Source organism: Pseudomonas sp. MF4836 (assembly GCF_002018875.1).
Lineage (GTDB): Bacteria > Pseudomonadota > Gammaproteobacteria > Pseudomonadales > Pseudomonadaceae > Aquipseudomonas.
Map to the genome: position 1 here is coordinate 113,953 of NZ_MVOL01000010.1, position 56,370 is coordinate 170,322.

The 56,370-nt window shown below is 64.0% G+C and carries 51 protein-coding genes and 1 pseudogene; 21 read left to right on the forward strand and 31 right to left on the reverse strand.

The features are described 5' to 3' along the window. Positions 1 to 39 precede the first annotated feature (39 nt). Complete coding sequence (locus MF4836_RS22635; RefSeq protein ID WP_020298150.1) at positions 40 to 309, forward strand: PepSY domain-containing protein; 270 nt, start codon at positions 40 to 42, stop codon at positions 307 to 309. Positions 310 to 528: 219 nt separating this feature from the next. Further along, positions 529 to 1,566 carry an Ldh family oxidoreductase gene (locus MF4836_RS22640; RefSeq protein WP_078472145.1) on the forward strand — a complete coding sequence of 346 codons (1,038 nt, stop codon included), beginning with the start codon at positions 529 to 531 and terminating at the stop codon, positions 1,564 to 1,566. 69 nt (positions 1,567 to 1,635) lie between these two features. On the opposite strand, the gene MF4836_RS22645 is transcribed toward MF4836_RS22640, so the two are convergent. Beyond that, positions 1,636 to 1,956, reverse strand: coding sequence for a DUF883 family protein (locus MF4836_RS22645; RefSeq protein WP_020298148.1), 321 nt, complete (start codon positions 1,954 to 1,956; stop codon positions 1,636 to 1,638). Between the two features lie 155 nt (positions 1,957 to 2,111). On the opposite strand from MF4836_RS22645, the gene MF4836_RS22650 reads away from it, so the two are divergent. Continuing rightward, positions 2,112 to 2,366 (forward strand): hypothetical protein, encoded by a 255-nt coding sequence (locus tag MF4836_RS22650; RefSeq protein ID WP_020298147.1) that lies wholly within the window; start codon positions 2,112 to 2,114, stop codon positions 2,364 to 2,366. Here MF4836_RS22650 and MF4836_RS22655 read toward each other — a convergent pair. Continuing rightward, positions 2,338 to 3,273, reverse strand: a complete 936-nt coding sequence (locus MF4836_RS22655; RefSeq protein ID WP_078472146.1) for a LysR family transcriptional regulator — start codon at positions 3,271 to 3,273, stop codon at positions 2,338 to 2,340. The genes MF4836_RS22650 and MF4836_RS22655 overlap by 29 nt on opposite strands. 84 nt (positions 3,274 to 3,357) lie before the next feature. Here MF4836_RS22655 and MF4836_RS22660 point away from each other — a divergent pair, with 84 nt between their 5' ends. Then, positions 3,358 to 4,278 carry a carbon-nitrogen hydrolase family protein gene (locus MF4836_RS22660; protein WP_078472147.1) on the forward strand — a complete coding sequence of 307 codons (921 nt, stop codon included), beginning with the start codon at positions 3,358 to 3,360 and terminating at the stop codon, positions 4,276 to 4,278. Positions 4,279 to 4,410: 132 nt separating this feature from the next. Continuing rightward, complete coding sequence (locus MF4836_RS22665) at positions 4,411 to 5,307, forward strand: LysR family transcriptional regulator (protein WP_078472148.1); 897 nt, start codon at positions 4,411 to 4,413, stop codon at positions 5,305 to 5,307. Positions 5,308 to 5,316: 9 nt separating this feature from the next. Here the strand turns inward: MF4836_RS22665 and MF4836_RS22670 are convergent, their stop codons facing one another. The 5 genes from MF4836_RS22670 to MF4836_RS22690 all read right to left on the reverse strand — a co-directional run bounded on the left by MF4836_RS22670 (position 5,317) and on the right by MF4836_RS22690 (position 11,456). Next, on the reverse strand, positions 5,317 to 6,750 hold the full coding sequence (locus MF4836_RS22670) for an aldehyde dehydrogenase family protein (RefSeq protein WP_078472149.1): 1,434 nt from the start codon (positions 6,748 to 6,750) through the stop codon (positions 5,317 to 5,319). Continuing rightward, a complete protein-coding gene (locus MF4836_RS22675) occupies positions 6,747 to 7,943 on the reverse strand; it encodes an iron-containing alcohol dehydrogenase (RefSeq protein WP_078472150.1) in 1,197 nt (398 codons plus the stop codon). The genes MF4836_RS22670 and MF4836_RS22675 overlap by 4 nt, the downstream gene beginning before the upstream one ends. 90 nt (positions 7,944 to 8,033) lie before the next feature. Then, a complete protein-coding gene (locus MF4836_RS22680) occupies positions 8,034 to 9,500 on the reverse strand; it encodes an APC family permease (protein WP_078472151.1) in 1,467 nt (488 codons plus the stop codon). Positions 9,501 to 9,919: 419 nt separating this feature from the next. Then, positions 9,920 to 10,480 (reverse strand): GNAT family N-acetyltransferase, encoded by a 561-nt coding sequence (locus MF4836_RS22685; protein ID WP_078472152.1) that lies wholly within the window; start codon positions 10,478 to 10,480, stop codon positions 9,920 to 9,922. A 79-nt stretch (positions 10,481 to 10,559) separates the two neighbouring features. Next, a complete protein-coding gene (locus tag MF4836_RS22690; protein ID WP_078472153.1) occupies positions 10,560 to 11,456 on the reverse strand; it encodes a LysR family transcriptional regulator in 897 nt (298 codons plus the stop codon). A 127-nt stretch (positions 11,457 to 11,583) separates the two neighbouring features. Between MF4836_RS22690 and MF4836_RS22695 the strand changes: the two genes are divergently transcribed. Continuing rightward, positions 11,584 to 13,104 carry an MFS transporter gene (locus tag MF4836_RS22695; RefSeq protein WP_078472154.1) on the forward strand — a complete coding sequence of 507 codons (1,521 nt, stop codon included), beginning with the start codon at positions 11,584 to 11,586 and terminating at the stop codon, positions 13,102 to 13,104. Positions 13,105 to 13,116: 12 nt separating this feature from the next. Here MF4836_RS22695 and MF4836_RS22700 read toward each other — a convergent pair whose 3' ends face one another. Then, the gene (locus MF4836_RS22700; protein WP_078472155.1) at positions 13,117 to 14,370 is read right to left on the reverse strand and encodes a ferredoxin reductase family protein; all 1,254 of its coding nucleotides are present in this window, start codon (positions 14,368 to 14,370) and stop codon (positions 13,117 to 13,119) included. A 273-nt stretch (positions 14,371 to 14,643) separates the two neighbouring features. Between MF4836_RS22700 and glsB the strand changes: the two genes are divergently transcribed. Further along, positions 14,644 to 15,552 carry a glutaminase B gene (glsB, locus tag MF4836_RS22705; protein WP_020298136.1) on the forward strand — a complete coding sequence of 303 codons (909 nt, stop codon included), beginning with the start codon at positions 14,644 to 14,646 and terminating at the stop codon, positions 15,550 to 15,552. A gap of 78 nt (positions 15,553 to 15,630) precedes the next feature. Here the strand turns inward: glsB and MF4836_RS22710 are convergent, their stop codons facing one another. Both MF4836_RS22710 and MF4836_RS22715 read right to left on the reverse strand, forming a co-directional pair. Then, positions 15,631 to 16,098 carry an LEA type 2 family protein gene (locus MF4836_RS22710; RefSeq protein ID WP_078472156.1) on the reverse strand — a complete coding sequence of 156 codons (468 nt, stop codon included), beginning with the start codon at positions 16,096 to 16,098 and terminating at the stop codon, positions 15,631 to 15,633. A 66-nt stretch (positions 16,099 to 16,164) separates the two neighbouring features. After that, positions 16,165 to 17,601, reverse strand: coding sequence for a nucleobase:cation symporter-2 family protein (locus MF4836_RS22715; protein WP_078472157.1), 1,437 nt, complete (start codon positions 17,599 to 17,601; stop codon positions 16,165 to 16,167). Positions 17,602 to 17,853: 252 nt separating this feature from the next. On the opposite strand from MF4836_RS22715, the pseudogene MF4836_RS22720 reads away from it, so the two are divergent. The 7 genes and pseudogenes from MF4836_RS22720 to MF4836_RS22750 all read left to right on the forward strand — a co-directional run. Further along, positions 17,854 to 18,351 (forward strand): annotated as a pseudogene (locus MF4836_RS22720) (RNA polymerase sigma factor); the annotation flags it as partial. Positions 18,352 to 18,391: 40 nt separating this feature from the next. Further along, a complete protein-coding gene (locus MF4836_RS22725) occupies positions 18,392 to 19,333 on the forward strand; it encodes a FecR family protein (RefSeq protein WP_078472159.1) in 942 nt (313 codons plus the stop codon). A 121-nt stretch (positions 19,334 to 19,454) separates the two neighbouring features. Beyond that, positions 19,455 to 21,893 (forward strand): TonB-dependent siderophore receptor, encoded by a 2,439-nt coding sequence (locus MF4836_RS22730; protein ID WP_078472160.1) that lies wholly within the window; start codon positions 19,455 to 19,457, stop codon positions 21,891 to 21,893. A gap of 216 nt (positions 21,894 to 22,109) precedes the next feature. Then, the gene (locus MF4836_RS22735; RefSeq protein WP_078472161.1) at positions 22,110 to 22,826 is read left to right on the forward strand and encodes a helix-turn-helix transcriptional regulator; all 717 of its coding nucleotides are present in this window, start codon (positions 22,110 to 22,112) and stop codon (positions 22,824 to 22,826) included. Positions 22,827 to 22,878: 52 nt separating this feature from the next. Beyond that, on the forward strand, positions 22,879 to 23,220 hold the full coding sequence (locus MF4836_RS22740) for a nuclear transport factor 2 family protein (protein WP_078472162.1): 342 nt from the start codon (positions 22,879 to 22,881) through the stop codon (positions 23,218 to 23,220). A 70-nt stretch (positions 23,221 to 23,290) separates the two neighbouring features. Then, positions 23,291 to 24,400 carry a cell division protein ZapE gene (gene zapE / locus MF4836_RS22745; RefSeq protein WP_078472163.1) on the forward strand — a complete coding sequence of 370 codons (1,110 nt, stop codon included), beginning with the start codon at positions 23,291 to 23,293 and terminating at the stop codon, positions 24,398 to 24,400. A gap of 43 nt (positions 24,401 to 24,443) precedes the next feature. After that, entirely contained in the window at positions 24,444 to 25,025 is a 582-nt protein-coding gene (locus MF4836_RS22750) for a DinB family protein (RefSeq protein ID WP_078472164.1), read from the forward strand. 9 nt (positions 25,026 to 25,034) lie between these two features. Here the strand turns inward: MF4836_RS22750 and MF4836_RS22755 are convergent, their stop codons facing one another. The 5 genes from MF4836_RS22755 to MF4836_RS22775 all read right to left on the reverse strand — a co-directional run bounded on the left by MF4836_RS22755 (position 25,035) and on the right by MF4836_RS22775 (position 30,140). Next, entirely contained in the window at positions 25,035 to 26,480 is a 1,446-nt protein-coding gene (locus MF4836_RS22755; RefSeq protein ID WP_178102977.1) for a heavy metal sensor histidine kinase, read from the reverse strand. Beyond that, positions 26,477 to 27,151, reverse strand: a complete 675-nt coding sequence (locus MF4836_RS22760; protein ID WP_078472166.1) for a heavy metal response regulator transcription factor — start codon at positions 27,149 to 27,151, stop codon at positions 26,477 to 26,479. Before MF4836_RS22760 ends, MF4836_RS22755 begins: the two co-directional genes overlap by 4 nt. Before the next feature lie 377 nt (positions 27,152 to 27,528). Next, on the reverse strand, positions 27,529 to 27,750 hold the full coding sequence (locus MF4836_RS22765) for a hypothetical protein (RefSeq protein ID WP_078472167.1): 222 nt from the start codon (positions 27,748 to 27,750) through the stop codon (positions 27,529 to 27,531). A 186-nt stretch (positions 27,751 to 27,936) separates the two neighbouring features. After that, on the reverse strand, positions 27,937 to 29,676 hold the full coding sequence (locus tag MF4836_RS22770) for a phosphoethanolamine transferase CptA (protein WP_078472168.1): 1,740 nt from the start codon (positions 29,674 to 29,676) through the stop codon (positions 27,937 to 27,939). 278 nt (positions 29,677 to 29,954) lie between these two features. Continuing rightward, a complete protein-coding gene (locus tag MF4836_RS22775; protein WP_043229767.1) occupies positions 29,955 to 30,140 on the reverse strand; it encodes a DUF6026 family protein in 186 nt (61 codons plus the stop codon). Between the two features lie 242 nt (positions 30,141 to 30,382). Here MF4836_RS22775 and gnd point away from each other — a divergent pair, with 242 nt between their 5' ends. The 3 genes from gnd to MF4836_RS22790 are packed head-to-tail and all read left to right on the forward strand — an operon-like array spanning position 30,383 to position 33,719. Next, positions 30,383 to 31,387 carry a phosphogluconate dehydrogenase (NAD(+)-dependent, decarboxylating) gene (gnd, locus tag MF4836_RS22780; protein WP_338013629.1) on the forward strand — a complete coding sequence of 335 codons (1,005 nt, stop codon included), beginning with the start codon at positions 30,383 to 30,385 and terminating at the stop codon, positions 31,385 to 31,387. Further along, positions 31,384 to 32,901 (forward strand): glucose-6-phosphate dehydrogenase, encoded by a 1,518-nt coding sequence (zwf, locus tag MF4836_RS22785; RefSeq protein WP_078472169.1) that lies wholly within the window; start codon positions 31,384 to 31,386, stop codon positions 32,899 to 32,901. The genes gnd and zwf overlap by 4 nt, the downstream gene beginning before the upstream one ends. Next, the gene (locus MF4836_RS22790) at positions 32,898 to 33,719 is read left to right on the forward strand and encodes a Cof-type HAD-IIB family hydrolase (protein WP_078472170.1); all 822 of its coding nucleotides are present in this window, start codon (positions 32,898 to 32,900) and stop codon (positions 33,717 to 33,719) included. Before zwf ends, MF4836_RS22790 begins: the two co-directional genes overlap by 4 nt. 57 nt (positions 33,720 to 33,776) lie before the next feature. On the opposite strand, the gene nhaB is transcribed toward MF4836_RS22790, so the two are convergent. From nhaB to paaF, 16 genes are all read right to left on the reverse strand, one after another. Further along, positions 33,777 to 35,279, reverse strand: coding sequence for a sodium/proton antiporter NhaB (gene nhaB, locus MF4836_RS22795; RefSeq protein ID WP_078472171.1), 1,503 nt, complete (start codon positions 35,277 to 35,279; stop codon positions 33,777 to 33,779). A 223-nt stretch (positions 35,280 to 35,502) separates the two neighbouring features. Then, on the reverse strand, positions 35,503 to 37,554 hold the full coding sequence (gene paaZ / locus MF4836_RS22800; RefSeq protein ID WP_078472172.1) for a phenylacetic acid degradation bifunctional protein PaaZ: 2,052 nt from the start codon (positions 37,552 to 37,554) through the stop codon (positions 35,503 to 35,505). A gap of 56 nt (positions 37,555 to 37,610) precedes the next feature. Continuing rightward, a complete protein-coding gene (locus tag MF4836_RS22805) occupies positions 37,611 to 38,864 on the reverse strand; it encodes an OprD family porin (protein WP_078472173.1) in 1,254 nt (417 codons plus the stop codon). Positions 38,865 to 38,902: 38 nt separating this feature from the next. After that, entirely contained in the window at positions 38,903 to 40,549 is a 1,647-nt protein-coding gene (locus MF4836_RS22810) for a cation acetate symporter (protein WP_020298116.1), read from the reverse strand. Beyond that, complete coding sequence (locus tag MF4836_RS22815) at positions 40,546 to 40,854, reverse strand: DUF485 domain-containing protein (protein ID WP_043229807.1); 309 nt, start codon at positions 40,852 to 40,854, stop codon at positions 40,546 to 40,548. Before MF4836_RS22815 ends, MF4836_RS22810 begins: the two co-directional genes overlap by 4 nt. Positions 40,855 to 40,963: 109 nt before the next feature. Continuing rightward, entirely contained in the window at positions 40,964 to 42,040 is a 1,077-nt protein-coding gene (gene paaE, locus MF4836_RS22820; protein WP_078472174.1) for a 1,2-phenylacetyl-CoA epoxidase subunit PaaE, read from the reverse strand. 33 nt (positions 42,041 to 42,073) lie between these two features. Beyond that, positions 42,074 to 42,610, reverse strand: coding sequence for a 1,2-phenylacetyl-CoA epoxidase subunit PaaD (gene paaD, locus MF4836_RS22825; protein ID WP_078472175.1), 537 nt, complete (start codon positions 42,608 to 42,610; stop codon positions 42,074 to 42,076). Then, complete coding sequence (paaC, locus tag MF4836_RS22830) at positions 42,597 to 43,358, reverse strand: 1,2-phenylacetyl-CoA epoxidase subunit PaaC (protein WP_078472176.1); 762 nt, start codon at positions 43,356 to 43,358, stop codon at positions 42,597 to 42,599. Before paaC ends, paaD begins: the two co-directional genes overlap by 14 nt. Before the next feature lie 8 nt (positions 43,359 to 43,366). Beyond that, a complete protein-coding gene (paaB, locus tag MF4836_RS22835; protein ID WP_020298111.1) occupies positions 43,367 to 43,648 on the reverse strand; it encodes a 1,2-phenylacetyl-CoA epoxidase subunit PaaB in 282 nt (93 codons plus the stop codon). A 38-nt stretch (positions 43,649 to 43,686) separates the two neighbouring features. Further along, entirely contained in the window at positions 43,687 to 44,676 is a 990-nt protein-coding gene (gene paaA, locus MF4836_RS22840; protein ID WP_078472177.1) for a 1,2-phenylacetyl-CoA epoxidase subunit PaaA, read from the reverse strand. Between the two features lie 389 nt (positions 44,677 to 45,065). Then, complete coding sequence (gene paaK, locus MF4836_RS22845; protein ID WP_078472178.1) at positions 45,066 to 46,385, reverse strand: phenylacetate--CoA ligase PaaK; 1,320 nt, start codon at positions 46,383 to 46,385, stop codon at positions 45,066 to 45,068. A gap of 103 nt (positions 46,386 to 46,488) precedes the next feature. Continuing rightward, on the reverse strand, positions 46,489 to 47,694 hold the full coding sequence (gene pcaF / locus MF4836_RS22850) for a 3-oxoadipyl-CoA thiolase (RefSeq protein ID WP_078472179.1): 1,206 nt from the start codon (positions 47,692 to 47,694) through the stop codon (positions 46,489 to 46,491). Beyond that, a complete protein-coding gene (gene paaI, locus MF4836_RS22855) occupies positions 47,687 to 48,136 on the reverse strand; it encodes a hydroxyphenylacetyl-CoA thioesterase PaaI (protein ID WP_078472180.1) in 450 nt (149 codons plus the stop codon). Before paaI ends, pcaF begins: the two co-directional genes overlap by 8 nt. After that, positions 48,129 to 49,646 (reverse strand): 3-hydroxyacyl-CoA dehydrogenase PaaH, encoded by a 1,518-nt coding sequence (gene paaH, locus MF4836_RS22860; protein ID WP_078472181.1) that lies wholly within the window; start codon positions 49,644 to 49,646, stop codon positions 48,129 to 48,131. The genes paaI and paaH overlap by 8 nt, the downstream gene beginning before the upstream one ends. Positions 49,647 to 49,648: 2 nt before the next feature. After that, positions 49,649 to 50,440 (reverse strand): 2-(1,2-epoxy-1,2-dihydrophenyl)acetyl-CoA isomerase PaaG, encoded by a 792-nt coding sequence (paaG, locus tag MF4836_RS22865; protein ID WP_078472284.1) that lies wholly within the window; start codon positions 50,438 to 50,440, stop codon positions 49,649 to 49,651. 49 nt (positions 50,441 to 50,489) lie between these two features. Beyond that, on the reverse strand, positions 50,490 to 51,263 hold the full coding sequence (paaF, locus tag MF4836_RS22870; protein ID WP_078472182.1) for a 2,3-dehydroadipyl-CoA hydratase PaaF: 774 nt from the start codon (positions 51,261 to 51,263) through the stop codon (positions 50,490 to 50,492). 369 nt (positions 51,264 to 51,632) lie between these two features. Here paaF and paaY point away from each other — a divergent pair, with 369 nt between their 5' ends. The 4 genes from paaY (at position 51,633) to MF4836_RS22890 (ending at position 56,039) form a co-directional block, all read left to right on the forward strand. Further along, positions 51,633 to 52,226 carry a phenylacetic acid degradation protein PaaY gene (paaY, locus tag MF4836_RS22875; protein WP_078472183.1) on the forward strand — a complete coding sequence of 198 codons (594 nt, stop codon included), beginning with the start codon at positions 51,633 to 51,635 and terminating at the stop codon, positions 52,224 to 52,226. A gap of 63 nt (positions 52,227 to 52,289) precedes the next feature. Next, positions 52,290 to 53,213 (forward strand): phenylacetic acid degradation operon negative regulatory protein PaaX, encoded by a 924-nt coding sequence (paaX, locus tag MF4836_RS22880; protein ID WP_078472184.1) that lies wholly within the window; start codon positions 52,290 to 52,292, stop codon positions 53,211 to 53,213. 97 nt (positions 53,214 to 53,310) lie between these two features. After that, positions 53,311 to 54,225: a transcriptional regulator FeaR gene (gene feaR / locus MF4836_RS22885; RefSeq protein WP_078472185.1), complete on the forward strand. Its 915-nt coding sequence runs from the start codon at positions 53,311 to 53,313 to the stop codon at positions 54,223 to 54,225. 323 nt (positions 54,226 to 54,548) lie between these two features. Further along, a complete protein-coding gene (locus MF4836_RS22890; protein WP_078472186.1) occupies positions 54,549 to 56,039 on the forward strand; it encodes an aldehyde dehydrogenase family protein in 1,491 nt (496 codons plus the stop codon). Positions 56,040 to 56,370: the final 331 nt, after the last annotated feature.

Genomic DNA, 56,370 nt, shown 5'->3' on the forward strand with positions numbered 1-56,370 from the left:
AGGACTTACGTAATCAGTATCCACAAATGGAGTGAAAAAATGATCAAGAAAACCCTCGCCGCTTTCGTCGCCACTGCCTCCCTGCTCAGCGCCGGTGCCGCGCTGGCCGATCGTCCGGGCGCAGGCTGGATCAGCATTGAAAAAGCCGTCGAAACCGCGAAGACCAAGGCCGGCTATGTAGAGATCTACGAGATCGAAGCCGATAACGACGGCTACTGGGAAGGCAAAGGCCGCAAGGCTGACGGAATTGTCTATGAGTTCCGTATCGACGGCGCTTCGGGCAACGTCTTGCGCGACCAGAAAGACTGATAGTCCCTCGCGCCAGGGCACGTTCTGTAGCCCTGGCGCTCCTGCCCCCTGTCTCGACTCCCCGCTGCAAACGTCCCCTTCGGCGTCCGATTTCCTCTGAACGACCTGTGTTGGCATTGGCTGTGCGCGCCTGCGCGGTGGTTGACAGCAGGCGCGTCGAAGGTTGTTTAATCCGCTTCTACGCTGTTGCCCCCTCCAATAATTAAACTGGAGCTTCAGATGTCCGCATTGCCCCTGGTTGATGAAACGCCTGGCGAAGCCCTGTCGCTGGACCAACTTACACAGCTCCTGGAAACCATCTTCCTGCGTCACGGCACTTCCCTCGAGGTGGCCCGCAGCCTTGCTGCCAACTGTGCTGGCGCCGAGCGCGACGGCGCCCACAGCCATGGCGTGTTCCGTATTCCCGGTTATGTCTCGACCCTGAAAAGCGGCTGGGTCGATGGCCAGGCGGTGCCGGTGGTCGAGGACGTGGCGTCGGGCTTTGTCCGGGTCGACGCTGCCAATGGCTTTGCCCAACCGGCGCTGGCCGCTGCTAGGGCGTTGTTGGTGGAAAAAGCCCGCAGCGCCGGGATCGCGGTGCTGGCGATCCGCAATTCCCATCACTTCGCCGCGCTGTGGCCGGATGTCGAACCCTTCGCCTATGAAGGCCTGGTGGCCTTGAGCGTGGTCAATAGCATGACCTGCGTGGTGCCCCATGGCGCCGACCGGCCGTTGTTCGGCACCAACCCGATTGCCTTTGCCGCGCCCCGCGCCGGGGGCGAGCCGATCGTCTTCGACCTGGCCACCAGCGCCATTGCCCACGGCGATGTGCAGATTGCCGCGCGCAAAGGCGAGCGCCTGCCGCCGGGCATGGGCGTGGACAGCCTGGGGCAGGCGACCCAGGACCCGAAGGCGATTCTGGAAGGCGGCGCCTTGCTGCCCTTTGGCGGGCACAAGGGGTCGGCGTTGTCGATGATGGTCGAGCTGCTTGCAGCGGCCTTGACCGGTGGCAATTTTTCATTCGAGTTCGACTGGTCCAACCACCCTGGGGCCAAGACGCCCTGGACCGGGCAGTTGCTGATTGTCATCGACCCGAGCAAAGCGGCCGGGCAGAACTTCGCCGAACGCAGTCAGGAACTGGTCAGGCAGATGCATGGGGTCGGGCTCAAGCGTTTGCCGGGCGATCGGCGGCATTGGCAGCGGGAGAAATCACAGGAGCAGGGGATAACCCTGGCACGCACCGAGCTGGCGCAGTTGCGGGAATTGGCGGGGTTGTAGTGGTTGACGCGATAAACAAGGCTCAGGCGAGCGCAAGGCTCGCCTGAAACCCTTGCTCAGGAACCGATATCAGGAACGGCGCCCGAGCAACAGGCCAACCACCAGGCCGAAACCTGCGGAAATGGCCACGGTCTGCCACGGGTGGCCACCGATGTAGTTCTCGGTGGCGTCCACCACCGGTTTGCTGCGTTCACGCACATTGGCCACCGAATCCAATGCCTGCTTGAGCTTGAGCGCAACCTGCTGACGCAAGGTTTCACCTTCTTCGCCGACCAGCGCGGCGCTGCCCTTGAGCAGTTTTTCCGATTCTTCGATCAGCGCCTGCAACTCGCTGAACGCCTGGTCCTTGATTTGTTCTTCGGCTGCTTGCGCGACAGTTTTGCGAGCCATTGAGTTACTCCTTGAGTTAAGTGATGCGGTGAACAATGGAGTCGGGCGGGAGCGGAAAAGTTGCAGCTATTTTCCGCTTCCGTGAAAACCCGAGGGTAAACCCGTAGCCGCCTAAGGTGTAAGATGTCGCCTATTTTACGCAGCAGGAATTTCCCATGAGCTTCAACCTGGCCGACAAAACCCTGGCCGAACGCGCCGCCCTCGAAGATGAAAAGTCCCGCCTGTTCGACCTCTGGCAGAGCAACCTGGGCAAGGCCAAGGGCGATGCCGCGCGGCTGTTCGGCGAGCGCAGCAAGCGCAAGGGGCGCTGGTCCGAGTGGGTTCGCGCCGAACTCGACGGCATGTCGCCGCCGGAATACGCGAACATGGTCCGCAGTGAAGTCAACCGGCTGATGGCGGCGAGCAAGTAACCGCGAAGCTTTCGATAATCGCCTCACGCACCTTGAGCAACACCGGGTCGACCTGGGCGCTGGTCCGCCACCCCAACTCGATCGGGTAACGCGGCAGGTCCAGCGGGCAGGGCAGCAGCGCCAGCCCGCTCAAGGCGGCAATCCCCCGGGCGGCGTGGGCCGGGATGGTCGCCACCGCCTGGCTGCCCTTGAGCAGATAGGGCAAGGCCGCAAAATGGCTGGTGGAGGCGCACACATGGCGGCTCAGGCCCAGGGCGGCGAGCCCCTCGTCGGTGATCCCGATAAACCCCTGTGACGACACCAGCACATGTTCGCGCGCGACAAACTGCGCCAGGCTCAGTGCCTGCTGCCCGGGTTCCAGGCTGGCCGGGTCTGCCAGGCACAGGTAGCTGCCTTCGCCCAGCACCTGGCGGCTGAGCAGGCGTTCGGCAAAACCGCCGGCGCTGATCGCCAGGTCGATGCTGCGCTGCAGCAGGGCTTCACCGACGATCTGGCTGTGGCTCTGGCGGAAAATCAGGCGCAACTTCGGCGCCCGCCGGGCCACGGCCTCGATCAAACGCCGGCCATAGGCGATCTCGAAATCATCCGACAGCCCCAGCGTCACCGAGCGGCCCTGATAGTCGTTGGCGTTGGGGTCGACCATGGCCAGGCTCTGCCGGCATTTGTTCAGGGCCTCGCTGATCACCGGCTTGAGCTGGTTGGCCCGCAGGGTCGGTGCCAGGCCGCGTCCGGTGCGCACGAACAACGGGTCGCCATACAATTCGCGCAAGCGACGCAAGGCCGCGCTCATGGCCGATTGGGTGACGCCCAGGCGCAACGCCGCGCGGCTGGCGCTGGACTCGTCGTGCAGGGCTTCGAAGGCCTTGAGCAGGTTGAGATCGATGCTGGCGATATTCATCTGGTTCATATCATTAAGCACTGAGATGGGGTTTATGCATGATCGGTGCGCGGCGGAGAATGGGCAACACTTCACCGCTGACGGAGCTTTCCGATGCCAGTATCCATCGTCGCCGCGCTACAAATCGGCTCCCTGCCCGAAGGCAAGGCCGCCACCCTGGAACAGATCCTGTCTTATGAAAACGCGATCATCGCAGCCGGTGCGCAACTGGTGGTGATGCCCGAAGCGCTGCTTGGCGGCTACCCCAAGGGCGAAGGGTTCGGCACTCAGCTGGGTTACCGTCTGCCGGAAGGCCGCGAAGCCTTCGCCCGCTATTTCGCCAATGCCATCGACGTGCCGGGGGTGGAAACCCAGGCCCTGGCCGAACTCTCGGCGCGCACCGGGGCCAATCTGGTGCTGGGAGTGATCGAGCGCAGCGGTAGCACCCTGTATTGCACGGCGCTGTATTTCGACCCCCAGCACGGTCTGCTGGGCAAGCACCGAAAGTTGATGCCCACCGGCACCGAACGCCTGATCTGGGGCAAGGGTGACGGTTCGACCCTGCCGGTGTTCGACACCCAGGTAGGGCGCGTGGGCGCGGTGATCTGCTGGGAAAACATGATGCCGCTGCTGCGCACCGCGATGTACGCCAAGGGCCTGGACCTGTGGTGCGCGCCGACCGTGGATGAGCGCGAAATGTGGCAGGTCAGCATGCGTCACATCGCCCATGAGGGGCGCTGTTTTGTGGTCAGCGCCTGCCAGGTCCAGGCCTCGCCCCAGGCGCTGGGCCTGGAGATCGCCCATTGGCCCGCCGAGCGCCCGCTGATTGCCGGCGGCAGCGTGATTGTCGGGCCGATGGGCGATGTGCTGGCCGGGCCCCTGGTCGGCTGCGCGGGGCTGATCAGCGCGCAGATCGACACCGCGGACCTGGTGCGCGCCCGCTACGACTACGACGTGGTCGGACACTATGCGCGCCCGGATATCTTCGAGTTGACGGTGGATGAGCGCGCCCGGCCCGGAGTGCGTTTTACCTGAGGCGCAGCCACGCTTCGCGGGTGTTCGCCCGGGCGGGCCGAGGGGCTTGCAAGCAAGGCCGCCAGCAGTTGACGCTGGCCCCGGGCTGCCGTTGAATAGCCAGCCTCACGCCCCTTTGCCCGCGGAACTACTGTGCTTAGAAACGTCACCGATATGGACTTGCGTCTGCTGCGGATTTTCTCCGTGGTGGTCAAATGCGGTGGCTTCACGGCGGCCCAGGCCGAGCTGAACATGAGCCAATCGAACATCAGCACCCATATCTCCAGCCTGGAAAGACGCCTCGGCTATCGCCTGTGCGAGCGCGGCAAGGGAGGCTTTCGCCTGACCGAGAAGGGCCAGCGCATCCTGGCGGCGGCCAGTGCGCTGTTTGGTGCGGTGGATGTGTTTCGCAACGAGGCCCAGGAATTGTCCGGGCGCCTGGTGGGTGACCTGTACCTGGGCCTGGCCGACAACATCGCGACCTTGCCGGCGGCGCATATCGACGCAGCGATCGCGCGCTTTTACCGGCGCGACCAGGATGTGCACCTGCACGTGTTCGTCAACTCGCCCACCGAGCTGGAGCTGGCGGTGATCGACGGCCAGTTGGACCTGGCCATTTCCTATTTCAGCCGTAGCCTGCCGACCCTGGACTATCAGCCGTTGTACAGCGAAGAGATCGGCGTGTTCTGTGGGGCTCGGCATCCGCTGTTCGCCGAAGCCGCGCCGACTTTGGAGCAGATCAAGGCCTGTGACTGGATTCGCCACGGGTTCCTGCCAGCCAACCAGGTGCTGCCGGTGGCGCCGTCGCGTGCCACGGCCACCGCCTACCACATGGAGGCGGTGGTGCATGGGGTGCTGGCGGGGACGCACCTGGGTTATTTGCCCAATCACTACGCCCGGCCCTGGGTGCATGACGGGCAGATGCGCGCGTTGCATGCGCAGACCCTGCGCTACGAGGTGCAGCACAGCATGATCACCCATGCCGGCCACCCCCATAGCGAAGCCCTCAAGGCCTTTATCGATGACCTGCTGAGCGAACACCGCAACTGAGCACCGCGTTTACCCCAGGCAACGGGTCACGTGCTTCAGCGACTGATAGGCGGCCAATCCCCAGGGCCCCAGTTCACGACCGATACCGCTGCCCTTGGTCCCACCCCATGAGGTTTCGACGAACACTGCCTGGATCGAGTTGATCCACACATGACCGACCTCCAGGGCTGCCGCCAGCCGTTCAGCCCGGGCCAGATCGGCACTGATCACTGTCGCCACCAGACCGAAGGCGCTGTCATTGGCCAGGGCCAAGGCTTCGGCTTCCGTGCTGAAACGCCTTGCGCAGAGTACCGGTCCGAAAATCTCCTCGCGCCACAGGCGGCTGTCGCCCGGCACCTGGTCGTACACCGTCGGGCTGACGAACCAGCCGGGTTCGGCCAGGGCTTCACCGCCGGTCAGGCACACCAGGCCTTCGTCGCGGGCAATGGCGAAATAGTCGAGCACCTTGCGGTACTGTGCCTCGCAGGTCAGGGGGCCCATATCCACTTCCTGATGCTGCGGGTTGCCCACCCGCAACCGTTCCAGGGCCTGGCTCAGGCGTTGCAGCAGGGAATCGGCAATGGCTTCATGGACCAGCAGGCGTGAAGTCGCCGAACACATTTGCCCGGCGTTCCAGCAGAAGCCGGCAATGATCCACTCCACCGCCTGATCCAGATCGCAGTCCTCGAACACCAGGATCGGCGATTTGCCCCCCAGCTCCAGGGTCACCGGCCGGCAATGTTCGGCGCAGCTGTGCATGACTTTTTGCCCGACCGGGTTGCTGCCGGTGAACGACAGCTTGTCCAGCCCCGGGTGCGCACTGAGGGCCGCGCCGACAGTGCTGGCACCGACCACGATATTCAACACCCCGGGCGGCAGGCCCAGCGTTTCTGCGATCTCGGCGTAGACCTGTTCGATCAGAGGCGTGACCTCCGACGGCTTGAGCACCACGGTGCAGCCGGCGGCCAGGGCCGGGGCAATCTTCCAGGCGCTGGTCACCAGGGGGAAGTTCCAGGGCACGATCAAGCCCACCACGCCCAGGGCCTCGGCCCGGCAATGGGCCTGGAAGCCGGGAGCCGACAGCGGCACTTCGCGGTTCGGGGTGGCGTCCAGTTGTTGGGCCAGCCCGGCGTAGTAGGTGAAGGTGGCGATGGCATCGTCCAGGTCGACACTGGCTTCGTGCCGCGGCTTGCCGTTATTGCGCATTTGCAGCTCGACCAGCGTGCTGCGGCGTCGTTCGAGTTCGTGGGCGAAGCTTTGCAGATAGTGCCCGCGCTGGCTGCCGCTGAGGCTGCGCCAAGGACCGAGGGCCTGGCGCGCGGCAGTGACGGCGAGGTCGATCTGCTGCGCGCTGGCGCCCTGGAGACGGGCAATGACCTGGCCCAGTGACGGGTCGCAGGGGCTCAGTTGCTCGTCGCCTTGGCCATCCTGCCACTGGCCGTTGATATAGAGCGCCGGATTCATGGACGCACCCCCGGCAGCACGCCGTGTACCGCGTTGCAGAAAATCGTTCGGTACTGCTCGGCGTTCAGGGGCTGGGCATTGGTCTCGGAAGAGGAAATATCGGCCACCGCCTGAGCCCCGACCCAGTCGGCGTCGGCCGTGTCCAGGCCGATCTCGCCAAGGCTGTGGGGGATGCCCAGCTCCGCGCGCAGCGCCAGGACCCAGTCCAGGAAGCCTCGGAAGTCAGGCTGCGGCAATTCCAGGTAACGGGCCAGGCGCGCGATATCGGCGTTGATCACCGGCTGGTTGGCCACCAGCACATAAGGCAGCAGGATCGCGTTCAACAACCCATGGTGCTTGTGGTAGCGCGCTCCCAGCGGGTGCGCCAGGGCATGCACGCCGCCCAGGCCTTTCTGGAACGCCACGGCGGCCATGGCCGAGGCCACCAGCATGCCTTCGCGGGCCACCAGGTCCTGGCCGTTGGCGTAGGCCTGGCGCAGGTGCTGGCTGACCAGGCGAATGCCTTCGACGGCGATGCCGCTGGACATCGGGTGATACAGCGGCGAGCAGAAGGCTTCGAGGTGATGGGTCAACGCATCCATGCCGGTCGCGGCGGTCAGTGCTGGCGGCAGGCTGCGGGTCAGTTGCGGGTCAAGGATCACACAGGCCGGGAGCAATTGTGGATGGCTGATCACCCGTTTCACGTGCAGCCGGGTATCGGTCAGCACCGCCTCACGGCCCAGTTCCGAGCCGGTGCCGGCGGTGGTGGGCAGCGCGATCAGGGGTGGCAGGCCGAGTGCGGGGAAGTCGCTCAGGCTCGGATAGCGCTCGATGATCTGCGACCACTCAAAGCGCTCCAGACCCTCAGGGTCGCAGGCTGCCAGGGCGATGCCCTTGGCCGCGTCCATGGCGCTGCCGCCACCCAGAGCGATCAGCGAGTCGTGCTCGCCGGACTGGAATGCGACAACGCCGCGCTGCACATCTTCCAGGCTGGGGTTGGCGCCCAGTTCGGAAAACACCGCAACGGGCAGCCCGGCGCGGTGCAACTGCGCAACCAGCAGGTTGAAGGGTTCGAGGGTGAGCATGCCGGGGTCGGTGACCAGCAGCGGACGGCCCATGTTCAACAACCGGCAACGTTGCCCGAGCAGGTCCAGGGCGTCGGCGCCGCAGAAGATTTCAGTGGGGTAGTTCCAGTAATGCACAGCAGGGGACATGGTTTTCTCCAGCACGAGTGAGTTCACAGGTGGCCAGTCATGGCCACCCGGGCAGGGAGCAGGGCGCTGTCGGCGACAGCGCGGGGGAAGTCAGTTGGTGGGTAGCGGGGCGCTGGGTGTGCGCAGGTAGGGCTTGGCCAGCAGCATGTACAGCAGGCCAAGCAGCGCCAGGCTGGAGAACACCAGGATCACCGCCCAGACCTGGAACCACGGAGCACCCGGTGGCGCCAGGGACTCCCGGGGCCAGGCGACGTTGATGGTTTCGAACACCAGCCAGACAAACGCCAGCAGGTTCACCGGCAGGCCCCAGCGTCCGAGACTGAATACGCCGGCTTCGGGCTTCCAGCGCCCGCGCAGGCGGGCAATCAGGGCGCAACTGATAACGATCAGGAACACCATGAAAAAGCCGCCGCTGCCAAAGGCGATCAGGGTGCCGACGGCCGTGGCATTCAAGCCCAGAGCCAGGCCGAAGCTGGCGAACAGGGTGCTGAAGACCATCGCGGCGAACGGCACCTTGCGCTTGTCCACCCGGCGCAGAGTGGCCGACGCCGGCAGGATCGAGTCCCGGGCCATGCCGAACACGGCGCGGCCAATGTAGGTCTGAACCGACACCACGCAGGCAATAAAGGCCACCAGCACCACGCCGACGAAGGGCCGCTCGGACCAGGCCCCAAAGGCGTCGACCACCGCCGGGGTTACCGGGTCGACCACGCTACCGGCGACCATGCCGGCGGTATCGGTAAACGACAGGGTGACGGCGAACGCGGTGAGCATCACTGTCAGCCCCACCAGGATCATTGAGCGCAGGATGGCCCGTGGGGTCGAGGTGCGGGCGTCGGCGGTCTCTTCGGAAACCTGGGAGCAGGCATCGAAGCCGAGAAAGGCCCAGCCGCCGACGGCCATCGCCGTGATAAAGCCACTGAAGTACGAACCCTCGGCCGGGGCCGTGGCGCTCAGGCCTTCTAACAGCAGCGACCAGGAGTGGTTGCGGAAAAAGATCAACAACAACAGGCCGATACCGATGGAGGCAATGGCTTCGGCGATGATCCCCGCGTTGACGAAATATTTCAGCGGGTTGATGCCCAGCAGATTGACCCCCAGCCCGAGCAGCAGCAGGACTGCGCCGCTGGCCACCTGGGCATTGGCTTCCGGTGCATGACCAGTGACGAACAGCCACAGCCAGAACCCGCCGAGGTAGGCCACGGTGGTCAGGGACGCCAGGGCCGACGCGAGGTACATGAAACCGGTGAACCAGGCCCAGCGATCGCCCGCCAGGCGCTTGACCCACTGGTAACAACCACCAGCCAGCGGGTACTGCGAAGCCAGTTCGGCGTACACCAGGGCCACCAGAAGCTGCAGGGCCAGGCACAGCGGCACGATCCAGACCCAGGACGGGCCTGCACTCATGGCCCCCAGGGCCATCACCGAATAGATGCCGACCACCGGCGAGACCGTGGCAAAGCCTACGGAAAAGGACGACCAGAGCGACAGGCCACGGTGCAGCTCCTGGCGGTAGCCCTGGCGCTGAAGCAGGGTTTCATCATGGGAAGTGTTCATTGCGCACCTCGTGCGCACGGCGCAGCACGGGTACGGCGGCCACGGGTAGGGCGTCGAAATTGGGACATAGGGAGTTCCTGGAATCGGCAGATCAAATTGTTATTGGGGTGGCCTGTAGCTTTTGTTGTAGGCGGACCGACCTTGCCTGCCCTCGGATGAGGACAGGGCGAGCTTAAGCGCGGTAAACATCAAGATGAATACACATATTAGTAAGCTGACATTTGAGTTTGTTGATGTTTGCCGAGCTGGTGAGGCGAGCAGGGGCAATCGCATCCAATGCGCCAGTGTCCGCAGAGAAAGACGACAAGCCGCCGCAGCTTGGGCCGCCGATGGCGGCTGTGGGGCCAGGGCGTTACGCCCGACGAACGCCGGGACAAAGGGCGCCAAGCGCCCGCTTTGAAGCCAAGCCCGGGTGCGGTTTACCTGAGGCGCTGCCACTCTTCGCGGGTGATTTCCCAGAGCTCCCTGGGGAGTCGCCCGGCGACGAAGTCCCCCTCGTCGCAGCTGATCAGGCGCATCCCGCTGCGTTCGGAAATCCGCCGTGAGCCCAGGTTGGGAGCCGCCTTGGGCGCCCGCAGCAGGGGGCGTTGCAGCACCTCGAACCAGTAGGCGGTGACCGCGGCGCTGGCTTCGTCCATATACCCCTGGCCCTGCCAGGCGGGAGCGAGCCAGAAGCCACGGTTGTTATCGGTTTCATCCATCAGGCTGACGTTGCCGATCAACTGTCCGGGCGCTGATTTCAGGCAGATTGCCCAATGCCACTCTTCACCCCGGGCCATGGCCGGCAGGGCCAGGTCTCGCAGGTAGCTCAGGGCACCATCGGCCGGGTAGGGCCAGGGCACCAGGGCGTTGAGATACCGCACCACCTGCCAGTGAGCAAACTGCGCTTGCACTGCCTCGGCGTCCGCCAGTTGCAGCGGCCGCAGGATCAGGCGATCGGTGTACAGGGTGGGGATCTCGACAGTGAGTGGGGTGTCCATCGGGGGCGCTGCTCCTGAGTCGGTCATGGCGCCGCCATATTCCAGCCTGAGCCGGTGCTGGGCAAGGATTTCCCGAGGATCAATCGCGCCCCAGGCGCAGGTGCTCGCCGAGAAAGTCGACGAACACCCGCAGCTTGGGCAGCAAGTGGCGGCTGCTGGGCCAGAGCACCGAAAATTTGCCGCTGTCGATCTGATAGTCATCCAGCACTGCCACCAGGCTGCCTTCGGCCAGGGCGCCGCGGACCACGAAATCCGGGACAAAGGCGATGCCCAGGCCCTGGCTGGCGGCAAAGATCAGCGACTCCAGGTTGTTGCTGGTCAAGGCGCTGCGCAGGCTCAGGGGCGGCTCGCCGGCGGGCAGGCGCAGGGTCCACTGCTGCAACTGGGTGGTTCCGGGGAATTTGTAGCGCAGGCAGGCGTGCTGCTCCAGATCCCGGGGGGACTGCGGCGTGCCGTGTTCGGCAAAGTACTGCGGAGCGCTGACCAGGACAAAGCCAAAGGGCCCGAGGGTGCGGGACTTGAGTTGCGAGTCGGCCAGCTCGCCGCTGCGGATCACCGCGTCGACGCCCTCGGCGATCACATCGATCAAGCGGTCGTTGAAGTCCAGGTCGAGTTCGATCTGCGGGTAGCGCCGGGTGAACTCCGGAAGAATCGGCAACAGCATGCGATAGCCGATGGCGGGCAGGCTGACCCGCAACTTGCCGCGCGGAGTGTCGCTGATCCGCGCCAGTTCGGCTTCGGCTTCTTCCACCTCGCCGACGATGCGCTGGCAACGCTCGAAAAACAGCGTGCCTTCGTCGGTCAGGCTGATGCGCCGGGTGCTGCGATTGAGCAGCCGCACACCGAGCTTGTGCTCCAGCCGCGCCAGGCTTTTGCCGACCGCCGAGGCGGAAATTCCCAGGCGTTCGGCGGCGCCCACCAGGCTGCCGCTTTCCACCGTGCGGACGAATGCCAGCAGGCCGTTCAGATTGTCCATGGGGACCTCGATTAGAGCGTTTATGTCCGCAAGCCAAGGACTTTAGCCCTGTTTTTTGCTGATTGCGGCGAATCTATCATCCAAACCCACCCCTGTCCGCTGTGGCTTTTGCCTGTTCGAGGTCCTGATGAACCCTGAAATCGATCTGCCCGCCGCCTTCCAGGCCGCCACCCCTGCCAGCCGTGCCTATGGCGTGCTGGCGGCGGTGTGCCTGGCGGCGCTGATACTGCCCCTGACCTTTGTCGGCGTGGCCGTGGCCACCCCGGCCATTGCCCGCGAGCTGGGTGGCAGCCCCATGGCCCTGAGCTGGGTGACCAACGCCTTTATGCTGACCTTCGGCAGTGCGCTGATGGCCGCCGGGACCCTGGCCGACGAGTACGGCCGCAAGCGGGTGTTCAGCCTGGGTGTCGGCCTGTTTGCCCTGACGTCCCTGGTGCTGGCCTTTGCCCCGTCGGTGCTGTGGCTCGATGGCCTGCGGGCGTTGCAAGGGCTGGCGGGCGCTGCAGCCCTGGCCGGCGGTTCGGCGGCCCTGGCCCAGGAGTTCGAAGGCCGCGCCCGCACCCGTGCCTTCAGCCTGCTGGGCACCACCTTTGGCGTCGGTCTGGCATTCGGGCCGCTCCTGGCCGGGGTGCTGATCGAGCACTACGGCTGGCGCGCGATCTTTATCAGCGGCACCTTGATTGGCGGGCTGTCGCTGCTGTTTGGCGTGCCGCGCATGCACGAGTCCCGTGACCCGGACGCTGCCGGTGTCGATTGGCCCGGCACCCTGAGTTTTACCGCAGCGCTGGTGCTGTTTACCTGGGGCGTGCTGCAGGCGCCGCAAAGTGGCTGGGGCAGCGTGCTGGTGCAAAGCCTGCTGTGGGGCTCGTTGCTGGCGCTGCTGGGGTTTGTCGCGATCGAGTCGCGGGTCCAGCGGCCGATGCTGGATCTGTCGCTGTTTCGCTACCCGCGTTTTGTCGGGGTGCAGGTGTTGCCGATCGCCACCTGCTACTGCTTTGTGGTGCTGCTGATTCTGCTGCCGATCCGCTTTATCGGGGTTGAAGGCTACAGCGAGATCGAGGCCGGGCTGATGATGATGGCCCTGTCGGCGCCGATGCTGGTGGTGCCGTTGCTGGCGGCGTGGCTGACGCGCTGGGTCAGTAGTCGCGTGCTGTGCAGCGCCGGCCTGCTGATTGCCGCCTTCGGCCTGTATCTGCTGAGCCGGGTAGGCGTGGGGCAGCCCACGGCCAACGTGCTGCCGATGCTGTTGATTGGCCTTGGGGCGGGTTTGCCCTGGGGCCTGATGGATGGCTTGTCGGTCAGTGTGGTGCCCAAGGAGCGTGCCGGGATGGCCACCGGCATCTTCAGCACCACCCGGGTGGCGGGTGAGGGCATTGCCCTGGCCCTGGTGGTGGCATTGCTGGCCGGGCTGCTGCAGCACTCCCTCGGCGCGGCGCTGGTGGACGCCGCGCAGATTCCCCTGGCCGCGCAGCAACTGGCCAACGGCAACTTGCAGGCCAGCAGTGCGCTGCTGCCGGAGGTCGGGCGCGGTGCCCTGTTACAGCTGTATGTGGAGGCCTTCGGCCAATTGCTGCGGGTGCTGATCGGCATCACCCTGGTCTCGGCCCTGGCGGTGTGGCTGGCCCTGCGCGAGCCGGCTCGTCCTTGAGCGCGGGAGGTTTCAGCGGAACTCGAACAGCTCGTAATGCAGATTGCCCTCGGGGATCGCCTGTTCGCGCATCAGCTCACGGACGCGCTCCAGCAAGCCCTTGGGCCCGCAAAAGCTGATCTGGATCTGTTGTGGGTCGGTTTGCGCTACGGCGTGCTTGAAGGTCTCGGTCAGTTGATCGACCCCGCCATCCTGACCAACAAAGCGCACGCCGCGTTGCTCGGCCATGCTTTGCAGCTGTTCGGCAGTGGGAAACGCGCGTGAGGGATTGAAGCAATACACCAGGGTCGTGTTATCCAGGCGTTCGCTGGCATCGTCTTGCAGCCAGGCGATAAACGGCGAGATGCCAACCCCGCCCGCGACCCAGATTTCCCGTGGTGCATCGACCTGGCGCTTGAACTGTCCATAAGGCGCATAGACATCCGCGAGCATGCCGACCTTGACCTGGTCGCGCAGCTTTTGCGTGTAGTCGCCCAGGGCGCGGATCACGAACTCGATACGCCCATCGCTGGCATGGGCGCTGGCAATGGTGAACGGATGGGGCTCGCGCAGGCCCTTTTCCTTGAGCGCAAGAAAGGCGAACTGCCCGGCCTTGAACGCAAAGCCGTGCTGCACAGGCGTCAGCTCCAGGTGCAGGGAGTGTTTGTGCGCCGACACGGCGCTCACGGTGTATTCGCCGGCCTTGGCCAGCACCGGGTAGAGCAACAGCTTGTACAACGCACCGAGCAGCCCCAGGCCGCAAAGCAAAGTCAGCCACAGACCCGATGGGTTGTTCAGGGCAATCGGCGATTTGAAGCTCAGCCAATGCAGGATGACGATCACGAACAGCGGGCCGGAGAGCTTGTGCCACCAGCGCCACAAGCGATAGGGAATATTGCGGTTCAACGCCAGCAGCACAATCAGGCCCAGAGCCACATAACTGAGCTGGCGCACCAGGCGCGTCCAGTACTTGGGCCACTCGATGATGGGCACGCTGTTCCACAGGTCCAGGTTGGCCTTGAACACAAAGTGGTAGCTGGCAAACACCAGCGCCCAGATCCCCAGCCACTTATGCGCTTCATACACCCGGTCGAGGCCACCGAACAGCCACTCGACCCAGCGCCAGCGGCTGGCCAGCAGGCACGAGGTGGCCATGTACGCCAGCGCCGACGCCCCGAGAATCAGGCTCAGGCTGGCGGAGGTGAGCCAAGTGCTGCTGGGGATTTCGATCAGGACGGTGATGCTGGTGATCAGCAAAATACCAAGGATGCAATGCCAGGGTTTCAACGCGCTTCGCCTCTGTAGACACCGGTTTTCCGGCGATGGTGCCGCTGCGCCGGGTGTACTCATCGACTGGCCAGCATCGGCGAGCAGCCGCTGTGAGCGGTCGAGGGCACGGTTGTGGCAACGGTTTTTACGGTCACGCAGCCTACTCGCATCGCGCCAGGGGGGAGGTGACCTGTGTCAGGTGTGGGCCGTAACTGTGCTGCGCGGCGGTTGTCGGGCGTCTAGCAAGCACAGCCCCGCAGCGGTTCGGGGCCAGAGATTGCGAGCCTGACGATGCAAGCGCTGTTGAACGAAATCCTCGACCAAGTTCGGCCACTGATTGGCCAGGGGAAAGTCGCCAATTACATCCCGGCCCTGGCCGACGTGCCGGCCAACCAGCTGGGGATTGCCGTTTATGGCAACGACGGCCAGGTGTTCAGCGCCGGCGATGCCGACACGCCGTTTTCGGTGCAGAGCATTTCCAAGGTGTTCAGCCTGGTGCAGGCCATCGGTCATTCCGGCGAGGCGATCTGGGAGCGGCTGGGGCATGAACCTTCGGGGCAGCCGTTCAATTCCCTGGTGCAGCTGGAGTTCGAGCGTGGGCGCCCGCGCAACCCGTTTATCAACGCCGGGGCACTGGTGATCTGCGACATCAACCAGTCGCGGTTTGCCGCGCCGGCCCTGTCAATGCGTGATTTCGTGCGGCGTCTGTCGGGCAACCTGCAGGTGATGGTCGACGGCAAGGTGGCCGACTCCGAGTACCAGCACCGCGCCCGCAATGCGGCCATGGCCTACCTGATGCAGTCCTTCGGCAACTTCCACAACGATGTCGAGGCGGTGCTGCGCAGCTACTTCAGCCATTGCGCGCTGCGCATGAGCTGCGTCGACCTGGCCCGGGCGTTCTGTTTCCTGGCCAACGACGGCTTTTGCAAGCACAGCGGCGAGGCCATCCTCACCGCGCGCCAGACCCAGCAGGTGAACTCGATCATGGCCACCAGCGGCCTGTATGACGAGGCCGGCAACTTTGCCTATCGCGTCGGCCTGCCGGGCAAGAGCGGGGTGGGCGGCGGCATAGTCGCCGTGGTGCCGGGGCAATTCACCGTGTGCGTGTGGTCCCCGGAACTCAACGCCGCCGGCAACTCCCTGGTCGGCATGGCGGCCCTGGAACTGCTGAGCCAGCGCATCGGCTGGTCAGTGTTCTGATCCCGTAGCCGCTGCCGAGGCATGCGGCTGCGCTGGCCAGAGTGAACACTGAAGAGTGTCTATTGAAAACAGGTTGCCTCACCAGGTGCCATTGGCGGCATTGGGCAGGCTCAGGGTGCCGTGGTCGATAAAACGCAGGGTGCCGAACAGGCCACCGGCCAGTTTGCCGCGCAGGGTGTAGGGCAGGTTGTCGACATTCTGGTTCTGGCTCAGGCCCAGTGTCTGGCGCAGCACGGAAAACGCCGAGACGCTGACCGGCACCACCAGCACCTCTTCCGAGAAGCGCCCAATGCTGCCGTGCTGGTCACTGACCCCCGAGGCCAGGGGCCGGCCGTTGACGTCCAGGTCCAGGGCCACGCCGTTGTAGTCGATCGCGGTTTCGTTGGGGTTCTGCAGGCGCAGCTTGACCGCGAAGCGCATCTCCAGATCCTGGCTGGGCAGGGGCTCGATGCCCACCACATTGATGTTCAGCGGGTCGCGATTGGGGAACAGGGCACAGGCGCTCAGGCTGAGCAGCACCAGGGACAAAGCGATCAATCTGCGCATGGGGTACCCGTCAGGTTGGAGGACATACAGGGGGCGGTCGCCCCCCGCTGTAGACGTCCGCTGACCTCAGGAGTTCGCTTTGGCGCTCATGTCCGGGTCCTGCATGACCTTGAGGGTTGCCGCCTCGGGGTCGAACTCGTCTTCTTCCAGTTCCATGAACTCTTCCGGCAGGAAGATATTCAGGAAAATGGCGCAGAAGGCGCCCACGGTGATCGGCGATTCAAAGATGTTGTGCAGCGCCTTGGGCAGCTCGCGCAACACTTCCGGCACCGCCGCCACGCCCAGGCCCATGCCCAGGGAAATCGCCACGATCAGCACGTTGCGCCGATGCAGGCCGGCTTCGGCGAGGATCTTGATCCCGGCCACCGCCACGGTGCCGAACATGATCAAGGTGGCGCCGCCGAGCACCGGCTTGGGCATCAGTTGCAGCACCGCGCCGATCATCGGGAACAGCCCGAGCAGCACCAGCAGCCCGGCAATAAAATAGGCCACGTAGCGGCTGGCGACGCCGGTCAGTTGGATCACCCCGTTGTTCTGGGCAAAGGTCACCATCGGCAGGCTGTTGAACACCGCCGCCACCATCGAGTTGAAGCCGTCGGCCAGCAGCCCGGACTTGATGCGCTTGATGTACAGCGGACCCTTGACCGGCTGTTGGGAAATCATCGAGTTGGCGGTCAGGTCGCCGGCCGCCTCCAGCGGCGAAATCAGGAAGATCACCGCCAGCGGGATAAAGGCGATCAGGTCGAACGAGAAGCCGTACTTGAACGGCACCGGCACGCTGACCAGGGGCACGTCGGGCAGGCTGGCCATGTCGACCCGGCCCAGCATCCAGGCGACGACGAAACCCAGGGTCAGGCCGATCACGATCGAACCCAGGCGCAGCATCGGGTGGTTGAAGCGGTTGAGGATGACGATGGTCAGCAGCACCAGTGCTGCCAGCCCCAGGTTGCTGGCCGCGCCCAGGTCCGGCGCGCCGAAGCCGCCGGCCATGTCGGTGACCGCGACCTTGATCAGCGACAGGCCCATCAGGGTGATGATGGTGCCGGTGACCACCGGGGTGATCAGCTTGCGCAGCTTGCCGATGAACTGGCTGAGGAACATCTCGATAAAGGCCGCGCAGAAGCAGATGCCGAAGATGGTCGAGAGAATCTCTTCATTGCTGCCGCCACGGCCCTTGACCATGAAACCGGCGCTGAGCAGCACGCTGATAAAGGAAAAACTGGTGCCCTGCACGCACAGCAACCCGGAGCCGATAGGGCCCAGACGCCGGGCCTGGACAAAGGTGCCCAGGCCGGAGACGAACAGCGCCATGCTGATCAGGTATGGGGTCTCTTCGTGCAGGCCGAGCACCCCGCCGAAAATCAGGGTCGGGCTGATGATGCCGACAAAACTGGCCAGCACATGCTGCAACGCGGCGAAGATGGCCGCGCTGAAATGCGGGCGGTCGTCCAGGCCATAGATCAGGTCGGACTTGTAGCGAGGGATGCGATCAGGTGCGGTCATGAAAAGGCCTGCCAATGGCGTGTCGGTACAGGGGGCACACGCCGGAAAGTGGACGGGACTTGGTTTGCGAAAGGATTGCGCCAGGCAAAACCTGCGAACCGGTCAGAAAAAGGAGGCGCAGGATGCCAGAAAGGCGCGGCAGTCAGAAGCGTAAATAGCGGCAAAGGCGCAACTTCGAAAGGATACGAAAGATACTGTTTCTCATTTGCCGTTATGGAATAATCCGGCCCCCGACCCCCGGACCGCCCCTCGATGCTGCCCACGCCCAGCCTGCTGCTGAGTTTTCAGGAGCACTACGACGACCTGCTGAAGTTTCTCACCCGGCGCATGAGTGATCGCCAGCGTGCGGCCGATGTCGCCCAGGAAACCTACCTCAAGCTGCTCAAGGTCGATCAGACGGTGGCGGTGCACAACGACCGCAGCTTTATCTTTCGCGTGGCCGGCAACCTGGCCATTGACACCTTGCGCCGTGAGCAGCGCCTGGCGGCCAATCACAGTGACGGCCAGGAGCATGCCGAGGCCGTCGACCCGGCGCCGGCGCCCGAGGCGGTGCTGCTGGCCAAGGAGCGTCTGGCGCTGCTCGACGACGCCCTGCAATTGCTCTCGGCCAATGCCCGGCAGGCCTTGCTGCTCAACCGTATCGAGGGCCTGACCCAGGCCCAGATCGCAGTTCGGCTGGGCGTTTCCGAGAGCATGGTGGCAAAATACATCGGCCAGGCCCTGCGCCATTGCCGCGACTGGCTCAAGCACAATCATGCATGATCCTTCTCCCTCAGCCGTTGACTTGCCCATGACCCAGTCCCCGATTCCCGAGCCTGACGACAGCCTCGAAGACGCCGCCGTCGACTGGCTGGTGCTGCTCAACTCGGGCCAGGCCAGCGCCGCCCAGCGCATGGCCTATCAGCAATGGCGCCTGACCAGCCCGGCCCACGCCGCGGCCGCCGACGAGGCGCAGCAACTGTGGGCCGACCTCGGCATGACCGCGGCGGCGAGCGAGCTGCGGGCCCAGGCTCAAGTGCCACGACGGCCACGGCGTTGGTGGCCGGCCCTGGCGGCTTCGGTGCTGGTCGCCGTTGCCGGGGTCACCGGCTGGCAACAGTGGCCGGCCTTGAGCGCCGACTACCACACCAGTGTCGGCCAGCAGCAGACCCTGACCCTGGACGATGGCTCCACAGTCACCCTCAACAGTGCCAGTGCCTTGTCGGTGGCCTACACGGCCAGCGAGCGCAAGGTCATCCTGCGGGCCGGCGAGGCACTGTTCGAGCCGGCACCCGACCGGCAGCGCCCGTTTGTGGTGAGCGCCGGCGACGAGCGCCTGCAAGGCACCGACAGCAGTTTCAGTGTGCGCCGCGACGGTGGCGACCTGACGGTGGTGGTCAGAAGTGGCCAGGTGCAGTTCAGCGGCGACCATCAGCCAATGCTGTTGCAGGCCGATCAGCGCCTGCAGCACCGAGCCGGCCAGCCCCTGTTGGCCCAGCAGAAGGTGGATGCCGCCAGCCTCACGGCCTGGCAGCGCGGCAAGCTGATCTTCAATGGCCGGCCGCTGGGGGAGGTGATTGGCGAGTTGGAGCGCTATCAGCATGGGCGGATCGTGATTTCCGATGCGCAACTGGCGGCTCTGCCGGTCAGTGGGGTATTTGATCTGAACGATCCGCAAGGGCTGCTGCGCACCCTCGAACAGCGCTACCCTCTAAAGGTCACGTACCTGCCATGGCTGGCGGTCCTGCACTGATTTGAATTTTTTTCGCTGGGCCGTTGCAAGTTCCGGCTGGCGAAATCGTCGTAGTGAGAACGAGAAGAAAATCATTCTCATTGACGTATTCAAACGGGGCGGGAAAACAGTCGTGAAAGGTATGTTCAAGCAGTCGACACAGGTCCGGGCCAAGGCCCTGGTGCGCCGTACACTCCTGGCTCAGGCCATCATTGCCGGGCTGTGCAGCCCGCTGCTGGTTCAGGCCCAGGACGCCGTCGCCCCCAGCCACAGCGCCGAAGAGCGCCGGGTCAACCTGGCATTGCCCGCCCAAGCCCTGGACCAGGCCCTGACCGGCTTTGCCGATCAGGCCGGGTTGCGCCTCTTGTACACCACCGCCGATGTCGAGGGCCTGCAAGCCGAGGCGTTGAATGGCGAGCTGAGCGTGGCCCAGGCCCTGCAACGCCTGCTGGCCGGCAGCGGCATGAGCTGGGCGTTCAGCGACCCGCGCACGGTGATCCTGCGCCGCGCCACGGCGCCGGCAGCGAGCCTCAACCTCAAGCCGATCCAGGTCAGCGTCGCCTCACGCACCAGCACCGCCATCAGTGAAATCCCCGGCACCGTATGGGTGGTCGACCAGACCCAACTGCGCGAACAATTGCAGACCGGGGTCAGCCTCAAGGAAGCCATCGGCAAGCTGGTGCCGGGCCTCGACCTGGCGCCCGAGGGACGCACCAACTACGGCCAGAACATGCGCGGGCGCAACGTGCTGGTGATGATCGACGGTGTCAGCCAGAACAGCTCCCGTGGGCTGTCCCGGCAGTTCGACAGCATTTCTCCGTTCAACGTCGAGCGGGTGGAAGTGCTCTCCGGCGCCAGCGCCATCTACGGCGGCGGCGCCACCGGCGGCATCATCAATATCGTGACCAAGAAGGGCGAGGCGGGGGCGGCGCAGTTTGAAACCCAGGTCGGGGCCAGCAGCGGCTTCAACAACAGCGATGACCTGTCGACCCGTATCGCGCAGTCGGTCAGCGGCGGCAACGAGCGCATCAACGGCCGACTGGCGGTCGCCGCCGAACAGAACGAGGCGTTCTACGACGGTTCCGGCAACCAGATCTTCATCGACAACACCCAGACCGACCTGCAATACAACCGCACCGTCGACCTGATGGGCAGCCTGGCGCTGCAATTCAACGAGGCCCAGGGCCTTGACCTGCTGGCCCAGTACTACGACTCCGGCAACCATGGCGGCACCGGTATCTACTTTCCGAACCTCAGCTACCAGAAGCCTTCGGACCTGGAGGACGCGCAATTGCGCGGCGGCTACTCCACCGATCTGCAGCCACGCACCAAGCGCCTGCTGCTCAATGCCAGCTACCACTACGACGATGTGCTGGGCGGTCAGGACTTTTACCTGCAAGGCTCCTACCGCAAGGAAGACGACAACTTCTACCCGTTCCCCTATTACAACGCGGCCAACCCCACGGGCTCCAAGGGCGTGTATTTTGCTGCCTCGCAGCAGAACTTCGAGGTCAGCAGCCTCAAGGCCCTGCTGGTCAAGGAGTGGAGCGCGTTCAAGCTGACCTATGGCGTGGACCTGGACCGCGAGCGTTTCAACGCCGAGCAGAGCGTGTTCAACTCCCAGACCTCGTCCGCCACCGGTGGCCTCGACCTCGATACCTTGAGCAAGGCGCCGCGCTATCCCAGCTACCGGGTTGACGGGCTCTCCGGCTATGCCCAGCTGGACTGGCACGCCACGGACAACCTGACGGTGTCCGGCGGTGCGCGGCGGCAGAAAATGGATGTGGATGTCGGCCAGTTCAAGAACGTGCCGGGCGGCAGCAATGACTATGAAGTGAGCCTGTACAACATCGGGGCCATCTACGACTTCAAGAACGGGCATCAGACCTGGATCAACTACGGCGAGGGTTTCGATCTGCCGGACCCGGCCAAGTTCTACGGCAAGCCGGGCTTGAGCGTCGACGACAATCCCCTGGCCGGGATCAAGAGCCGCCAGGTGGAAACCGGCTGGCGTTATTCGGACAGCGACTGGGATGCCCAGGCGGCGCTGTACTACATCTGGTCGGATAAGGTCATCACCACCGACAGCGCCACCCTGACCATTGATGTGATCGACCAGAAGAGCCGCGACTACGGGTTTGAAGGCGCCTTGACCCGCCACTTCGCCAGCGGCTGGGAGGCTGGCAGCACCCTGCACCTGGTGCGTTCGGAAGAAGAGGACAAGAACGGCGACTGGATCAAGCGAGATGCGCGCTATGCCTCGTTGTCCAAGTCCACGGCGTTCGTGGGCTGGAAGGGCGACCGCAGCAGCGCCCGCCTGCAAGGCAACCACGCGTTCACCCTCAAGGATGACGCCGACCACACCATCAACGGCTACACCACCTTCGACCTGCTGGGCAGTCATGACACCGGCTTTGGCACCTTCAGCGCCGGGATCCAGAACCTGTTGGACAAGCAATACAGCACGGTCTGGGGCCAGCGCGCGACACTGTTCTACTCGCCGGCCTACGGCCCGGCGTACCTCTATGACTACCAGGGCCGAGGCCGCACCTACACCCTCGGGTGGTCAATGGCGTATTAACCCCTGTCGCCGCTGCCGCAGGCTGCGCTGGCCCCCATCAACACCGCATAACTCCCTGGCATCCCGGGCGTCGGTCAGGGCCAGCGCAGCCTCGTGCCTCGGCAGCGGCTACAGGGTGGATACCGCGCATCTCCAGCAACAGGCCGGCGGCTCCTGACAGTTTCTGACAGGGGCCTCTGCTAAGCTGCGCGGCTCTTTTGTGTGGAGGCTGCTGCGGTGTCGCGAACCAGTCGTTTACTTACCCTGCTGCAAGTCCTGCGTGGCAAGAGCCGTCCGGTGACGGCCGCGGTCCTGGCGCGGGAGCTGGAAGTCTCCGAGCGCACCTTGTACCGCGATATCGCCGAGCTGACGGCCCTGGGTGCCCCGGTGTATGGCGAGGCGGGCATCGGTTATGTGCTGCGCAGCGGCTTGTTCCTGCCGCCGTTGATGCTCAATGCCGACGAGACCGAAGCCATTGTGCTGGGCCTGCGGTATGTCGATCAGCGCGGCGATGATGTGCTGGGCAAGGCCGCCGCCAATGCCCTGGCCAAGATTGCCGCCGTCTTGACCCCGGCGGCCCAGGAGGCCTTGCGCAACCCCACGGTCATGCCCGGGCCGTCGGCCTGCGCCTACCCGGAAAACGTGGTGCCGCTGGATGTGTTTCGCCAGGCCATTCGCGAACAGGCCAAACTGCATCTGGACTACGCCGACGCCAAGCAGGTCTCCAGCCAGCGGCTGATCTGGCCCCTGGCCCTGGGGTTTATGAACGAAGCGCGGGTGATCGTCGCCTGGTGTGAGTTGCGCGGGGCTTATCGGACCTTTCGCACCGACCGCATCCTCGCGGTCAGCGCTCGCGGAGAGGTCTACCCCGGTCGGCGCAGTGACCTGTTGCGCACCTGGCGCACGCTGATGCAGCTGGATGAACACGGGCGCTTCACTCCTGACAAGAACTGACGCAGGGGGCCATTAGCATGGCGCCTGACTTCACTCACAAGGAGCTTCACGCATGCCCAGCACCGCCCCCGTACTCGCCCCGGCGATCGCGGCCTACATCGCCGCCGCCAACGCCCGCGACAGTTCGGCAGTGACCAGTTTCTTCGCCGAGGACGCGACGGTATTCGATGAAGGCCGGCAGCGTGTCGGCACCCAGGACATCGCGCACTGGATGGCCGACTGCGCCCAGCGTTACCAGCCGCGCCTGCAAGTGCAGGCGGTGCAGCAGCGCACCGGCAAGGTGCTGCTCGACAACCTGGTCTGGGGTGCGTTTCCCGGCAGCCCGCTGGCGTTGCGCTACGTGTTCCGGCTCGATCCCCAGGGCAAGATCTGCCGCCTGGACATCTCCCTCTAGGCGCAGCCCGGCAGTGGCAGGCGCCAGCGGCGTGGCATACTGCGCGCTCTTTGCCCGGATCGTTCGCCCCATGCCTTTTGATTCCCCCCTCAGCGCCTATCAGCATGCCCTGGAGCAAGGATTTGTCGCCGACCCGGCGCAATTGCGCGCGGTGCAGGCCCTGGAACAATGCCACCAGGCCCTGCACCAGGGCCAGGCGCCGATTACCGGGGTGTACCTATGGGGACCGGTGGGGCGCGGCAAGACCTGGCTGATGGACCAGTTCTACCAGAGCCTCAGGGTGCCGGCGCGGCGTCAGCATTTTCACCACTTCATGGGCTGGGTCCACCAGCGCTCATTCCAGCTGACCGGCACCGCCGACCCTTTGCAGGCGCTGGCCCGGGAACTCAGCGCCGAGGTGCGGGTGCTGTGTTTTGACGAGTTGTTCGTCAACGACATCGGTGATGCGATCATCCTCGGGCGCCTGTTCCAGGTGATGTTCGATGAAGGCGTGGTGGTGGTCTGCACCTCCAACCAACCGCCCGCCCAGCTGTATGCCGATGGCTTCAACCGCGAGCGTTTCCTGCCGGCGATCCAGTCGATCGAGCAGCATATGCAGGTGGTTTCGGTGGATGGTGATGAAGACCATCGCCTGCACCCGGGCACCGGCCTGCAACGCTACTGGGTCACGGCGGCAGGCGAGCCCAGTGCCCTGGGGCCGGTGTTCGAGCAGTTGAGCGCGGGGCAGGCGGTATCCAGCGCGGTGCTGGCGGTGGGGCATCGCAACGTCACGGTGCTCAAGGTCAGTGAAACCGTGCTCTGGTGTCGCTTTGCCGACCTTTGCGAGGCGCCGTTCGCGGCTATGGACTTCATGGCGCTGTGCGACCGCTTCAGTGCCATTCTGCTCAGCGAAGTGCCCAACCTCAGCGCCCAGCAGCGTCCGGGACGCATCGCCCGAGGCACCGAGGATGGCGCGCAGCGGGTTGATGCCGGGGACCGCCAGTTGCCCCAGCTGTCGGTGCACGACGACAGCGTGCGGCGCTTTATCGCCCTGGTGGACGAGTGTTATGACCGCAAGGTGCCGCTGTACCTCGAGGCCCAGGTCCCGCTGGAGCAGCTGTATACCGAGGGTTACCTGGAGTTTGCCTTCCGTCGTACCTTGAGCCGCTTGCAGGAAATGCAGTTGCAGCGTTTTTGCTGAAGATCCCGCTCCTGGATCTGCCTTTGCTCCGTGAGGTGTTGCCGTGAACCAGCCCTTGTCCCACCACTTGTCGACCATGGCCTACCAGAACGCCTGGGCCAACCACCGCCTGGCCAAAGCCTGGGGCCAGTTGAGCGCGGCCGAACTGGTCGCGCCGCGCAGCAGCTTTTTCCCCAGCTTGAGGGCCACCCTCAATCACATCCTGACCTGCGACTGGTTCTACGTGGATGCCCTTGAACGGGAGCTTCGCGGCGAGCCGCCACGGGTCGATTGCTATGTGTTTTTCGACGTCGACGAGCCCTGCGTCGAGGCCGGTGAACTGCGCCAGGCACAATCCACCGTCGACCAGCGGCTGCTGGCGTACTGCGCGCAACTGCGGGACGCCGATCTGGGGCGCAGGGTGACCATCGCCCGGGAGACGCCACAGCACGACAGCCGCTTGCGCATGCTCAGCCATCTGTTCGAGCACCAGATCCACCATCGCGGCCAGGTGCACGCCATGCTCAGCGAAACCCGGGTCGCGCCGCCGCAACTGGACGAGTTTTTCTGCGCCGGCGAGGCCGGGTTGCGTGCTGCGGACTTTGCCGAGCTGGGCTGGACCGAAGCACTGATCTGGGGCGACTAAGCGCTCGGTTCAGCTCCCGGCCAGCGGGCGACGCCGGAACACCAGGCGGAACTCGGTCAGGCCGTCGGGCTGGCTGCTGACGTCGGTCTGGCCCTGATGCAGGTTCATGATCGAACGCACAATCGCCAGGCCCAGCCCGGTGCCGCCTTCGGCTCGGGAGCGGCTGCTGTCGACTCGGTAGAAGCGCTCGAACAGGTGCGGCAGGTGCGCTTGCGCAATCCCGGCCCCGGAGTTGCTCACCGTCAGCGCTACGCCTGCGGCCAGCTCCTCCACCTGCAGCGAGATGGCGGCCTGCCGCGGTCCATGGCGGATGGCGTTGGACAGCAGATTGGAAATGGCGCGCTGGATCATCAACCGGTCGCCGTGTACCCAGCCGCTGCCGGACAGGCTCAGAGCCTGGTGTTTTTCCTCGGCGCTGAGGGCGAACAGCTCCATGACCCGGCGCGCCTCTTCCTCCAGGGCAACAGGTTGGAAACTGACTTGGGAAGCCGGGTGGCTGACCTGGGCCAGGAACAGCATGTCGCTGACGATCCGGGTGACCCGTTCCAGTTCCTCGAGGCTCGACTCCAGCACCTGCTTGTACTGCTCCGGCGGGCGCTCGCGGGATAAGGTGACCTGGGCCTTGCCCATCAGGTTGGTGATGGGCGAGCGCAGTTCGTGGGCCAGGTCATCGGAGAATTGCGCGAGCTGCTGCACGCCGCCGTCCAGGCGGTGCAGCATGAAATTGATGCTATGGGCCAGTTCCGCCAGCTCCCGCGGCAGGTTGTCCTGGGACAGGCGGTGGGTCAGGTCCTGGGTAGTGATCTGCGCCGCCACCCGGCTGAATTGCTGGAGCGGCAGCAGCCCGCGTTGCACCAGCCACCAGGCGCCGATACCGATCAGCAACAGCAGCAACGGCAGGATGATCACGGTCGAGCGCAGGTAGGCGCTGAGCAAGGCCTGGTCATTTTGCCGATCCAGCGACAGCACCACTCGCACCTGTTCGCCACTGCCCAGGGGCAGCAGGCGCGAGGCGCTGAGCAGGGGCCGGCCGCGGCTGTCCGCCCAATCCAGAAATGCCGGGCTGTCGGCGCCGCTCAAGGCGGCGGGCAACGGCTCCAGGGGCTGGCTGCCGATGTCGAGCAGGGGCGGCGCCTGGCGATCGACGGCGAGAATCCGCAAGTGCAGGTTGTCGTGGCCCATGACCAGGTCGAGCAGGGAATGGGGGCGGGCGGCGATGTCCGCAGTCTTGAGGTCGCTGGTCAGGCTGTGCTGGATCTGGGTCAGCTTGTTGTCCAGGCTTTCCCGGGCGAGTTTGCCCAGTTCGTGGGTCAGCGCGAGGTAGGCCAGGGTCGCCAGCAACAGCACCAGGCCGGCGCCCATCAGGCTCACGGTCAGCCCCAGGCGCATCGACAGGCTGCTGGGTTGCCTCGCCGGCATCGGCAACGGTCCGGCCTTGCCGGCCCCTGGTCTCATTGGCGCACCTCCAGCACATACCCGACACCGCGAATGGTGTGGATCAGCTTGATGTCGCTGGCATCGTCGATCTTGGCCCGCAGGCGGCTGATGGAGACCTCGACCACGTTGGTGTCGCAATCGAAGTTCATGTCCCAGACCTGGGAGATGATCTGGGTCCGGGTCAGCACTTCGCCGGCCTGGCGCATCAGAACATGCAACAGCGTGAATTCCTTGGTGGTCAGGTCGATTCTACGGTTGCCGCGGTAGGCTCTGTGGCGCCGTGGATCAAGTTCCAGATCGGCCACTCGGAATACGTCCACCGCGGTCAATTGTTCATTGCGCCGCAGCAACGTACGAACTCGGGCCAGCAACTCGGGGAACTCGAAAGGTTTGACCAGGTAATCATCGGCGCCCAAGTCCAGGCCTCGGACTTTATCCGCCAAGCGTCCGCGGGCGGTTAACATGATGACCCGCGTACTGTGTTCACGGCGCATAAGTTCCAGCACTTGCCAACCATCTTTGTGTGGCAGGTTGACGTCGAGAATCACCAATTGATAATCCTGCTGATCAATCAAGTGCAAGCCATCCTGGCCATTCGCCGCACAATCGACGACATAGCCACTTTCCGTCAGGCCCTGTTGTAGATAGTCAGCGGTTTTTGGTTCGTCTTCGACAACCAGGATGCGCATCAATAGTTCCTCGTATGACTCAAGTTGAATATGAGCGGTGTAGAAAAAAGCCGTGGCCAGCCCTCGATTACTCCGCGCAGGAGCTTCGGGCGGCAGGTTGGCCTGGGTTTGGGTGGGCGGATAATGAAGCCTGTAGCTGCTTTAGGGTCAAGAGAGGAATGGCTCTGAATCAACGGTTTGCGTGAGGCTCGGCGAGGCGGGGGGGGGCGCCTGCTGTTGTATCAAGGCGTGTCTGTTTGCAGGCACCGACAATCGGTTGGTGAAGGCCAATGGCTAATCCTGGGTGCGCGATGTGGATATACGAATAATGAAGGGCGTGAGCGACATCCAACAAGAAAGGCGCCCGGTCAGGCGCCCATTGCTTTAACGGTGTGAACTTAGGCGTCCGGGGTGTGTGCGGAAGTTTTATCGGCTGAAGATTCAATAGTGTTCTTTGGGGTTTCGCTGGAGGCGGTGGTTTCAACCGTGCCGTGAGTCTGTTGCTGGCTCACGCGGAAGTTCTCCCAGAACTGTTGCGAGCGTTCCGAACCATCTTCGGCAAAGGCACTGGCCGAGCCAAGCGTTATCAAAGTGGTCAGAATAAAAGTTGAACGTTTCATGCGTTGTTTCCCATTAACAATGTTCGCTGCCCGCCTTATCTCTGGATAAGTGCTGATAGGGGCGGAGTGTGTGCGAAGTTTATTAAATGGGAGTTAACGCCGGCATGAGCCGTTGATTACATATTCGTAATCTTTGCCCGAGGGCGATACAAGACGACTCGTGGGAGTCGTCTTGTTGGGGGAGGGTTACTGCTGGACCACTTGCGTGGTGCGCGGCTTGGGTTTCATCAGGCTGAAGTCGATCAAAGCCTTGGACTGGCGCTCGAAAGGGTTGCCGATCAGCAGCGGCCGCGGCTTGAAGCTGTCGCTGACCAGGCTCTTGCTGCGGTCCAGTTCGTCGGCGCTGAGGCCGGCCAGGTCGGTCCAGGTGTGAATCAGCTGCGAGCTGCTGTAGGGGCGACCCAGGTCGCCGGCAAAGCTCCAGTCGTGGGTTTCCCGCCATTTCGGCGAGGCCCAGGCCATGAACGGGATGGTGTACATCGGCGCGGTCGGCTTGCTTTCGTTGCGCCCCAGGGTGTTGTGGCCGGCGGAGTCGAAGACGTCTTCGCCATGGTCGGACAGGTACAGCAGGAAGCCGTTGGGATCGGTCTTGGCGTAGTCCTTGATCAGGCTGGACACCACGAAGTCGTTGTACAGCACTGCGTTGTCGTAGCTGTTGTAGGTCGGCACCTGATCGTCGCGCACGCCGGCGGGCACGCCCTGACGGTCGGTGAACTTGTCGAAGGTTGGCGGGTAGCGGTACTGGTAGCTCATATGGGTGCCGAGCAGGTGCACCACGATGAATTTGCGCGGGGCTTTGTCGGCCAGGGCCTTGTTGAAGGGCTCGAGCACATCGCCGTCATACTGGCGGGCGTTCTGGTTGCGGTTGTTGTTCAGGTACACCTGCTCGTCGGCCTGCTCGGAGAACGTGGTGAGCATGGTGTTGCGCTTGGTCATGGTCTGCTGGTTGGTGATCCAGTAGGTCTTGTAGCCAGCCTGTTTCATCACGCTGACCACCGACGGCGTGGTCAGGTACAGCTCGGGATTCTCTTCGTCGGCGAAGGTCAGCACCTGTTGCAAGGCTTCAATAGTGTATGGCCGAGGCGTGATCACGTTGTCGAACACCGCCAGCTGATCCTTGAGCTTGTCCAGCTCCGGAGTGGTCTGGCGCGGGTAGCCGTAGAGACTCATGCGTTGGCGGTTGGTCGATTCGCCGATGACCAGCACCAGGGTCGCAGGCAGGTCGGCCGAGGCGTCCTTCAGGTTTTTCAGTGGCGCGATCTTGCTTGCGCTGGCCAGCATGCCTTGCATGTTGTCCAGTTGTTCCAGGTAGCGGCGATAGGCAACCACCATCTGCCACGGCACGGCGGGCTCGATGCGGGTTTCGAATCGCTCCAGGCCGCCGCGCAAGCTGTCGGAACGGGCGATCTGCTTGACCAGCGGGTAGCCGACCACCGCCACCAGCAGTGCCGTGGTCGCGACCAGGGCCCGGCCACGGGGCATGTACACGGGGCGCAAGCGGGTCCAGAGGAAAATGGAGAACGCGGTGTGGGCGATAAAGGCGAGGACGATCCACCAGGCAAAGTATTGCGTCATGTACTCGCCGGCTTCCGACGGGTTGGACTCGAACATGATGAAAATGACGCTTTGCGAGAATTCCTGCTGATAGATGAAGAAGTAGCCGAGGCTGGCCATGGAGCAGGCCCACAACACGATACCGATCAGGGCGGCGAGCAGGCGGGTGCGTGCGGGGAACAGCAGCACCGGCGCCAGCCAGATCGAGCTCATTATGAAAGCCTGGCGGAAGCCGGCGAAACCGGAGGTGTCGGTCAGCAGGATCAGCAGTTGGGTGATGCCGGAAAAGTACCAGAAGAACAGGAAGAGCCAACCCAGACCGGCCCAATCGAAACCTTTCGCAGACGTGTCGCCGCGTTTAAACAATGCCATGGAGCGCTCCAACCGGTTAATCACTGCTATCGCGGACACGCAGGAGCGGTCCGTGAGCCAGGGCGGCTCTGAACCGAGCGGCCACAATGGCCGGAGTATCACCACTCAGGTGTGAAAAGTTTGTGAGCTGAAAGCGCGCCGCGTTCCGATGAACGGTGAGGATGGAACGGCTGATGAGGGGGTTGCAGTCATTGCCGGCATCATCCCCGCAAGGGATGACGCCGGCGATGTGGCGCAGAGGGCTGCGTCAGGTTGAATGCTGGGTCCGCTGGCGCGACTCAGTTCGGCGAGGGTGCGTGCAGGCTGGTGATCTGGGCGGTCTGGCCCTGGCCTTGAAGCAATAGACGCAGTTGCGAGAGTTCCTGCTGCAGTTGATCGCGTTCTGCTTTCAATTGACGCAATTCATCACGACGGATCGTGACATACAGGGTTTGTGCAGGTCGTGCCGGTAGTACTGTGCCCATTGCTCACCTCGCAAATGGCGTGTTTCAACTGTGTGTGTACCGCTCGGTTTCGAGGGTCAAAACACTATCGGCGCCGATTTTGATTTCTTTTGCCGGCAAAGGGAACTTTTTTATTTTTCAATGTCGTTGTGTCTTCGAGACGATTTGCGTCGTTATCCACTGTCTGCATGGGAAACTAAGTCCGGGCGCTCTGGACTAACCCTCATTGGCCCCATTGGGCTATAACCTTTTGACACAAATCTATTCGTAGTAAGGAGCATCAGCACATGCAACTGGGGATTATCGGACTGGGCCGCATGGGCGGCAACATTGCACGGCGCCTGATGCTCAACGGGCATGAAACCGTGGTGTATGACCGCAACGCCGAGTTTGTCAGCACCCTGAGCGGTGAAGGCGCCAAGGGCGTGGCCGATCTGCCGGCCCTGGTGGCAGGCCTGGAAAAACCGCGTGCGGTATGGGTCATGCTGCCGGCCGGCGCACCCACCGAAGACACCATCGAGACCTTGAGCCAACTGCTGGAAGCGGGCGATGTGATCATCGATGGCGGCAACACCTACTACAAGGACGACATCCGCCGCGCCCACAGCCTGGCGCAAAAAGGCCTGACCTACATTGATGTCGGCACCTCCGGCGGCGTCTGGGGCCTGGAGCGCGGCTACTGCATGATGATCGGCGGCGATGCCGACGAGGTTAAGCGCCTGGACCCACTGTTCGCCGCTCTGGCGCCAGGTTATGGCGACATCCCGCGGACCAAGGACCGGGTTGCCGAAGATGACCGTGCCGAGCGTGGCTACATTCATGCCGGCCCTGCGGGCTCCGGGCATTTCGTCAAGATGATCCACAACGGCATCGAGTACGGAATGATGCAGGCCTTTGCCGAAGGCTTCGACATTCTCAAGACCAAGGCGTCGGAAAACCTGCCTGAAGATCAGCGTTTCGACCTCAACGTCGCCGATATCGCGGAAGTCTGGCGTCGCGGCAGCGTGGTGTCCTCGTGGCTGCTGGACCTGACCGCCGACGCCCTGGCCACCGATCCCAAGCTCGACGGTTACTCCGGTTCGGTCGCGGACAGTGGGGAAGGGCGCTGGACCATCGAAGCGGCCATGGAGCAGTCGGTGCCGGTACCGGTGCTGTCCAACTCGCTGTTCGCCCGGTTCCGTTCGCGCCAGCAAAGCACCTACGGCGATAAACTGTTGTCGGCCATGCGCTTCGGCTTCGGCGGCCACGTGGAGACTTCGAAAAAATGACCACTGTGCGCAGGAAATCCAAGGCTGAACCCGCACCGCCCACCACCCTGTTTCTGTTTGGCGCCCATGGCGACCTGGTCAAGCGCCTGTTGATGCCGGCGCTGTACAACCTCAGTCGCGATGGCTTGCTGAACGAGGGCTTGCGGATTGTCGGGGTCGATCACAACGCTATCAGCGATGTGGACTTCGCCAAGAAGCTGGAAGACTTCCTGCGCACCGAAGTGGCGAACAAGGTCGGCGACGGCGCGACCCTGGACCCGCAGCGCTGGGCCAAGCTCGCCCAGGGCATCAGCTACGTCCAGGGCGACTTCCTCGACGATTCGACCTACAGCGCGCTGGCCGCCAAGATCGCTGCCAGCGGCACCGGCAATGCGGTGTTCTACCTGGCCACCGCGCCGCGTTTCTTCAGTGAAGTGGTGCAGCGCCTGGGTGCGGCCGGATTGCTGGAGGAGAGCCCCGAGGCCTTTCGCCGGGTAGTGATCGAGAAACCCTTCGGCTCCGACCTGCAATCTGCCGAAGCCCTGAACGGTTGCCTGCTCAAGGTCATGAGCGAAAAGCAGATCTACCGCATCGACCATTACCTGGGCAAGGAGACGGTGCAGAACATTCTGGTCAGCCGTTTCTCCAACAGCCTGTTCGAAGCTTTCTGGAACAACCATTACATCGACCACGTGCAGATCACCGCGGCAGAAACCGTTGGTGTGGAAACCCGTGGCAGCTTTTATGAACACACCGGTGCCTTGCGCGACATGGTGCCCAACCATCTGTTTCAGCTCCTGGCAATGGTGGCCATGGAGCCGCCCGCGGCCTTCGGCGCCGATGCCGTGCGCGGCGAAAAGGCCAAGGTGGTCGGCGCTATCCGGCCCTGGACGATAGAAGAGGCTCGCGCCAACTCGGTCCGTGGCCAGTACGTGGCCGGTGAGGCCGGCGGCAAGGCGTTGCCGGGCTATCGCGAGGAGCCCAATGTGGCGCCGGACAGCAACACCGAAACCTATGTGGCGCTCAAGGTCATGATCGACAACTGGCGCTGGGTCGGGGTGCCGTTCTACCTGCGCACCGGCAAGCGCATGAGCGTGCGCGACACCGAGATCGTCATCTGCTTCAAGCCGGCGCCCTATGCTCAGTTTCGCGACACCGAGGTCGACAAACTGCAACCGACCTACCTGCGGATCCAGATCCAGCCCAATGAGGGCATGTGGTTCGACCTGCTGGCGAAAAAGCCCGGGCCGACCCTGGACATGGCCAATATCGAGCTGGGGTTCGCCTACAAGGACTTCTTCGAAATGCAGCCGTCCACCGGGTACGAAACCCTGATCTACGATTGCCTGACCGGCGACCAGACCCTGTTTCAGCGTGCCGACAATATCGAGAATGGCTGGCGTGCGGTGCAGCCGTTCCTCGACGCCTGGAAGGAAGACGCCAGCGTGCAGGCCTACCAGGCCGGTGCAGATGGCCCAGAGGCTGGAACCCAACTGCTGGCCCGCGATGGCCGCGAATGGCACAGCCTCGGATGAATGACGCCACGCGACAGCCCATCCGCTTCCTGCTCAGCGACATGGACGGCACCTTGTTGCTGCCCGATCACAGCCTCAGTTCGCGCACCATCGACGCGGTAAGGGCGCTGCGTGAGGCGGGGATTTATTTCAGCCTCGCCACCGGCCGCCCACCCAGGGCCATGCTGGCCCAGATCAAGACCCTGGGCGTCGACCTGCCCACGGCGGCCTTCAATGGCGGCACCATTGTCCATCCCGATGGCCGCTTTCTCGCCCGCCATCACCTGCCGGTAGACGCGGCGATCACCACCATTGAGCTGTTTTCGACGCAGCCCGAGGTGGAAGTCTGGGTGTTTGCCGACGGTGAGTGGTTGTTGCGCGACCCCCACGGGCCGATGGTGCCACGCGAGCAACATGGCCTTGGCTACCCGCCGGTGGTGGTCAAGGGTTTCGAGGAGTACTTGCCTCGCATCGACAAGATTGTGGCCGCGAGCAACAACGCGTCGCTGCTGGTGGAGCTGGAGGCGCAATTGCAAGCCCGGGTCGACGGTCAGGCCCAGGTGTCGCGCTCGCAGCCGGTGTACCTGGATGTCACGGCGATGGAGGCCAACAAAGGCCAGGCCCTGGTGACCCTGGCGGCTTTTCTCGGGGTAGACCTGGCGCACACGGCGGCACTGGGCGATGGCGGCAATGATCCGGCGATGTTTCACAAGGCCGGGTTGTCGATTGCCATGGGCCAGGCGCAGGAGGAGGTCAGGCGCCAGGCTGACCGGGTCACGGCGAGCAACGTCGATGACGGTGCGGCGCAGGCCATCGAGCGTTATATCCTGGCGCGCTGATCGCTCGCGCCGGCCGATTTCCGGCGCCAGGCCCTTGAGCCCGGTGCCGGCCCATCGCTACAACCAGTAACTCACCGCGTACCAGCCCAGCAGGCCCATCACCACGGTGTAGGGCAGGGCCATCCACACCATGCGCCCGTAAGACAGGCGCACCAGCGGGGCAATCGCCGAGGTCAGCAAAAACAGGAACGCCGCCTGGCCATTGGGCGTAGCGACGCTGGGCAGGTTGGTGCCGGTGTTGATGGCGATGGCCAGGGTTTCGAAGTGTTCACGGCTCATGTGCCCGTTGAGGAAGGCCTGCTTCACCTCGGTGATGTAAATGGTCGCCACAAACACGTTATCGCTGATGGCTGACAGCAGGCCGTTGGCGATAAACAGCATGCCTGGCTGTTGCTCCGGCGGCAGGGCCAGCACCCACTGGATCAGTGGCGTGAACAGTTGCTGATCGTGAATCACCGCCACCACCGCAAAAAACACCACCAGCAGTGCGGTGAATGGCATGGCGTCCTTGAACGCATTGCCGATGCGGTGCTCTTCGGTAATGCCGGTGAAGGCGGTGATCAGCACGATCACCATCAGCCCGATCAGCCCCACTTCGGCAATATGCAAGGCCAGGCCGGCAATCAGGATCAGGGCTGCCAGGCCCTGTACCAGCAGTGCCGCACGCTGGCGCGGGGTACGCTCGGCATCGTCGACGGCGGCGTAATCGGCCAGCACGGCGCGCACATTGTCCGGCAACAGGGTGCCGTAGCCGAACCAGCGCAGTTTCTCCAGGAGTACGCACGTCAGCAGTCCGGCAGCCAGCACCGGCAGTGACACCGGGGCGATCTTCAGCAGGAACTCGGCAAAGTGCCAGCCCATTTCATGACCGATCAGCAGGTTCTGCGGCTCACCCACCAGGGTGCACACGCCGCCCAGCGCAGTGCCGACCGCGCCGTGCATCAGCAGGCTGCGCAGGAAGGCGCGGAACTGCTCCAGGTCCTCGTGGTGCAACTTGGGCAGCCGCTGATCGTCGCTGAAATCGCCTTCCTGGCGTGGGTCGTTGCCCGAGGCCACGCGGTGATACACCGAGTAGAAGCCCACGGCGGCGCTGATAATCACCGCCGTCACGGTCAAAGCGTCGAGGAACGCCGAAAGAAAAGCCGAGAGGAAGCAGAACAGCAAGCCCAGCAGCACCTTGGAGCGCACCCCGAGCAACAGCCGAGAGAACAGGAACAGCAGCAGCTCCTTCATGAAGTAGATGCCGGCCACCATAAACATCAGCAGCAGGATCACTGGGAAGTTGTGCAGCAGCTCTTCATACAGCGCCTGGGGTGTGGTCATGCCCAGCAGCAGAGCTTGCACCAGCAACAGGCCGCCGGGCATCAGCGGGTAGCACTTGAGCGCCATGGCCAGAGTGAAGATGAATTCCAGCACCAGCAGCCAGCCAGCCGCTGCCGGGCTAACCAGCCAGAACAGCAACGGATTGAGAATCAGGAACGCGACGATACTGGCCTTGTACCAGCGTGGTGATTGACCGAGAAAGTTATGGGCAAACGCCTGGGCCATTGAACCGGACATCGGCGGCTCCTTTTATTGAGAAGCGCGCAAAGTGCCGCAAGCCGCATTGAAGAGCAAGGAACGATGAAATCTTTTGTCACAATCCGTAGCCGCTGCCGAAGGCTCGGGCCGCGTTCGGACGCTGACACTGAAGTACAACCCATTCCTTTCGGGTGTACTCCAGCGCCCATCCCGGCCAGCGCAGCCTCGCCAAGCTCGGCAGCGATTACAGGCTCGCGGGGGCTTACCCTTCGCGTTTGACGACGAGGGTCAGGATGTCGTAGCTGGCCACCAGTTCGCCCAGTTGGTTGGTCACTTCCACGTCCCAGGCCACGACGCCTTGGGGGATGCCCTGGGGGCTGAGTTTGCCCTGGTCGATCTTGCGTTTGCAGGTCAGGCGCGCCTGGATCGTGTCGCCGATGCCCACCGGGTTGATAAAGCGCAGGGTGTCCAGGCCGTAGTTGGCCAGTACCGGGCCCGGTGCCGGGGAGACGAACAGCCCGGCCGCCGCCGACAGCACGAAGTAACCATGGGCGATGCGCTTGCCGAATTGCGATTCCTTGGCGGCGATCTCATCGAAGTGCATATAGAAATGGTCGCCGGACAAGCAGCCAAAGTTCACCAGATCGGCCTCGGTCACCGTGCGGCGATGGGTCAGCAGCGACTCGCCGATCTGCAGGTCCTGGAAGAAGCGGCGGAACGGATGCACCTCGGTCTCGATCACCTTGGCCCCCCGCACGTATTCACCGGTAACCGCCGCCAACATGCTCGGCGAGCCCTGGACGGCGGCCCGTTGCAGGTAATGCTTCACGGCCCGCAGCCCCCCGAGTTCCTCGCCACCGCCAGCGCGGCCCGGGCCGCCGTGTTTCAGTTGGGGCAAGGGTGAGCCATGGCCGGTGGATTCGCCGGCGCACTCGCGGTCCAGCACCAGCAAGCGGCCGTGCCAGGCAGCCGCCACCGGGATCGCCTTGGCGGCAATCTGCGGATCGCGGGTCACCAGGCTGCCCACCAGGCTGCCTTTGCCGCGAGCCGCCAGGGCCAGGGCTTCGTCCAGGTCGTCATAGGCCATCAGCGTGCTGACCGGGCCGAAGGCTTCGATATCGTGGGCACCCGCCGCATGCGGGTCGCGGGCCAGCAGCAGGGTTGGGGCGAAGAATGCCCCCTGGCTGACGTTTTCGCCGCGGGGTTCGAAGCCGTCGCGGGCACCGAACAGCAGGTCGCTGCTGTGCAGCAGGCTTGCCACGCGCTCGGCCACATCCCGTTGCTGGTCGTGGGAGGCCAGGGCGCCCATGCGCACGCCTTCCACCGACGGATCACCGACCACCACCTTGGCCAGGCTCTCGCGCAAACGGCTGGCCACGGCGTCGATGTGCTTGGCCGGGACGATGGCACGGCGGATGGCGGTGCATTTCTGACCGGCCTTGGTGGTCATTTCCCGGGCGACTTCCTTGATGAACAGCTCGAATTCTTCATCGTCCGGGGTCACGTCCGGGGCCAGGATCGCGCAGTTCAGCGAGTCGGCTTCGGCGTTGAACGGCACCGAGTGGCGAATCAGGTTCGGGTTGACCCGCAGCTTGGCCGCGGTGTCGGCGGAGCCGGTGAAAGTCACCACATCCTGGCCTTCGAGGCGGTCCAGCAGGTCGCCGGTGCTGCCGATCACCAGTTGCAGGCTGCCGCTGGGCAGCAGGCCCGACTCGTCCATCAGGCGCACCACGGCCTCGGTCAGGTAGCTGGTGGCGCTGGCCGGCTTGACGATGCACGGCATGCCGGCGAGGAAGCAGGGGGCGAATTTTTCCAACATGCCCCAGATTGGAAAGTTGAAGGCATTGATGTGCACCGCCAGGCCACCACGGGGCACCAGGATATGAGTGCCGGCAAAGCTCCCGAGCTTGCTCAGTTGCAGTGCCGGGCCTTCATGCACGATGTTGCCCGAGGGCAGTTCGCGGGCGCCGAGGCTGGCATAGGTGAACAGCGTGCTGTTGCCGCCTTCGATATCGATCCAGCTGTCGGCGCGGGTGGCGCCGCTGTGGTGGGACAGGGCGTACAGCTGTTCCTTGCGCTCGCTGAGGTACAGCGCCAGGGCCTTGAGACGCTGGGCCCGTTGCTGGAAATCCAGGGCCATCAGCGCGGCGTTGCCCGCGCGGCGACCATGCTCGACGGCTTCGGCGAAGTCCGGGCGTTCTTCATGGGTGCGTGCCAGTTCATGGCCATCAAGGGCGCTGCGCAGCACCTGGGCACCGTGTTGGCCGATCCAGCGGCCGGCGATGAAGCTTTGCAGGGTAGGGGCGTGAGGCATCACGATTGCTCCGGTTCAAAAATGAGGCCGGCGCGGCGAACCGCGCCGGAGGGGGGTTACCAAAGCGCCAGGGTGTAACCGAGGATCAGTCGGTTTTCATCGATGGCGGTGCTCAAGCCATTGCCGGAGCGGAACGTCAGGTTGCGCCAGCGAATGCTCACGTCCTTGAACACGCCGCTCTGGATGACGTAGGTGATGTCGGTGTCGCGTTCCCACTCGCGGCCGTTGTCGACGGCGCCGGCCTTGACGTGGCGGCCATCGGTGTAGCGGCTCATGAAGGTCAGGCCGGGAATGCCCTGGGCGGCGAAGTCGTAGTCGTAGCGCAGTTGCCAGGAGTCTTCTTCGGCGCGGGTGTAGGTGTTGTAGGTCACCAGGTTGACCACGTACGGATCGCCGCCGTTGAGGAACGGGAAGGCGCTGTCACCCGACAGCTGCTGCCAGGTGGCGCTGACTTTGTGTGCGCCGTGGGCCAGGGTGAACATGCTGTTGAAGTTGCGGTTGTCGATACGCCCGGCACGTTCGGCGCCGTCGCCGCGACTGTCGAAATAGCGCAGGTCGCTGCGCAGGCTGAAGCCGTTGCCCAGGGGCTGGCTGTGCACCAGGCCGAGGAATTGCTGGCGATAGATTTGATCGAGCTTGCCGTAGTAATAGCTCAGGCTCAGTTGTGGGTTGAAGGCATAGCTGCCGCCGGCGAAATCGAAGTGGTCGCTGCGGGCGGCGCCATAGCCAATGTCGTCGTTGCTGGAGGAATCCCGCAGGTTGGTCTTGGTCAGGCGCCCGGTATTGATGGTCAGGCCGCTGATTTCCTGGCTGGTGAGCAGGCCGCCCTGGAAGGTCGAGCCCAGCAGTCGGGTGTCGTTGTAGGTGGCCACCGGCAGCAATGGCTGCAAGGTGCCGAGCTTCAACACGCTTTTGGACAGGCGCAGCTTGCCGGTCAGCCCCAGTTCGCTGAACTCGTCCGCCGGCTCATGGCTGTTGGGGCCATAGGGCAGCAGGCCGGTGCCACGGCGGTCGGGGCTGGAGTCGAGTTTGAGTCCCAACTCGCCCAGGGCATCCAGGCCGAAGCCCAGGGTGCCCTCGGTAAAACCGGACTCGATGCGGGCGGTAAAGCCCTGGCCCCATTCCTCGGCCTTGGACTGCGCGGCGTTGTCCTGGCGGAAATCACGGTTCAGGTAATGGTTGCGCAGCTCCAGCCGCGCCTTGCTGTCGCCAATGAAGTCGGCCAGGGCACTGGGGGCGAACAGCGGCAGGCTGAGGGCCGCCATGATCGACAGTAGAGCCTTGGGTGAAGCGATGTGAGCGGGGTTCATTGTTGTTATTCCCTGTCATCCGATCGGTCGTGGTGAGTTCAGTGGTTGCTGGCGCTGGAGGCGCCGATGCCGGTCATCGAGCGGATGAACTGCGCCAGGTAGCGCCCGCGCTCCAGTTCGGCCCGGGGCGAGCGGTCGGTCACCGAGAACAGCCACGCGCTGAGGAACGCCAGGCTCATGGAGAACAGCGCCGGGTTGGAGTAGGGGAACAGCGCCTGCTCGTGGTGCAGGACGTTGACCCAGACCGCCGGGCTCAATACCAGCAGGACAATGGCCGAGATCAGGCCGGCCAGGCTGCCGGTGACCGCGCCACGGGTGGTCAGGCCTTTCCAATACATGGAGAGGAACAGCACCGGGAAGTTGACCGAGGCGGCAATCGCCAACACCAGGCCAGAGAGGAAGGCGATGTTCTGCGACTCGAACAACAGGCCAAGGATGATCGCCAGCACGCCGATGCACAGGGTGGCGATGCGCGACACGCGGATTTCCTGCTTCTCGGTGGCCTGGCCCTTACGGATCACGCAGGCATACAGGTCATGGGACACCGCCGAGGCACCGGACAGCGCCAGGCCGGCCACCACCGCGAGAATGGTGGCGAAGGCCACCGCCGAGATGAAACCGAGGAACAGGTTGCCGCCCACGGCCTGGGCCAGGTGCACGGCGATCATGTTGCCGCCGCCGATGATCGCGCCGTTGGCATCGCGGAATGCCGGGTCGGTGCCGACCATGACGATGGCACCGAAGCCGACGATGATCAGCAGCAGGTAGAAATAGCCGATGAAACCGGTGGCGTAGAACACGCTTTTACGCGCTTCCTTGGCATCACTGACGGTGAAGAAACGCATCAGGATATGGGGCAGGCCGGCGGTGCCGAACATCATGCCCAGGCCCAGGGAGATGGCGTCGATCGGGTTCGACAGCAGACCGCCCGGGGCCATGATCGCGCTGCCCTTGGCGTGCACCGCACTGGCACCCGCGAACATCGCCTCGGTACTGAAACCGAAATGCTTGAGCACCATAAAGGCCATGAAGCTGGTGCCGAACAGCAGCATCACCGCCTTGATGATCTGCACCCAGGTGGTGGCGAGCATGCCGCCGAAGGTCACGTAAAACACCATCAGCACGCCCACCAGCATCACCGCGTACAGGTAGCTGATGCCAAACAGCAGTTCGATCAGCTTGCCGGCACCGACCATCTGCGCCACCAGGTACATCAGCGCCACGGTCAGGGTGCCGAAGGCCGAAGTCAGGCGCACCGGGGTTTGTTCCAGGCGATAGGACACCACGTCGGCAAAGGTGTATTTGCCCAGGTTGCGCAGGCGTTCGGCGATCAGGAACAGGATGATCGGCCAGCCGGCCAGCACCCCCAGGGCGTACAACAGGCCGTCATAGCCGTTGAGGAACATCATGGCCGAGATGCCGAGGAAGGACGCGGCGGAGATCATGTCGCCGGCAATCGCCAGGCCGTTCTGGAAACCGGTCATGCCGCCACCGGCGGTGTAGAAATCACTGGCCGAACGGGTGCGCAGGGCCGCCCAGCGGGTGACGCCGAGGGTGAACAGGACGAACACCAGGAACATGCCGATGGCGTTCCAGTTCAACGGCCGGGCGCTGCCCTCGGCGGCCAGCGCAACGTCGGTGGCGAAGGCACAAGGCAGCAGGAACAGGGTCAGGAGGCGCTTCATTGGGCGCACTCCTGCTTGAGTTTTTCGTTCAGCGGGTCGATCACGTGGTTGGCGCGGTACACATAGAAACCGGTCAGGGCAAAGGCCAGCAGCACGATCACCACGCCCACCAGCATGCCGACCGTGGTCACGCCGCCGCTCAGGGATTGGCCCAGGGTGCTGGGGGAAAACGCCACCAGCAGCACAAAGCCGTAATAGATCACCAGCATCGCCAGGCTCAGCGACCAGTAGAGGTTCTGTTTGCGGCGTACCAGCTGGATAAAATCCGGGTGCTGACTGATCTGTTGTATCTCTTGCGGGGTCATGGCGGCGCTCTCTGGGTTGTTGTTTTTGTTTTGGGTGAAGCAGGTTGCGGGCACGGCGTCAGGCATCGCGCCTGCACGGTGGCAGGCGCTGCTGGGGTGACGGCTGGCGTCAGAGTTGGTCGAAGTCCAGCACCACCTTGGCGCTGACCGGGAATGACTGGCACGACAGCACGTAGCCGGCCGCCACTTCGTAGTCCTCGAGGGCGTGGTTGCTGTCCATTTCCACCTCGCCTTCGATCACCTTGCATTTGCAGGTGGAGCAGACCCCGGCCTTGCACGAATAAGGCAGCTCGGCGCCCTGGATGTTGCCGGCGTCGAGGATGCTCAAAGTGTTGCGCGGCAGGTCGAAGGCCAGGGCGCGGCCATCGCTGATCACGGTGATCTGGCTGGTGGCGGCGTCGATCTGGCGTGCAGCTTCGCGGACCTCGCGTTTTTGCTGGCTGCCGGCGGCGGCAAACAGCTCGAAGTGAATGCGCTCGGCCGGCATGCCCTTGGCCTTGAGGCTGTCGCGCACGGTTTCGGTCATTTCCTGGGGGCCGCAGATAAACGCCGCGTCCAGGGCCTTGACGTCGAGCCAGCGGGAAAACAGCTGCTCGCATTTCTCAGCGTTGATCCGGCCGTTATAGAGGTCGACATCCTGCTGCTCGCGGCTGAAAACGAAGATCAGGTTCAGGCGCTGCAGGTAGCGGTTCTTCAGGTCCTCGAGCTGTTCGCGAAACAGCGCACCGGAACTGGAACGGTTGCCGTAGAGCAGGGTGACCTGGCTGTGGGGTTCGGTTTCCAGGGTGCTCTTGATGATCGACAGGATCGGCGTGATACCGCTGCCGGCAGCCACCGCCAGGTAACGCCCGTGCCGCGCCGGGTCCAGTTCCACATGAAAATGCCCGGCGGGTGGCATCACTTCCAGGCGGTGCCCGGCCTTGAGCTGTTCGTTGGCAAAGGCCGAGAAACGTCCGCCGGCCACACGCTTGATGGCGATGCGCAGTTCGCCGTCATTGACCCCCGTGCAAATCGAATAGGAGCGGCGCACTTCTTCACCGTCCAGTTGGGTGCGCATCACCAGGTGCTGGCCCTGGGTGAAATGAAAGCTGTCCTGCAGGTGCTGCGGAATCTCGAAGGCGATGGACACGGCGTCACGGGTTTCGCTGCGCACATCCTTGATCACCAGGCTGTGGAATTTGCTCATTGTGGGTCTCCCACTGACACGGCAAGCGGCCGCTCAGATGCACTTGAAGTAGTCGAACGGTTCCAGGCAGTCACGGCAGCGATACAGCGCCTTGCAGGCGGTCGAGCCGAACTCGCTGAGCAGCTCGGTATGGGCGCTGCCGCATTGCGGGCAGAGGATGTCGTGGCGCTCTCCCAGCAGGCCGCGTTTGCTGGTGCTGCCCGGGCGCGGCGGCGCGATGCCATAGGCCCGCAGGCGTTCGCGGCCGTCGTCGGTGATCCAGTCGCTGCTCCAGGCCGGGGTCAACTTGCGTTGCAGCTGCGGAGCGCGGAAACCGGCGAGTTCCAGGGCGTCGCGGATGTCGCTTTCGATCACCTCGGTGGCCGGGCAGCCGGAGTAGGTCGGGGTCACTACCACGTGCAGGTGGCCGTCGCGCCAATCGAGATCGCGGACGATCCCGAGGTCGACCACGCTGACCACCGGCACTTCCGGGTCCATGACCTGGGTCAGGGTCGCCCAGGCTGCGTCCAGGTCGCCTGGCTGTACCGCCCGCGCGCCCTGGTCGCTGGTGATCAGCTCACCAGGTCGCATCGGGATACGCTCGGGGCAGGAACTGCATTTCCGCCAGCAGGGTGCCCAGGTGTTCGCTGTGCAGGCCGCGACGGGCATCGAGGTAGAAGTAGCTCGGCGCCGCAGGCAGGGGCAGGGTGGCGCGGGTGAAGACCTGCTCGACCCGGGCCTGCCAGGCGCTGGCGATCTGCGCGGCATCCGGCACCAGGCCGGCGGCGTGCAGGCGGGTTTCGCTGTCGTCACCGCTGATCAGCTCGATGGTGAAGCGCCATAGCAGGGGGATGGCATCGAGCATGCGCTGATGGCTCTCTTCGGTGCCGTCGCCCAGCCGTTCGACCCATTCGCCGGAGCGGCGCAGGTGATAGGTGGCTTCCTTGACCGCCTTGGCGGCGATCCCGGCGATGCGCTCGTCGCTGGACTGGCTCAGGCCCTGGAGCACTTCCAGGTGCCAGGCGTCATAGAAAAACTGCTTGAGCATGGTCACCGCGTAGTCGCCGTTGGGCTGCTCCACCAGCAACAGGTTGCGGTAGGCGCGCTCATCGCGGCGGAACGCCAGGTGGTCGGCGTCGCGGCCGTCGTTCAGCAGCTCGGCGGCGTAGTCCAGCCAGTTGCGGGCCTGGCCCACCAGGTCGAGGCCAACGTTCATCAGCGCCAGCTCTTCTTCCAGCGCTGGCGCGCGACCGCACCATTGGCACAGGCGCTGGCCCTGGATCAGGGCGCTGTCACCGAGGCGCAGCAGGTATTGGATCAGATCGGTTTGAGTGGTCATGGTCGGCCTCACATGTGTCCGACTTCAGGCGGCAGCTCGTAGAAGCTGGCGTGGCGATAGACCTTGTCGTCGGCCGGGTCGAACAGCGGATCTTTCTCGTCCGGGGACGAGGCGACGATCAGATTGGATGGCACCACCCACAGGCTCACGCCCTCGCTGCGGCGGGTGTACAGCTCGCGGGCGTTCTCGATGGCCATGACACTGTCGGCGGCATGCACGCTGCCGACGTGTTTGTGGTTGAGGCCGTGCTTGCTGCGCACGAAAACTTCGAAGAGGGTCCATTCAGACATCGGGGTGACTCCACATCAGGCGTTTGATCGACGGGCGATCAGGCGGCGTTTTTATTGGTTTTCTTGCGGGCGTGGGCGACAGCGGCCTGGCGCACCCAGGCGCCGTCTTCAATGGCCTTGCGCCGGGTCGCGACGCGTTCCTGGTTGCACGGGCCATTGCCCTTGAGCACTTCGTAGAATTCGTCCCACTGGATTTCGCCGAAATCGTAGTGGCCGCGCTCGGCGTTCCACACAAGGTCCGGGTCGGGGCAGGTGCAGCCCAGCAGTTCCAGTTGCGGGATGGTCTGGTCGATAAAGCGCTGGCGCAGCTCGTCGTTGCTCTGGCGCTTGATTTTCCAGGCCATGGACTGGGCGCTGTTGGGCGAGTGTTCGTCGCTGGGGCCGAACATCATCAGGGCCGGCCACCACAGGCGGTTGATGGCGTCCTGGACCATGTCTTTCTGCGCCTGGTTGCCCTCGCGCATCATGGTCAGCAGCACTTCGTAGCCCTGGCGCTGGTGGAAGCTCTCTTCCTTGCAGATGCGCACCATGGCCCGGGAATAGGGGCCGTAGGAGGTGCGCTGCAACACCACCTGATTGACGATGGCCGCGCCGTCCACCAGCCAGCCCACCGCGCCCATGTCGGCCCAGTTCAGGGTTGGGTAATTGAAGATGCTCGAGTACTTGGCGCGGCCGCTGTGCAGCTTGGCGATCTCCTCGTCGCGGTCGGCGCCCAGGGTCTCCATGGCGCTGTACAGGTACAGGCCGTGACCGGCTTCGTCCTGGATCTTGGCCATCAGTTGCAGCTTGCGCTTGAGGGTCGGCGCGCGAGCCACCCAGTTGCCCTCGGGCAACATGCCGACGATTTCCGAGTGGGCGTGTTGGGAAATCTGCCGGATCAGCGTCTGGCGATAGGCATCGGGCATCCAGTTCTTGGCTTCGATCTTGATTTCCGAATCAATTTTTTCCTGGAAAGCGCGCTCCTGTTCGGACATCTCCGACAGGCTCTTGATGCTCTTGACCCCGGTTTCTACCAACTGTGCATACATGACGTGTCTCCCGCCGTGAAGGTGTGCGTGGGCATGGAGAACTTTATATGTGATACACAAATAAATATCAAACACAAAATAACGTGTCGTATATTTTTTTGTATCGCATTAGGGGGTGAAGGCTCCAGATCAGGGGTTGCTTCTCAAGGCTGTCAGGCGAGTGCTGTCGGGCCTCTGTGGCTAGGGAGCTTGCTCCCGCTGGGGCGCGCAGCGGCCCTGAAACCGGGCGTTGCGGTGCATCAGGGAGATGGAGTCGGGGTGATTGCGGCTGCTGCGCAGCCGAGCGGGAGCAAGCTCCCTCGCCACGGAGGGCGTTCACCACGCTGTTTCAGGGGCTTGAAGCGGAGGGACGCCCCGGCATCGGGCGATGCGGGGCGTGACAGGGGGGGTTATTTGCGGTTGTCGATCACATGGCAGGCCTTGCCTTCGGAGCGCTTGATGGAGAACGCCGGCTGCAAAACGATACGGGAACTGATGCCGATGTTGGTTTTGATGTGCCGGCTCAGTTCGCTGCAGATGGTTTTCTGCTGCTCTTCAGGCAGGTGCTGGTGTTCGCTCTTGAGTTCGACGTGTACGTCGACACTGTCGAGGTTGCCGTTGCGATAGAGATGGATCTCATAGCTCTCGCACAGCTGCCGGACCTTGAGCACCTGTTCCTCGACCTGGGTCGGGAACACATTGACGCCGCGAATGATCAGCATGTCATCGCTGCGCCCGGTGATCTTGTCGATACGGCGCATGGGGCGGGCGGTGCCGGGCAGGAGTCGGGTCAGGTCGCGGGTGCGGTAACGGATCATCGGCAAGGCTTCCTTGCTCAACGAGGTGAAGACCAGCTCACCCATCTGCCCGTCGGGCAGTACCTCGCCGGTGATGGGGTCGATGATCTCGGGGTAGAAGTGGTCTTCCCAGATGGTCGGGCCATCCTTGGTCTCGGCGCACTCCATGGCCACCCCCGGGCCCATGATTTCCGAAAGGCCATAGATATCCAGGGCAGTGATCCCCAGTCGTTGCTCGATGGCGCTGCGCAGTTCGGCGGTCCAGGGTTCGGCGCCGAAGATGCCCAGGCGCAATGCGAGCTTTTGCGGGTCGATGCCCTGGCGCTCGATTTCATCGGCGATGTTGAGCATGTAGGAGGGCGTGACCATGATGATGTCCGGCTGGAAATCCTTGATCAGTTGCACCTGTTTTTCGGTCTGCCCACCGGACATCGGGATCACGGTGCAGCCCAGGCGCTCGGCGCCGTAGTGCGCCCCCAGGCCACCGGTAAACAGGCCGTAGCCATAGGAGATATGCACCTTGTCGCCACGCCGCCCGCCACCGGCGCGGATCGAGCGCGCCACCACGTTGGCCCAGGTGTCGATGTCGTTCTGGGTGTACCCGACCACTGTCGGTTTGCCGGTGGTGCCGCTGGAGGCGTGCAGTCGCACCACGTCCTGCATCGGTACAGCGAACATGCCGTAGGGGTAGTTGTCACGCAGGTCGGACTTGGTGGTGAAGGGGAATTTTGCCAGGTCATCGAGGCTGCGCACGTCGTCAGGGTGCACCCCCAGTTCGTCGAAACGCTGGCGATAGAGCGGTACGTTGTTGTAGGCGTGGTTCAGGCTCCAGCGCAGCCGGTCAAGCTGATGCTGGCGCAGTTGGTCGATGCTGGCGGTCTCCAGCGGGTCCAGCACGGGGTCAAGCACGGCTTTGGCAATTGGCATGTTCATGACTTCACTCGAATTGTTTTTGTGTTGCGACCCGCCGGCAAGCGGGTCTTGAGTGCATGCGCCAAGGATACCTGGCGGCACCCTGGGTCTTGCGTTGTTTCTACTAGAACCTTTCGATAATCAGGGCGATGCCCTGGCCGACGCCGATGCACATGGTGCACAAGGCGTAGCGGCCCTGGCGTTGTTCCAGTTCGTGCAGGGCCGTGGTCACCAGGCGCGCGCCGCTCATGCCCAGGGGGTGGCCCAGGGCGATGGCGCCGCCATTGGGGTTGACCCGTGGATCGTCATCCCCCAGCCCCAGTTCGCGCAGCACGGCCAGACCCTGGGCAGCGAAGGCTTCGTTGAGTTCGATCACGTCCATGTCTGCCAGGCTGAGGTTGGCCAGTTCCAGGACCTTGCGCGTCGCCGGCACCGGGCCGATGCCCATGATTCGCGGCTCGACTCCGGCCGTGGCCATGGCCACCACCCGACCCCGGGCCTTGAGCCCGTAACGCTGGGCGGTGGCGGCATTGGCCAGCAGCAGCGCACAGGCGCCGTCATTGACCCCGGAGGCGTTGCCGGCGGTGACGGTGCCGTCCTTGCGGAATGGCGTGCCGAGCTTTTGCAGCTGTTCGAGGGTGGTGTCGCCCCGTGGGTGCTCGTCGTGTTCGACAACGATGGCCGGACCTTTGCGCTGAGGGATCTGCACCGCGACTATTTCACGGGCCAGGCGCCCGCTGGCCTGGGCGGCAGAGGCGCGTTGCTGGCTGCGCAGGGCGAAGGCGTCCTGGTCGGCGCGGGAGATATTGAACTGCGCAGCGACGTTTTCGGCGGTCTCCGGCATCGAGTCGATGCCATATTGCTGCTCCATCAACGGGTTGACGAAACGCCAGCCGATGGTGGTATCGAAAAGCTGCGCCTGGCGAGAAAACGCGGTCTCGGCCTTGCCCATCACCAGGGGTGCACGAGACATCGACTCGACGCCACCCACCAGCATCAGCGAAGCCTCGCCGCAGCGAATCGCCCGCGCCGCGCTGCCAATGGCGTCCAGGCCGGAGCCGCACAGGCGGTTGAGGGTGGTCCCGGGTGCGCTGACCGGCAGCCCGGCCAGCAGGGCCGACATGCGCGCCACGTTACGGTTGTCTTCGCCGGCCTGGTTGGCGCAGCCGTAGAGCACATCGTCGACCGTGCTCCAGTCCACTTGCGGGTGGCGGCGCAGCAGTTCGCGCAGGGGTATCGCGCCAAGGTCGTCGGCGCGCACGCTGCTCAGGGCGCCGGCATAGCGGCCGATGGGGGTGCGGACTGCATCGATGATCAGGGCGTCATTCATTGGGGGTCTCCTGCGCCAGCACCGGGCCGCGCACTTTGTAGGATTTGCCATGGAACAGGGCAATCAACTGCCCTTGCTGGTTTTCAATGCGCACGTCGTAGTTACCGGTGCGACCGCTACGGCTTTGTTCGATGCAGTCGGCGGTGAGGGTGTCGCCCAGGCGTGCCGGGGCGATGTAGTCGATGCTGCAGCCGATGGCCACGGTGGCCTCGTTGTAACTGTTACAGGCAAAGGCGAAGGCCGAATCCGCCAGGGCGAACAGGTAGCCACCGTGGCAGGTGCCGTGGCCCTGAAGCATATGGGCGCCGACGCTCATGCCCAGTCGGGCGGCCCCCGGCGCCACTGACAGCAGGCGCATGCCCATGGCTTGGCTGGCCTGGTCACGTTCAAACAGGCTTTGTGCGCATTGGCTGGCCAGGTTCATGGCTTGGTGGTTAGTCATGGAAGGTGCTCCCTTCGGCTACCTTGCGCCGCAGCAGCAGGGACGGCCGGTAACGTTCTTCGCCATAGGCGGCTTGCAGGTTTTCCAGGACGTGCAGCAGCGCCGCCAGGCCGATGCGGTCGGCCCAGGCCAGCGGGCCCTGGGGATAGTTGACGCCGGCGCGCATCGCCAGGTCGATGTCGGCCGCGCTGGCCACTCCGTGCAGGAGGGCGTCGGCGGCTTCGTTGGCGAGCATCGCCACGCTGCGCAGCACCACCAGTGCCGGGCTGTCAGTGACTTGGCTGACTTTGAGCCCGGCGCGCTGCAACAGCGCCACGGCTTGCTCCATAGCCTGGGGCGAGGTGTCGGCGCTGCAACTGATGGCAATGCGCCCGGCACTGGAAAAATCGCCCGCCAGGTCCAGCAGGATCAGGTTGCGCAGGCCGCTGGCACGGGCGCGTTGGCTGGCCGAGCGGCCATCGCTGAGGGCCAGCACCGCGTCGCCAACCCGCAGCAGGCCGCTGCCGTCGCGAAGGGTGAGGTGAATGCCGGCCTCGCGCAGGCGCGGCAGCAGTTCGCGGGCGATGCCGAGGTCGCCCTCGACTTCGCAGCAGTCAATGCTGGCCTGGCTTTCGAGCTGGGAAGGGGCTGGACGTGGGGCGCCTTCGGCATAGCTGTAGAAGCCCTGGCCGCTCTTGCGGCCCAAATGGCCGGCGTCCACCAGTTCTTTCTGGATCAGCGACGGTTGGTAGCGCATGTCGCCGTAGTAGGCGTGGAACACCGAGCAGGTCACCGCGTAGTTGACGTCGTGGCCGATCAGGTCGGTGAGCTCGAAGGCGCCCATGGCGAAGCCGCCGCCTTCGCGCAGCAAAGCATCGAGGGTGGTGCAATCGGCGGCGCCTTCCTGCAGCAGGCGCAGGCTCTCGGCATAAAACGGCCGGGCCACGCGGTTGACGATAAAGCCCGGAGTGGATCGGGCATGCACCGGTTTTTTCCCCCAGGCGGCCGCCGTGTGATACAGGCAGCGGGCCAGGGCAGGGTCGCTGGCGAGGCCCGAGATCACCTCGACCAGGGCCATTACCGGCGCCGGATTGAAGAAGTGCAGCCCCAACAGGCGCTCGGGCCGTGTCAGGCCGGCGGCGATGCTGGTGATCGACAGTGACGAGGTGTTGCTGGCGAGGATGCAGCTGGGCTGGCACAGGTTTTCAAGCTGACGAAACAGCTGCTGTTTGACCTCGAGGTTTTCGACAATGGCTTCGATGATCAGGTCGCTGTCGGCCAGGCTGTCGATGGATTCGGCTACTTGCAGGCGGTCCAGGGTGGCGCGATGGGCCTGGGCCTCGAGCTTGCCGTTCTGCACTCGCTTGCCGAGCTGGCGGTCGATGCCGGCGATGGCCTGGGCGGCAGCGCCGGGACGGCTATCGAGCAACTGCACCCGATGCCCGGCCTGGGCCGCGACCTGGGCAATGCCGGCCCCCATGGCGCCGGCGCCGATCACCGCGATGCGGGCGTCTGTAGTCAATGCGCTCATGGTCAGCGGCCCTTGAAGGTCGGTGTGCGTTTTTCCATAAAGGCGCTGACGCCTTCGCGGTAATCCTCGCTGCGCCCGGCCAGGCGTTGCAGGTCTTTTTCCAGCTCCAGTTGCTCGTCGAAGCTGTTGTGCAGGCTGGCGTTGAGGCTGCGCTTGATCAGGGCCAGGCCGTAGGTTGGCTGGGTCGCCAGGTGCCGCGCGAGCTTCAAGGCTTCGTCGCGCAGATCGGCATCGTCGACGCAGCGGTAGATCAGCCCCCATTGCTCGGCTTGTTCGGCGCTCAGGCGATTGCCCAGCAGCGCCAGGGCCTTGGCTCGGGCCATGCCGACCAGGCGTGGCAGGGTCCAGGTGCCGCCGGAGTCGGGAATCAGGCCGATCTTGCAGAACGCCTGGATAAAGCTCGCCGAGCGCGCCGCAAGGACCAGGTCACAGGCCAGCGGGATATTGGCCCCGGCCCCCGCTGCGACACCGTTGACCGCGCAGATCACCGGCAGCGGCAGGTCGCGCAGTTGGCGGATCAGCGGGTTGTAGAACTTCTCGATGGATTCGCCGAGGTCCGGCACGGCACTGCCGGGCGCTACGTTGCGGTCGCTGAGGTCCTGGCCGGCGCAGAAGCCACGGCCTTCCCCGGTCAGCAGCAGCACCCGGACTTGCGGGTCACTGCGCAGCAGCTTCAGCGCCTGTTTGACTTCACCGTGCATCTGCGCGTTGAAGCTGTTGAGTTGCTCGGGGCGGTTGAGGCTGAGCAGGGCGACGCCGGCCTCGATGGAAAACAGGATGTGTTCGAAGTTCATGGTCATGGCGCTCTCTGCGAGGTCGTTCGAATAAGGGGCCTGGGCCGGGTCATTGCCCGCTGAAGTGCGCCGGGCGCTTGTCCTGGAAGGCGCGTATGCCTTCGTCGCGGTCACGGGTGCCGGCCAACAGGGTGAAGGCCTGGCGTTCGAAGCGCAGGCCCGTGGCGAGGTCGGTGTCCATGGCCTTGAGCAGCGCCTCCTTGGCCAGGCGCACTGCCAGCGGGGCTTTGCCAGCAATCAGCGTAGCCAGTTGCAGGGCGCGCTCGACGGTGAATTCGGGCTGGGTGACTTCGCTCACCAGGCCGGCGCGCAGGGCGTGGCGGGCGTCAATTGATTCGCCGCCAAGGACCATTTGCATGGCCACAGACTTGCCGACAGCGCGCAACAGGCGTTGGGTGCCGCCGGCGCCGGGCATGATCCCGAGGTTGATTTCCGGTTGGCCGAAGCGGGCGTCTTCGCCGGCAATAATGATGTCGGCGTGCATCGCCAGTTCGCAGCCACCGCCCAGGGCGAAACCGTTGACGGCGGCGATCAGTGGTTTGCTGAAGCGGGTGATGGCGTGCCACGACGCCTGGCGCGGGTCATTGAGGATGCCCACCAGGTCGCGCTCGGCCATTTCCTTGATGTCGGCGCCGGCGGCGAACGCTCTGGCGCTGCCGGTCAGGACTACCGCCCGGGCATCGGGGTCGGCTTCAGCCTCGGCCAGGGCGCTGGCCAGTTCCGCCAGCAACTCGGTGGTCAGGGCGTTCAAGGCCTGGGGGCGTTGCAGGGTAATCAGGCGTACGCCGTGCTCGAAGCATTCGACGGCAAGGGTTTGAGGCATGGCGGATGCCCTCGGGTGCACGCTCGGCCTGGGGCCGGCTCATTATTGGATCGGCTGGGACGCCGGTTTTCGCCGAGTATATCGCCAATGCGATACACGAATGCAATATAAAAATTGATTTAATGTGTCTTATTGTTTGTCATTGGATGGCCAATTGCTACAGATCAACGGGTGTGTTTTATTCTTTTAACCCCTGTTTCATTGGTTTTAAAGCGTGTTCGTTGTTCGGCGCAGGGTTGCCTTGTGTCTTGATCGTGAAGCGATACGCTTTTAATCGCTTTGTTCGATTAAAACGATGTGATACAAAATGCAGCCATTACGGCATCGCTTTGCGCAGTGCTTCCTGCAGCGCCTTATCAGGAGTGTTTCATGACCTGCTACAGCCTCGATGGCCTGACCCCGGTGGTCGATCCCAGCGCCTATGTGCATCCGTCCGCCGTGCTGATCGGCGATGTGATTATCGGTCCTCATTGTTATGTCGGGCCGCTGGCCAGTTTGCGCGGCGATTTCGGCCGGATCGTGCTGGAAGAGGGGGCCAACCTGCAGGACACCTGTGTGATGCATGGCTTTCCCGACAGCGACACGGTGGTCGAGCGCAACGGGCACATTGGTCATGGCGCGGTGTTGCACGGCTGCCGGATCGGCGCCGATGTGCTGGTCGGGATGAATGCGGTGGTGATGGATAACGCCCGCATCGGGCCGCGTTCGTTTGTGTCCGCCGCCGCCTTCGTCCGGGCCGGGTTCGAATGCCCGGAGCAGTCGCTGGTGCTGGGCACGCCGGCCAGCGTCAAGCGCCGCCTGAGTGACGACGAAGTGGCCTGGAAGCAGGCCGGAACCCGTGAATATCAGGTGCTGACCCGGCGTTGTCTGGAGAACATGCAGGTCTGCGAGCCCCTGGTCGCGCCCGAAACCGATCGTCCTCGTCACAGCGACAGCGGCTTTCGAACCAAAGGCGCGCAATAATGCCGCAGCCGGGTCGAGCGTTATGAAACCCGGTATATTTATTCCTTTTTTCTCGGTACGCCCATGTCGTCCCTCGCACCTTTGAATCAACTTATTACTCGTTTCCAGGAGCAGACGCCGATTCGCGCCAGCTCGCTGATCATTACCCTGTACGGCGACGCCATCGAACCCCACGGCGGTACGGTGTGGCTGGGCAGCCTGATTCAATTGCTGGAGCCGATCGGCATCAATGAGCGGCTGATCCGCACCTCGATCTTCCGCTTGAGCAAGGAAGGTTGGCTGACCGCAGAAAAGGTCGGGCGCCGCAGTTATTACAGCCTGACCGGCACGGGTCGCCGCCGTTTCGACAAGGCCTTCAAGCGTGTCTACAACGCCAGCGTGCCGGTCTGGGACGGCTCCTGGAGCCTGGTGATGCTGTCCCAGCTCAATCAGGACAAGCGCAAGCAGGTACGCGAAGAGTTGGAGTGGCAAGGATTTGGTGCGATCTCGCCGGTGGTGCTGGCTTGCCCCCGCAGTGATCGCGCCGACATCAACGCCACGCTGCTCGACCTGGGGGTGCAGGAAGACACCATCGTCTTTGAAACCACCGCCCAGGATGTGATGGCCTCCAAAGCCTTACGCCTGCAGGTGCGCGAGAGCTGGAACATTGACGAGCTGGCGGCGCACTACAGCGAGTTCATCCAGCTGTTCCGACCGCTCTGGCAGGCGCTTCGCGAGCAGGAGCAACTGCAGCCGGCGGATTGTTTCCTGGCTCGTCTCCTGCTTATTCATGAATACCGCAAGTTGCTGCTGCGCGACCCGCAGTTGCCGGATGAGTTGCTTCCCGGCGACTGGGAAGGCCGGGCGGCGCGTCAGTTGTGCCGCAACATCTATCGGCTGATCTATGCCCGGGCCGAGGAGTGGCTGAACCATGCCCTGGAAAATGCCGATGGGCCGCTGCCGGATGTCGGGGAAAGTTTTTATCGGCGTTTTGGCGGGTTGAAGTAAGCAGAACCACGGAGCAGGAGCGTTCAGGAGAACAGCCGTCATCCCGGTCGCCACAGACGGCCGGGCAGAATAAAAATAATGCCTGGTGAGGTTCGACATGAGAGCGTGCAACGCACAACAGCGTGAAGGGTTTGATCAGTGGCTGAACCAGATCAACCAGATCTGCGGTGCCTTCGATGCCCAGGCCCTGGGGCCGGCGTTTTCGGGGGCTATCCGCGAGTTCCGAAGCGGGGCGCTCAAGCTCAGTTTCGTCGATGCCTGCCAGGCGCGCCTGTACCGCACTGCGCGCGAGGTGGCGGCCAATGAGGGCAACAAGTATTTCGCGGTGTTCCAGTTGGAAGGCACGGCCGGCATGGCCCAGGGCGATAGCCGGGTCAAGCTTTCAGCGGGCGATATCACCTTGATCGATGCGTCACGCCCCAGTGATTTCACCTACAGCGACAACTCGCGCCAGTTGTCGCTGATCTTGCCCCATCAACAGGTGGAGCAAGCCTTGCGCTTCAACCAGGTCCAGTGCGGGCGGCGGATCCCCGCGACCTCGCCGATCGCCATGCTCTCCCATCGGCTGATTCTCGAAACCACCTGCCAGCCGCAACTCAATCAGGTGGAAAGCGAAGCGACCCTGGACGCGATGATCAGCCTGCTGCGACCGGCCATCAGCGCCAGCGAAGACAGCGTCGACCCGCACCAACGCATCTTGTGCAAGAGCTTTGCCTTTATTGACGAGCATATTCGTTGCGAGGAGTTGTGCCCCGAGTGGCTGGCTCGCGAGGTGGGGGTTTCGGTGCGTGGGCTGTACCGGCTGTTCGCCAAGAAAGGCCTGGTGGTGGCGCAGTACATCAAGAACCGGCGCCTGGATTTCTGCGCCGAATCGCTGCGTCAGCCCGGGGCGGAACAGAAGCTGTCGGCGCTGGGGTATTCCTGGGGCTTCAGCGATTCCAGCCATTTTTCCACCGCGTTCAAGGCGCGGTTCGGCGTGTCCCCCGGCGAATACCGCAAGCGTTACGCCTGAGCCCCGTCGCCGCTGGCGAAGTTCACGAGCCCCCTTGATCTGTCTGAAGCACCTACGGCGTTCATGCCGGCCAGCGCAGCCTGGCGGCAGCGGCTACAGCGCAATCCTGTAGCCGCTGCCAACACCCGGATCGGCCGGGAACACCCTCGATGCCCATGCCGGCCAGCGCCACCTTCGACAGTGGCAACAGGGCTCCTATTGATACAGCCTGGCAGCCTCACCAATACGTCTGGCATACAAAGCAAACCCCGCTGGTTTCCCAGCAGCAACACTTCGATCTCTCTCACCACGGGCCGCAAGGCCGTTCCTTATCAGGAGTCTGCATGAGCAAGGTTGAAGTTCTGCCCCAGGTCACCGCGTTTCTACAGCGCCAGCATGGTTGTTTTATCGACGGCCGCTGGCACCTCGACGACGGCCCGAGCACGCCGGTCCTGAACCCGGCCACCGGCCAGGAGATTGCCCGGGTAGCGGATGTCGGGCTGGAGGTCCTCGATCAGGCCGTGACCTCGGCTCACCGGGCCTACACCTCCGGCATCTGGTCTGGTCTGCGCCCGGCTGATCGCGAGCGCATTCTGTTGAACTTCACTGCGCTGGTGGAGCAGCACGCCGAGGAGCTGGCCCAGTTGGAAACCCTCAGCCAGGGCAAGTCGATCAACATCGCGCGGATGCTGGATGTCGGCGCCACGGTGGAGTTCATGCGCTACATGTCCGGCTGGGCGACCAAGATCGAAGGCCAGACCCTGGATGTGTCGATCCCGATTCCCGAGGGCACGCGCTTCACCGCCTTTGCCCGACGTGAACCAGTGGGCGTGGTGGCGGGCATTGTGCCGTGGAATTTCCCGTTGATGATCAGCGCCTGGAAGCTGATGCCGGCCCTGGCCTGTGGCTGCACGGTGGTGATCAAGCCCGCCAGCGAGACGCCGCTGACCGCCTTGCGCCTGGCTGAGCTGGCATTCGAGGCCGGGATTCCCGCCGGGGTATTCAACGTGGTCACCGGGCGCGGCAGCACGGTGGGCAATGCCCTGGCGTCGCACCCGCTGATCAGCAAGGTGTCGTTCACCGGCTCCACCGAAGTCGGCAAAGGCGTGGGCGTGGCGGCGTTGCAGAACATGACCCGTTTCGCCCTGGAACTGGGGGGCAAGAACCCGATGATCGTGCTGGCCGACGCCGACATTCCCAAGGCGATCCAGGGCGCGCTGCTCGGTGGCCTGCTGAACCAGGGGCAGGTATGCGCCGCCGCGTCGCGTTTCTATGTGCAGCGTTCGCGTTATCAGGCGTTTGTCGACGGCCTGGCGGCGGCGGTGGCCGGGATGAGTATCGGCGCCGGCATGGACCCTTCGGCAGCGATCAACCCGCTGGTCTCGCGCAAGCAGCAACAGAGCGTGCTCAAGCATATCGAGCTGGCAAGGGAGCAGGGCGCGCGCCTGGTGGCAGGCGGCGAGGCGCTGAACCTGGACGGATTTTTCGTGCAGCCAACGGTGCTGGCGGACGTTGACCACAGCATGGCCGTGGCCCATGAGGAGGTGTTCGGCCCGGTGCTGTCGGTGATCCCGTTCGACGACGAAGACAGCGTCATCGCCATGGCCAACGACAGCCCTTACGGCCTGGCGGCCAGCCTGTGGACCAACGACCTGACCAAGGCCATGAACCTGGTGCCACGGATACAGGCCGGTACGGTGTGGGTCAATGCCCACGTGCTGCTGGACCCGAACATGCCGTTCGGCGGGGTCAAGCAGTCGGGGATGGGCCGTGAATTCGGGCGTGCGGTAATCGAGGCCTATACCGAGTTGAAATCGGTGTGCATTGCTCATTGATCCTTGAGGCAACAGCCAGCCCCCTAAGCCTGATGCCGTCCATCTGAGGATGAACACTGTACGTGTGGCGAGGGAGCTTGCTCCCGCTGGACCGGCCGGCGCTCCGTTGCGTAGCAGTCCCATGTTTGAGGATGCTCCACGCTGAAGGGCCAGCCTGGCCTAGCGGGAGCAAGCTCCCTCGCCACAGATGACTTTCTGCTAATGCTGTCGTTTAAGTGAACAACAGCAGCCCCGTTTACCGGGGCTGCTGCTGAATGGACAGGGTCTGTGCGCTGCCTTCCTGACCGGGCCCTTGCCGCATCACTGGGGCAGTGGCCGTGTCGCTTTCGCT

Coding starts and splice junctions, on each gene's coding strand:
- MF4836_RS22655 (WP_078472146.1), bottom strand. CDS start 3,273: ATGAACCAGATGAATATCGCCAGCATCGATCTCAACCTGCTCAAGGCC.
- MF4836_RS22680 (WP_078472151.1), bottom strand. CDS start 9,500: ATGAACACTTCCCATGATGAAACCCTGCTTCAGCGCCAGGGCTACCGC.
- paaH (WP_078472181.1), bottom strand. CDS start 49,646: ATGAGCGCATTGACTACAGACGCCCGCATCGCGGTGATCGGCGCCGGC.
- MF4836_RS22805 (WP_078472173.1), bottom strand. CDS start 38,864: ATGAACCCCGCTCACATCGCTTCACCCAAGGCTCTACTGTCGATCATG.
- MF4836_RS22810 (WP_020298116.1), bottom strand. CDS start 40,549: ATGAAGCGCCTCCTGACCCTGTTCCTGCTGCCTTGTGCCTTCGCCACC.
- zapE (WP_078472163.1), top strand. CDS start 23,291: ATGCCTTTTGATTCCCCCCTCAGCGCCTATCAGCATGCCCTGGAGCAA.
- MF4836_RS22890 (WP_078472186.1), top strand. CDS start 54,549: ATGAGCAAGGTTGAAGTTCTGCCCCAGGTCACCGCGTTTCTACAGCGC.
- MF4836_RS22730 (WP_078472160.1), top strand. CDS start 19,455: ATGTTCAAGCAGTCGACACAGGTCCGGGCCAAGGCCCTGGTGCGCCGT.
- MF4836_RS22695 (WP_078472154.1), top strand. CDS start 11,584: ATGAACCCTGAAATCGATCTGCCCGCCGCCTTCCAGGCCGCCACCCCT.
- MF4836_RS22640 (WP_078472145.1), top strand. CDS start 529: ATGTCCGCATTGCCCCTGGTTGATGAAACGCCTGGCGAAGCCCTGTCG.
- nhaB (WP_078472171.1), bottom strand. CDS start 35,279: ATGTCCGGTTCAATGGCCCAGGCGTTTGCCCATAACTTTCTCGGTCAA.
- feaR (WP_078472185.1), top strand. CDS start 53,311: ATGAGAGCGTGCAACGCACAACAGCGTGAAGGGTTTGATCAGTGGCTG.
- paaF (WP_078472182.1), bottom strand. CDS start 51,263: ATGCCTCAAACCCTTGCCGTCGAATGCTTCGAGCACGGCGTACGCCTG.
- MF4836_RS22815 (WP_043229807.1), bottom strand. CDS start 40,854: ATGACCCCGCAAGAGATACAACAGATCAGTCAGCACCCGGATTTTATC.
- MF4836_RS22710 (WP_078472156.1), bottom strand. CDS start 16,098: ATGCGCAGATTGATCGCTTTGTCCCTGGTGCTGCTCAGCCTGAGCGCC.
- MF4836_RS22725 (WP_078472159.1), top strand. CDS start 18,392: ATGACCCAGTCCCCGATTCCCGAGCCTGACGACAGCCTCGAAGACGCC.
- paaZ (WP_078472172.1), bottom strand. CDS start 37,554: ATGCCTCACGCCCCTACCCTGCAAAGCTTCATCGCCGGCCGCTGGATC.
- MF4836_RS22650 (WP_020298147.1), top strand. CDS start 2,112: ATGAGCTTCAACCTGGCCGACAAAACCCTGGCCGAACGCGCCGCCCTC.
- MF4836_RS22740 (WP_078472162.1), top strand. CDS start 22,879: ATGCCCAGCACCGCCCCCGTACTCGCCCCGGCGATCGCGGCCTACATC.
- MF4836_RS22790 (WP_078472170.1), top strand. CDS start 32,898: ATGAATGACGCCACGCGACAGCCCATCCGCTTCCTGCTCAGCGACATG.
- MF4836_RS22690 (WP_078472153.1), bottom strand. CDS start 11,456: ATGGACAATCTGAACGGCCTGCTGGCATTCGTCCGCACGGTGGAAAGC.
- paaA (WP_078472177.1), bottom strand. CDS start 44,676: ATGTATGCACAGTTGGTAGAAACCGGGGTCAAGAGCATCAAGAGCCTG.
- paaK (WP_078472178.1), bottom strand. CDS start 46,385: ATGAACATGCCAATTGCCAAAGCCGTGCTTGACCCCGTGCTGGACCCG.
- MF4836_RS22635 (WP_020298150.1), top strand. CDS start 40: ATGATCAAGAAAACCCTCGCCGCTTTCGTCGCCACTGCCTCCCTGCTC.
- MF4836_RS22760 (WP_078472166.1), bottom strand. CDS start 27,151: ATGCGCATCCTGGTTGTCGAAGACGAACCAAAAACCGCTGACTATCTA.
- paaG (WP_078472284.1), bottom strand. CDS start 50,440: ATGAACTTCGAACACATCCTGTTTTCCATCGAGGCCGGCGTCGCCCTG.
- MF4836_RS22660 (WP_078472147.1), top strand. CDS start 3,358: ATGCCAGTATCCATCGTCGCCGCGCTACAAATCGGCTCCCTGCCCGAA.
- MF4836_RS22755 (WP_178102977.1), bottom strand. CDS start 26,480: ATGAGACCAGGGGCCGGCAAGGCCGGACCGTTGCCGATGCCGGCGAGG.
- zwf (WP_078472169.1), top strand. CDS start 31,384: ATGACCACTGTGCGCAGGAAATCCAAGGCTGAACCCGCACCGCCCACC.
- pcaF (WP_078472179.1), bottom strand. CDS start 47,694: ATGAATGACGCCCTGATCATCGATGCAGTCCGCACCCCCATCGGCCGC.
- paaX (WP_078472184.1), top strand. CDS start 52,290: ATGTCGTCCCTCGCACCTTTGAATCAACTTATTACTCGTTTCCAGGAG.
- glsB (WP_020298136.1), top strand. CDS start 14,644: ATGCAAGCGCTGTTGAACGAAATCCTCGACCAAGTTCGGCCACTGATT.
- MF4836_RS22685 (WP_078472152.1), bottom strand. CDS start 10,480: ATGGACACCCCACTCACTGTCGAGATCCCCACCCTGTACACCGATCGC.
- MF4836_RS22770 (WP_078472168.1), bottom strand. CDS start 29,676: ATGGCATTGTTTAAACGCGGCGACACGTCTGCGAAAGGTTTCGATTGG.
- MF4836_RS22765 (WP_078472167.1), bottom strand. CDS start 27,750: ATGAAACGTTCAACTTTTATTCTGACCACTTTGATAACGCTTGGCTCG.
- MF4836_RS22715 (WP_078472157.1), bottom strand. CDS start 17,601: ATGACCGCACCTGATCGCATCCCTCGCTACAAGTCCGACCTGATCTAT.
- paaY (WP_078472183.1), top strand. CDS start 51,633: ATGACCTGCTACAGCCTCGATGGCCTGACCCCGGTGGTCGATCCCAGC.
- MF4836_RS22645 (WP_020298148.1), bottom strand. CDS start 1,956: ATGGCTCGCAAAACTGTCGCGCAAGCAGCCGAAGAACAAATCAAGGAC.
- MF4836_RS22670 (WP_078472149.1), bottom strand. CDS start 6,750: ATGAATCCGGCGCTCTATATCAACGGCCAGTGGCAGGATGGCCAAGGC.
- MF4836_RS22675 (WP_078472150.1), bottom strand. CDS start 7,943: ATGTCCCCTGCTGTGCATTACTGGAACTACCCCACTGAAATCTTCTGC.
- MF4836_RS22775 (WP_043229767.1), bottom strand. CDS start 30,140: ATGGGCACAGTACTACCGGCACGACCTGCACAAACCCTGTATGTCACG.
- paaD (WP_078472175.1), bottom strand. CDS start 42,610: ATGCGACCTGGTGAGCTGATCACCAGCGACCAGGGCGCGCGGGCGGTA.
- paaC (WP_078472176.1), bottom strand. CDS start 43,358: ATGACCACTCAAACCGATCTGATCCAATACCTGCTGCGCCTCGGTGAC.
- paaI (WP_078472180.1), bottom strand. CDS start 48,136: ATGACTAACCACCAAGCCATGAACCTGGCCAGCCAATGCGCACAAAGC.
- paaE (WP_078472174.1), bottom strand. CDS start 42,040: ATGAGCAAATTCCACAGCCTGGTGATCAAGGATGTGCGCAGCGAAACC.
- paaB (WP_020298111.1), bottom strand. CDS start 43,648: ATGTCTGAATGGACCCTCTTCGAAGTTTTCGTGCGCAGCAAGCACGGC.